This is a genomic window from Campylobacter concisus (assembly GCF_050447505.1).
GTDB lineage: Bacteria > Campylobacterota > Campylobacteria > Campylobacterales > Campylobacteraceae > Campylobacter_A > Campylobacter_A concisus_BP.
Genome location: NZ_JALMFZ010000001.1, coordinates 1,208,972 through 1,265,985, shown reverse-complemented (window position 1 = coordinate 1,265,985; position 57,014 = coordinate 1,208,972). Strand labels below are relative to the sequence as shown.

The 57,014-nt window shown below is 39.9% G+C and carries 57 protein-coding genes, 2 tRNA genes, 3 rRNA genes and 1 pseudogene (2 of these 63 running past the window's edge); 30 read left to right on the top strand and 33 right to left on the bottom strand.

Annotated features, from left to right (window positions below):
• From MTT09_RS06330 to MTT09_RS06320, 3 genes and pseudogenes are all read left to right on the top strand, one after another.
• Positions 1–596, top strand: partial view of a molybdopterin-dependent oxidoreductase gene (locus MTT09_RS06330; protein ID WP_429803218.1) — the 3' portion only. Its footprint begins 1,972 nt before the window's first position; only the last 596 of its 2,568 coding nucleotides appear in the window; its start codon lies beyond the left edge, outside the window; the stop codon is at positions 594–596.
• Positions 597–918: 322 nt separating this feature from the next.
• A pseudogene (locus MTT09_RS06325) lies at positions 919–1,719 on the top strand (nitrate- and nitrite sensing domain-containing protein); the annotation flags it as partial.
• Between the two features lie 9 nt (positions 1,720–1,728).
• Complete coding sequence (locus MTT09_RS06320) at positions 1,729–2,889, top strand: methyl-accepting chemotaxis protein (RefSeq protein ID WP_429803720.1); 1,161 nt, start codon at positions 1,729–1,731, stop codon at positions 2,887–2,889.
• A 576-nt stretch (positions 2,890–3,465) separates the two neighbouring features.
• Here MTT09_RS06320 and modD read toward each other — a convergent pair.
• The 10 genes from modD to MTT09_RS06270 all read right to left on the bottom strand — a co-directional run bounded on the left by modD (position 3,466) and on the right by MTT09_RS06270 (position 10,608).
• Complete coding sequence (gene modD, locus MTT09_RS06315; RefSeq protein WP_429803216.1) at positions 3,466–4,299, bottom strand: ModD protein; 834 nt, start codon at positions 4,297–4,299, stop codon at positions 3,466–3,468.
• 1 nt (position 4,300) lies between these two features.
• Positions 4,301–4,558, bottom strand: a complete 258-nt coding sequence (locus MTT09_RS06310; protein ID WP_009293953.1) for a hypothetical protein — start codon at positions 4,556–4,558, stop codon at positions 4,301–4,303.
• Between the two features lie 10 nt (positions 4,559–4,568).
• The gene (locus MTT09_RS06305) at positions 4,569–6,032 is read right to left on the bottom strand and encodes an alanine/glycine:cation symporter family protein (protein WP_035145198.1); all 1,464 of its coding nucleotides are present in this window, start codon (positions 6,030–6,032) and stop codon (positions 4,569–4,571) included.
• 14 nt (positions 6,033–6,046) lie between these two features.
• Positions 6,047–8,137: a heavy metal translocating P-type ATPase gene (locus MTT09_RS06300; protein WP_411160911.1), complete on the bottom strand. Its 2,091-nt coding sequence runs from the start codon at positions 8,135–8,137 to the stop codon at positions 6,047–6,049.
• Positions 8,106–8,426 (bottom strand): hypothetical protein, encoded by a 321-nt coding sequence (locus MTT09_RS06295; RefSeq protein WP_012001864.1) that lies wholly within the window; start codon positions 8,424–8,426, stop codon positions 8,106–8,108. The genes MTT09_RS06300 and MTT09_RS06295 overlap by 32 nt, the downstream gene beginning before the upstream one ends.
• The gene (locus MTT09_RS06290) at positions 8,426–8,740 is read right to left on the bottom strand and encodes a hypothetical protein (RefSeq protein WP_012001863.1); all 315 of its coding nucleotides are present in this window, start codon (positions 8,738–8,740) and stop codon (positions 8,426–8,428) included. Before MTT09_RS06290 ends, MTT09_RS06295 begins: the two co-directional genes overlap by 1 nt.
• Before the next feature lie 9 nt (positions 8,741–8,749).
• Complete coding sequence (locus MTT09_RS06285) at positions 8,750–9,061, bottom strand: hypothetical protein (protein ID WP_035142665.1); 312 nt, start codon at positions 9,059–9,061, stop codon at positions 8,750–8,752.
• Between the two features lie 31 nt (positions 9,062–9,092).
• Complete coding sequence (locus MTT09_RS06280; RefSeq protein WP_429803213.1) at positions 9,093–9,743, bottom strand: ferritin-like domain-containing protein; 651 nt, start codon at positions 9,741–9,743, stop codon at positions 9,093–9,095.
• Positions 9,736–10,059 (bottom strand): HMA2 domain-containing protein, encoded by a 324-nt coding sequence (locus MTT09_RS06275; RefSeq protein WP_002942231.1) that lies wholly within the window; start codon positions 10,057–10,059, stop codon positions 9,736–9,738. The genes MTT09_RS06280 and MTT09_RS06275 overlap by 8 nt, the downstream gene beginning before the upstream one ends.
• 102 nt (positions 10,060–10,161) lie before the next feature.
• Positions 10,162–10,608, bottom strand: coding sequence for a Fur family transcriptional regulator (locus MTT09_RS06270; RefSeq protein WP_107791734.1), 447 nt, complete (start codon positions 10,606–10,608; stop codon positions 10,162–10,164).
• 150 nt (positions 10,609–10,758) lie between these two features.
• On the opposite strand from MTT09_RS06270, the gene MTT09_RS06265 reads away from it, so the two are divergent.
• Positions 10,759–10,968 (top strand): hypothetical protein, encoded by a 210-nt coding sequence (locus tag MTT09_RS06265; RefSeq protein WP_002942234.1) that lies wholly within the window; start codon positions 10,759–10,761, stop codon positions 10,966–10,968.
• A gap of 107 nt (positions 10,969–11,075) precedes the next feature.
• Here the strand turns inward: MTT09_RS06265 and MTT09_RS06260 are convergent, their stop codons facing one another.
• Complete coding sequence (locus MTT09_RS06260; RefSeq protein WP_429803210.1) at positions 11,076–11,741, bottom strand: lipid-binding SYLF domain-containing protein; 666 nt, start codon at positions 11,739–11,741, stop codon at positions 11,076–11,078.
• 117 nt (positions 11,742–11,858) lie between these two features.
• Between MTT09_RS06260 and MTT09_RS06255 the strand changes: the two genes are divergently transcribed.
• A complete protein-coding gene (locus tag MTT09_RS06255) occupies positions 11,859–12,467 on the top strand; it encodes a trimeric intracellular cation channel family protein (protein ID WP_107715132.1) in 609 nt (202 codons plus the stop codon).
• A complete protein-coding gene (locus tag MTT09_RS06250; RefSeq protein ID WP_429803207.1) occupies positions 12,464–13,450 on the top strand; it encodes an SAM-dependent methyltransferase in 987 nt (328 codons plus the stop codon). Before MTT09_RS06255 ends, MTT09_RS06250 begins: the two co-directional genes overlap by 4 nt.
• Here MTT09_RS06250 and ybaK read toward each other — a convergent pair.
• Positions 13,439–13,921 carry a Cys-tRNA(Pro) deacylase gene (gene ybaK / locus MTT09_RS06245; RefSeq protein ID WP_021090136.1) on the bottom strand — a complete coding sequence of 161 codons (483 nt, stop codon included), beginning with the start codon at positions 13,919–13,921 and terminating at the stop codon, positions 13,439–13,441. The genes MTT09_RS06250 and ybaK overlap by 12 nt on opposite strands.
• Before the next feature lie 58 nt (positions 13,922–13,979).
• Between ybaK and fliL the strand changes: the two genes are divergently transcribed.
• From fliL to MTT09_RS06225, 4 genes are all read left to right on the top strand, one after another.
• Positions 13,980–14,516 carry a flagellar basal body-associated protein FliL gene (gene fliL, locus MTT09_RS06240; protein WP_429803205.1) on the top strand — a complete coding sequence of 179 codons (537 nt, stop codon included), beginning with the start codon at positions 13,980–13,982 and terminating at the stop codon, positions 14,514–14,516.
• A complete protein-coding gene (acpS, locus tag MTT09_RS06235; RefSeq protein ID WP_429803203.1) occupies positions 14,513–14,857 on the top strand; it encodes a holo-ACP synthase in 345 nt (114 codons plus the stop codon). The genes fliL and acpS overlap by 4 nt, the downstream gene beginning before the upstream one ends.
• A gap of 114 nt (positions 14,858–14,971) precedes the next feature.
• Positions 14,972–15,589, top strand: coding sequence for a hypothetical protein (locus tag MTT09_RS06230; protein WP_429803201.1), 618 nt, complete (start codon positions 14,972–14,974; stop codon positions 15,587–15,589).
• 14 nt (positions 15,590–15,603) lie between these two features.
• Positions 15,604–16,239 (top strand): hypothetical protein, encoded by a 636-nt coding sequence (locus MTT09_RS06225; protein WP_429803199.1) that lies wholly within the window; start codon positions 15,604–15,606, stop codon positions 16,237–16,239.
• Positions 16,240–16,354: 115 nt separating this feature from the next.
• Here MTT09_RS06225 and radA read toward each other — a convergent pair whose 3' ends face one another.
• Genes radA through MTT09_RS06205 form a run of 4 tightly spaced genes read right to left on the bottom strand, consistent with a single transcriptional unit; the run spans position 16,355 to position 19,526 of the window.
• Positions 16,355–17,695: a DNA repair protein RadA gene (radA, locus tag MTT09_RS06220; RefSeq protein WP_429803197.1), complete on the bottom strand. Its 1,341-nt coding sequence runs from the start codon at positions 17,693–17,695 to the stop codon at positions 16,355–16,357.
• A complete protein-coding gene (locus MTT09_RS06215; RefSeq protein WP_012001849.1) occupies positions 17,670–18,032 on the bottom strand; it encodes a VanZ family protein in 363 nt (120 codons plus the stop codon). The genes radA and MTT09_RS06215 overlap by 26 nt, the downstream gene beginning before the upstream one ends.
• On the bottom strand, positions 18,025–18,891 hold the full coding sequence (ftsY, locus tag MTT09_RS06210; protein ID WP_429803195.1) for a signal recognition particle-docking protein FtsY: 867 nt from the start codon (positions 18,889–18,891) through the stop codon (positions 18,025–18,027). Before ftsY ends, MTT09_RS06215 begins: the two co-directional genes overlap by 8 nt.
• Positions 18,891–19,526 (bottom strand): TlpA family protein disulfide reductase, encoded by a 636-nt coding sequence (locus MTT09_RS06205; RefSeq protein WP_429803193.1) that lies wholly within the window; start codon positions 19,524–19,526, stop codon positions 18,891–18,893. Before MTT09_RS06205 ends, ftsY begins: the two co-directional genes overlap by 1 nt.
• Before the next feature lie 49 nt (positions 19,527–19,575).
• Here MTT09_RS06205 and MTT09_RS06200 point away from each other — a divergent pair, with 49 nt between their 5' ends.
• The 13 genes from MTT09_RS06200 to MTT09_RS06140 all read left to right on the top strand — a co-directional run bounded on the left by MTT09_RS06200 (position 19,576) and on the right by MTT09_RS06140 (position 33,250).
• Positions 19,576–20,220, top strand: a complete 645-nt coding sequence (locus MTT09_RS06200) for a 5-formyltetrahydrofolate cyclo-ligase (RefSeq protein ID WP_429803191.1) — start codon at positions 19,576–19,578, stop codon at positions 20,218–20,220.
• A complete protein-coding gene (gene rny / locus MTT09_RS06195; protein WP_034901872.1) occupies positions 20,141–21,694 on the top strand; it encodes a ribonuclease Y in 1,554 nt (517 codons plus the stop codon). Before MTT09_RS06200 ends, rny begins: the two co-directional genes overlap by 80 nt.
• Before the next feature lie 9 nt (positions 21,695–21,703).
• Positions 21,704–22,300: a lipid-binding SYLF domain-containing protein gene (locus tag MTT09_RS06190; protein WP_021085236.1), complete on the top strand. Its 597-nt coding sequence runs from the start codon at positions 21,704–21,706 to the stop codon at positions 22,298–22,300.
• Complete coding sequence (locus MTT09_RS06185) at positions 22,300–22,866, top strand: DedA family protein (RefSeq protein ID WP_180996272.1); 567 nt, start codon at positions 22,300–22,302, stop codon at positions 22,864–22,866. Before MTT09_RS06190 ends, MTT09_RS06185 begins: the two co-directional genes overlap by 1 nt.
• The gene (locus tag MTT09_RS06180; RefSeq protein WP_107944901.1) at positions 22,863–24,203 is read left to right on the top strand and encodes a DUF945 family protein; all 1,341 of its coding nucleotides are present in this window, start codon (positions 22,863–22,865) and stop codon (positions 24,201–24,203) included. The genes MTT09_RS06185 and MTT09_RS06180 overlap by 4 nt, the downstream gene beginning before the upstream one ends.
• Before the next feature lie 333 nt (positions 24,204–24,536).
• Positions 24,537–26,047: ribosomal RNA gene (locus MTT09_RS06175) — 16S ribosomal RNA — on the top strand.
• A 94-nt stretch (positions 26,048–26,141) separates the two neighbouring features.
• Positions 26,142–26,218 (top strand) — tRNA-Ile (locus MTT09_RS06170).
• Between the two features lie 12 nt (positions 26,219–26,230).
• Positions 26,231–26,306 (top strand) — tRNA-Ala (locus MTT09_RS06165).
• Between the two features lie 434 nt (positions 26,307–26,740).
• A 23S ribosomal RNA gene (locus tag MTT09_RS06160) occupies positions 26,741–29,644 on the top strand.
• A gap of 133 nt (positions 29,645–29,777) precedes the next feature.
• A 5S ribosomal RNA gene (rrf, locus tag MTT09_RS06155) occupies positions 29,778–29,896 on the top strand.
• Together the 16S, 23S and 5S rRNA genes with 2 tRNA genes alongside form the textbook arrangement of a ribosomal RNA operon.
• A gap of 721 nt (positions 29,897–30,617) precedes the next feature.
• Positions 30,618–31,166, top strand: coding sequence for an SU10 major capsid protein (locus MTT09_RS06150; RefSeq protein ID WP_429803188.1), 549 nt, complete (start codon positions 30,618–30,620; stop codon positions 31,164–31,166).
• A 96-nt stretch (positions 31,167–31,262) separates the two neighbouring features.
• Positions 31,263–32,444, top strand: coding sequence for a Cj0814 family flagellar-dependent secreted protein (locus MTT09_RS06145; RefSeq protein ID WP_429803186.1), 1,182 nt, complete (start codon positions 31,263–31,265; stop codon positions 32,442–32,444).
• Positions 32,445–32,458: 14 nt separating this feature from the next.
• On the top strand, positions 32,459–33,250 hold the full coding sequence (locus MTT09_RS06140) for a cell surface protein (protein ID WP_429803184.1): 792 nt from the start codon (positions 32,459–32,461) through the stop codon (positions 33,248–33,250).
• Between the two features lie 35 nt (positions 33,251–33,285).
• Here the strand turns inward: MTT09_RS06140 and MTT09_RS06135 are convergent, their stop codons facing one another.
• From MTT09_RS06135 to murJ, 13 genes are all read right to left on the bottom strand, one after another.
• Positions 33,286–34,329: a Cj0814 family flagellar-dependent secreted protein gene (locus tag MTT09_RS06135; protein ID WP_429803182.1), complete on the bottom strand. Its 1,044-nt coding sequence runs from the start codon at positions 34,327–34,329 to the stop codon at positions 33,286–33,288.
• Positions 34,330–34,448: 119 nt separating this feature from the next.
• Positions 34,449–34,991, bottom strand: a complete 543-nt coding sequence (locus MTT09_RS06130; protein ID WP_103580761.1) for a tetratricopeptide repeat protein — start codon at positions 34,989–34,991, stop codon at positions 34,449–34,451.
• A gap of 110 nt (positions 34,992–35,101) precedes the next feature.
• Positions 35,102–35,737, bottom strand: coding sequence for a YggS family pyridoxal phosphate-dependent enzyme (locus MTT09_RS06125; RefSeq protein WP_429803180.1), 636 nt, complete (start codon positions 35,735–35,737; stop codon positions 35,102–35,104).
• Positions 35,737–36,846 carry an RIP metalloprotease RseP gene (gene rseP, locus MTT09_RS06120; protein ID WP_429803178.1) on the bottom strand — a complete coding sequence of 370 codons (1,110 nt, stop codon included), beginning with the start codon at positions 36,844–36,846 and terminating at the stop codon, positions 35,737–35,739. The genes MTT09_RS06125 and rseP overlap by 1 nt, the downstream gene beginning before the upstream one ends.
• 75 nt (positions 36,847–36,921) lie before the next feature.
• Entirely contained in the window at positions 36,922–37,818 is an 897-nt protein-coding gene (locus tag MTT09_RS06115; RefSeq protein WP_429803176.1) for a hypothetical protein, read from the bottom strand.
• Positions 37,819–37,820: 2 nt separating this feature from the next.
• On the bottom strand, positions 37,821–38,366 hold the full coding sequence (gene pgsA, locus MTT09_RS06110) for a CDP-diacylglycerol--glycerol-3-phosphate 3-phosphatidyltransferase (RefSeq protein ID WP_429803719.1): 546 nt from the start codon (positions 38,364–38,366) through the stop codon (positions 37,821–37,823).
• 31 nt (positions 38,367–38,397) lie between these two features.
• Positions 38,398–39,186, bottom strand: coding sequence for an enoyl-ACP reductase (locus MTT09_RS06105; protein ID WP_429803174.1), 789 nt, complete (start codon positions 39,184–39,186; stop codon positions 38,398–38,400).
• A complete protein-coding gene (gene dapA, locus MTT09_RS06100) occupies positions 39,186–40,055 on the bottom strand; it encodes a 4-hydroxy-tetrahydrodipicolinate synthase (RefSeq protein WP_429803718.1) in 870 nt (289 codons plus the stop codon). The genes MTT09_RS06105 and dapA overlap by 1 nt, the downstream gene beginning before the upstream one ends.
• 26 nt (positions 40,056–40,081) lie before the next feature.
• Positions 40,082–41,323, bottom strand: a complete 1,242-nt coding sequence (locus MTT09_RS06095; protein ID WP_429803172.1) for a M16 family metallopeptidase — start codon at positions 41,321–41,323, stop codon at positions 40,082–40,084.
• A gap of 11 nt (positions 41,324–41,334) precedes the next feature.
• Positions 41,335–42,408, bottom strand: a complete 1,074-nt coding sequence (locus MTT09_RS06090; protein ID WP_429803170.1) for a quinone-dependent dihydroorotate dehydrogenase — start codon at positions 42,406–42,408, stop codon at positions 41,335–41,337.
• Positions 42,409–42,461: 53 nt separating this feature from the next.
• Complete coding sequence (locus tag MTT09_RS06085) at positions 42,462–44,186, bottom strand: ABC transporter ATP-binding protein (RefSeq protein WP_103607893.1); 1,725 nt, start codon at positions 44,184–44,186, stop codon at positions 42,462–42,464.
• Positions 44,179–45,573 carry a cysteine--tRNA ligase gene (cysS, locus tag MTT09_RS06080; RefSeq protein ID WP_002942196.1) on the bottom strand — a complete coding sequence of 465 codons (1,395 nt, stop codon included), beginning with the start codon at positions 45,571–45,573 and terminating at the stop codon, positions 44,179–44,181. The genes MTT09_RS06085 and cysS overlap by 8 nt, the downstream gene beginning before the upstream one ends.
• On the bottom strand, positions 45,560–46,960 hold the full coding sequence (murJ, locus tag MTT09_RS06075; protein WP_429803167.1) for a murein biosynthesis integral membrane protein MurJ: 1,401 nt from the start codon (positions 46,958–46,960) through the stop codon (positions 45,560–45,562). Before murJ ends, cysS begins: the two co-directional genes overlap by 14 nt.
• A 122-nt stretch (positions 46,961–47,082) precedes the next feature.
• Between murJ and MTT09_RS06070 the strand changes: the two genes are divergently transcribed.
• The 7 genes from MTT09_RS06070 (at position 47,083) to MTT09_RS06040 (ending at position 53,563) form a co-directional block, all read left to right on the top strand.
• Positions 47,083–49,014: a flagellar assembly protein A gene (locus tag MTT09_RS06070; protein ID WP_429803165.1), complete on the top strand. Its 1,932-nt coding sequence runs from the start codon at positions 47,083–47,085 to the stop codon at positions 49,012–49,014.
• A complete protein-coding gene (gene ruvA / locus MTT09_RS06065; protein ID WP_021085097.1) occupies positions 49,014–49,568 on the top strand; it encodes a Holliday junction branch migration protein RuvA in 555 nt (184 codons plus the stop codon). The genes MTT09_RS06070 and ruvA overlap by 1 nt, the downstream gene beginning before the upstream one ends.
• A gap of 11 nt (positions 49,569–49,579) precedes the next feature.
• Positions 49,580–50,620 (top strand): D-alanine--D-alanine ligase, encoded by a 1,041-nt coding sequence (locus MTT09_RS06060; RefSeq protein ID WP_429803163.1) that lies wholly within the window; start codon positions 49,580–49,582, stop codon positions 50,618–50,620.
• Positions 50,621–50,684: 64 nt separating this feature from the next.
• Positions 50,685–50,915: a type II toxin-antitoxin system Phd/YefM family antitoxin gene (locus MTT09_RS06055; protein WP_002942153.1), complete on the top strand. Its 231-nt coding sequence runs from the start codon at positions 50,685–50,687 to the stop codon at positions 50,913–50,915.
• A complete protein-coding gene (locus tag MTT09_RS06050; RefSeq protein ID WP_429803161.1) occupies positions 50,905–51,690 on the top strand; it encodes an alpha/beta fold hydrolase in 786 nt (261 codons plus the stop codon). Before MTT09_RS06055 ends, MTT09_RS06050 begins: the two co-directional genes overlap by 11 nt.
• Complete coding sequence (locus MTT09_RS06045) at positions 51,687–53,111, top strand: Mur ligase family protein (RefSeq protein ID WP_429803159.1); 1,425 nt, start codon at positions 51,687–51,689, stop codon at positions 53,109–53,111. Before MTT09_RS06050 ends, MTT09_RS06045 begins: the two co-directional genes overlap by 4 nt.
• Positions 53,108–53,563, top strand: coding sequence for a hypothetical protein (locus MTT09_RS06040; protein ID WP_429803157.1), 456 nt, complete (start codon positions 53,108–53,110; stop codon positions 53,561–53,563). Before MTT09_RS06045 ends, MTT09_RS06040 begins: the two co-directional genes overlap by 4 nt.
• A gap of 205 nt (positions 53,564–53,768) precedes the next feature.
• Here MTT09_RS06040 and MTT09_RS06035 read toward each other — a convergent pair whose 3' ends face one another.
• The 4 genes from MTT09_RS06035 to pta form a co-directional block, all read right to left on the bottom strand.
• Positions 53,769–54,086: a hypothetical protein gene (locus MTT09_RS06035; RefSeq protein WP_429803155.1), complete on the bottom strand. Its 318-nt coding sequence runs from the start codon at positions 54,084–54,086 to the stop codon at positions 53,769–53,771.
• Positions 54,087–54,276: 190 nt separating this feature from the next.
• Complete coding sequence (locus MTT09_RS06030; RefSeq protein ID WP_429803153.1) at positions 54,277–55,341, bottom strand: tyrosine-type recombinase/integrase; 1,065 nt, start codon at positions 55,339–55,341, stop codon at positions 54,277–54,279.
• A gap of 2 nt (positions 55,342–55,343) precedes the next feature.
• On the bottom strand, positions 55,344–56,537 hold the full coding sequence (locus tag MTT09_RS06025) for an acetate kinase (RefSeq protein ID WP_429803151.1): 1,194 nt from the start codon (positions 56,535–56,537) through the stop codon (positions 55,344–55,346).
• Between the two features lies 1 nt (position 56,538).
• Positions 56,539–57,014: the final stretch of a phosphate acetyltransferase gene (pta, locus tag MTT09_RS06020; RefSeq protein WP_429803149.1), read on the bottom strand. Its footprint extends 892 nt past the window's final position; only the last 476 of its 1,368 coding nucleotides appear in the window; its start codon lies off the right edge, out of view — the gene reads right to left on this strand; the stop codon is at positions 56,539–56,541.

The window sequence follows — 57,014 nt, the reverse complement described above, 5'->3', positions numbered from 1 at the left end:
TTGGTGAATTTAGAGAAGATCCTGTGCTAAACGCTCTTGGAACGCCTAGCGGTCTTATCGAAATTTACTCAGATACTATCGAGAAAATGGGCTATGATGACTGCAAAGCGCACCCAACTTGGTTTGAGCCGATCGAGTGGCTAGGCATGAAAGACAAACCTGCAAAATACCACATGATAAGCGCCCACCCAACTGACCGCTTGCACTCACAGCTAAGCCAAACTTCACTTCGTGAGAAGTATGCTATCGCTAACCGCGAGCCAGTGTGGATAAACGAAAATGACGCAAAAGAGCTTGGCGTAAAAACAGGCGATTTGGTGTGTGTATTTAACGCTCGTGGCGAGGTTTTGGCAGGTGCTTATGTGACTAAAAACATCAAAGAGGGCGTTGTAAAACTAGCTGAGGGCGCTTGGTATGACGGCTTTGATAGCGGCATATGCAAAAACGGCTCCGCAAACGTGCTAACCATAGATATCCCAACAAGTAAGCTAGCAAACGGCAACATCAGCCACACAGCTCTTGTAAATATCAGAAAATATCAAGGCGATGAAGCACCAAAACTTACAGCGTTTTCTGACCCAAAATTTTCTAAATAATTTCAAAGCAGGGGAGTGATCTCCTGCTTAAATTTATCTTTGCTTACAAAATATCTTTAACTACTTTTTCAAATTTATCTATCCATTTTTATAAATTTTAGAGCAAAATTAAATATTTGTTATTAATTAATATTATTTATTTGTAATTAAAATTTTCTTAAATCGCCTAAAGTAGGGCATTTGTTTAGTAAAGTAAAATTATTGTTGCTTAAATGTAATTTATATTTTCAAGTTATATTTAATTATTAAAGTAATAAAATCCGCTTCGTTTTTTAGAAGAAATAGCCTATATATCGTATCTTGTAATGCAAAGGAATGAAAAATGAATAATCTAAGTATAAAAATAAAGATCCTACTAATTGTAATTTTAAGTCTTATTTGTTTAAGTGCAACAAGTATTTATATTTTAAATGGTGTTTTTAAGACTAGAAGCCAAGCTGTATCAAGCCTTAATACAGCTGAAGATATCATAAAACAAAGTGAATTTATCCATGAACTTCAAAAAGAGCGCGGTTATAGCGCAGGCTTTATAGCTAATGGCAAAGATGCTGATAAAAATTTAAAAGAGCAAAGAGCTAAAGTTGATGGCGTTTTGTCTAAACTTTCTAATAAAGATGAACTCTCAAGCGAGCTTAATAGCATAAGAGCCAAAGTAGATAACAAAGAAAGTTTTGCTCTCATAGCTCCTAAATTTCACGATATGATCGAAAATACACTTATATTTGAAAATTCTCTCGCAAGCAGCTCTGAGCCTGATATGAAAGATAACTTGGCTAGAATTTTTAGTATCTCAAAGATCAAAGAGTATTTTGGTATCACAAGGGCGGTGCTAAATGCTGCCTTTATAAAACATAACATCGATAAAAATACATACGTAAATTTGGTTTCATTTAACGCAAACATCAAAAATCTCATAAATGACTATGTGAAATTTAACGCAGGCACATACGCAGATAGCTTGCAAAAAGAGATCTTGCAAAGTGATGAGTTTCAAAAGATAGATGATATCATCAAAAGTGCTATCGCTACTCCAGATGAGACAGCTGGTAAGATCGAAGCGGCTAGTTGGTTTCAAAGCATTACAAATTTGATCGATAGCTTTAGAAACTATGAGCTTTACTTGTTAAATGATATGAAAGATAAAGCTTTACAAGATATGAGCGAAGCTGGCAACTTAGCTGTTTCTATGGTCATTTTGCTTGCCTGTTTTATACTATTGCTTGTTTTGGTTTCATTTTTTGTCGGTAAAAATATCATCTCAGGCATCGATAGCGTAAAGGGCGGGCTAAGTGAGTTTTTCTTATATCTAAACAACAAGACAAATTCTGCCAAACTTCTAAGCTTAAAAGGTAAAGATGAAATTTGCATCATGTCGTCGCTTATAAATGAAAATATAGAGGTTATCCAGACGGCAAAAGAGCATGAGAACACCTTCATCCAAAAAGCCAACACCTTTGTAAATGAGATAAAAGATGGCAACTATGAAGCAAGCCTAGAAGCTGATACAAACAATCCAGCTCTAAATCAACTAAAAAGCACATTTAAAGATCTACAACTTGCTCTTAAAAATGCAATCTCAAGTAATGGTAAAGATGTACTTGATCTACTAAACACTTATAAAAACCAAGACTTTACAAAAAGACTTAATGATGATGGTAAGATAGCAAGTGGTATAAACTCTCTAGGCATTGAAATCTCTAAAATGCTAAATGACAATCTAAACCAAGCACAAGTACTAGAAGAAAAAGCTAAACTTTTAGCTAGCTCAGTATCTAAAGTAGCAAGCTCAGCAAACACTCAAGCAAATAGCTTACAAGAATCAGCTGCTGCAGTTGAGCAAATGTCAAGCTCAATGAATGCCATCTCTCAAAAGACAGCTGATGTTATAAGACAAAGTGATGAAATTAAAAACATCATAACTATCATTAGAGATATAGCAGATCAAACAAATTTACTTGCTCTTAATGCTGCAATAGAAGCAGCACGTGCAGGAGAACACGGCAGAGGATTTGCAGTTGTGGCTGATGAAGTTAGAAAACTAGCTGAGAGAACTCAAAAATCACTTGGTGAGATAGAAGCAAATACAAATGTCCTAGCTCAATCAATAAATGAGATGAGTGAATCTATAAAAGAGCAAAGTGAAGGCATAAACATGATAAATCAATCAGTTGCTCAAATAGATAATCTAACAAAAGAGAATGTGGTAATTGCAAACCAAGCAAATGAAGTAACATCAGAAGTAGATGAGATGGCTAAAGCTATAGTTGAAGAGGTTAGGAAGAAGAGGTTTTAACTTCTTAATAAACAAACTTAAATTTATTTAATGCAAACTACTTAATTTAATAAACTCCAACCTGGTTTAGGCTGGGTTGGGGTTTAATCTTTTTAAATTCTAAATTTTAAATTTAAGACTCAAGAATTATCTATCAAATTTTAAAAATTTATAAGCGAGCATATCACGGCTCTAAATTTAGTGCCAAACGAAGTGCAGCCTAGATTTAGTAGTCTGCTAAGGCGAGTGAGTAAGATTTTAAAATTTACAAAGCAACTCAATTAAATTTTGTCAAATTTTATCCAAAAGGGAGACAAGGGGACTCGAGTTACGAGGCCGTCCCCTTATCCCCCTTTAAATCCCCCAAACCCCTCGCACGTTAGAGGTGGCATGCTTTAGTGCTAGCGCACTGCACGCGGTTTATTCTAAAAAGCTTACCTTTAATTTTAAATTTCATTCACTCGCAAGAATTACATACTAAAATTTGGCTTCGCTTATTGATAGCACATGCGGATTAAAACTCTAATAAATTTTAAAAATTTGGTAGAGGCTTATTATTTGCTATAAAGGTTAATATGTATTTTTATATGTAAAATTTTACAAAATTTCAAGTCTTGCGCTGATGTCGGCAATGCCTTTTGAATACATTGCAGAAGTGACTATCGCATCGGCATTTGCATAATCTTTTGCATTTGATAAATTTACGCCACCAGCTGCTAGTATCATAGTATTTGGTGAAATTTCATCTCTTAAAGCTAGCACATTTTTGATAAGCTCTGGGCTAAATTTATCACACTGCACGACGTCACATTTTGCCTTTAAAAGCTTGTTTGCTTCGTCCAAATTTTCAGCTTCGACGCATATTTTTCGCTCGACCATTTTTGCTTTAAACTCTGGCAAATGTGAGATAAATTCATCAAAACTAGCATAGGCTTTTATGTGGTTTTTAAAGAAAAGAACGCTATCGCTAAGTCCAAGTCTGTGCATACCGCCACCGCCTTCAAGCACGGCTTTTACGCAAAATTTCTTTGCAAATGGGAAGCTCTTTCTTGTCGCTAAAACCTCGCATTTTTCATTGACGCTTTTTGCGGCTTTTACCATTTTGTTTGTGTAGGTTGCAATGGCACTGGCGTACTCTAGTGCAACTTGGGCCAGTTTCCAAGCCTTATGCACATCTTCGTAGCTGCCATAAATTTTTATGATCACATCGCCAGCCTTGCAAATTTGAGAGTTTTTGACAAAAATTTCGCTCTCGCAGCCAAGTAGCCTTGCTATGCTTGCTGCCACATCTACGCAGCTAATGCAAATTTCATCACGCGAGTAAATTTCAAGCGAGGCTTTTTTATCGATATTTTGAAGCGACGTTGTGAGGTCAAAGTAGGGTAGATCCTCATTTATGTAGTCTAAAATTTCAGCGTCGCTTAGTCTCATGTTACGCCTTTTTTGAAGCGGTTTTTGCTTTTACGATCATCTTTTTAAAGATGCCGTTGTCGTAAAGTCCAGCGTGGTAAAGCGCAAAGCATGTAAATGCGATGCCAGAAGCTACGTGAAATTTTTTAACAGATCTATTTTTCATAAAAAGTGCGCTTAGGCAAACAGATGCCAAAGTGACGCTCATGCCGACCTTTGCTACTTGTCTGTGGGTGTTTAGATCTAGTAGTTTGCCGCTTATCTTTATATCTTTTCCCAAATTTTCTCCTTTAGTTTTTGCTCCAGCAGCTTGTATTTTTGATGCCTAGACTCTCTGGGTCAAATTCTGGATTTTTACCAGCTTTTCTTTGAGCTTCGTAGTCTTTTATCGCTATTATCACCACTTTTGATAGCAAGAAAATGGCGATGATATTTATCGTAGCCATAGCTGCCATCGTGATATCAGCGATGTTCCAAGCTAGTTTTAAGTTCATCTGAGCGCCTATAAATATCATAATCACTGCTGTGATCTTAAATGCTAGCGTTAAATTTTTGCTTTTTGTTAGAAATTTCATATTTGCCTGTGCGTAGTAGTAGTTGCCGATGAGCGATGTGATGGCAAATAGCACTACTGCAAGGGTTGTAAAGTGTAGCCCAAAGTCGCCAAAATACTCTTTCATCGCTGCTTGAACAAGAGGTAGGGCAGTTAGCACTTCGCCACTTACGCCAGTTTGTTTTGTGAGATATGCCTGAGAAAAAAGCACGATCATACCAGAGGCGACGCATATCGTCATATCGATAAAAACAGCCATTGCTTGCACTAGCCCTTGTTTGACTGGGTGGCTTGTGTGAGCAGCAGCCGCTGCATTTGGCGCTGAGCCCATGCCAGCCTCGTTTGAAAAAAGTCCTCTTTTTATACCTATTACGATCACGCTTCCAGCAAATCCACCAAAGATCGCTTTAAAATCAAAGGCGCTTTCTATGATCATCTTGATGACGGCTGGAATTTCTTTGAAATTTAAAACGATCGCGATGATAGCTAGCAAGATGTAAGTAAGCGCCATGAAAGGCACGATATATGAGCTAACTTTGCCGATGATGTGACTTTTGCTAAAAAACATCACAGCTGTAAATGCTGTAAGGATAAGTCCGATGCCAATAGGCAAGCCACTTTGTGCAAAGGTGATGTTGCTGCCTGCTTTGTCGTAGTAAATTTCAAAAGCGGAGGTCATGGTGTAGCTTTGAAGTCCATTAAAGCCATAAGCATAGGTGATGATGAGGATGATAGCAAACAAAGAGCCAAGCCACTTTATGCCAAGCCCGTTTTTGATGTAGTAGGCTGGACCGCCTTTAAAGCCAAAGACATCTTTGGTCTTATAAATTTGAGCTAGAGTACTCTCAATAAAGGCTGAAGCTGAGCCTAAAAATGCCATCAAACACATCCAAAAAAGTGCTCCAGGGCCACCTGCGACGATGGCAGCTGAAATTCCAGCAATGTTGCCGATGCCAACGCGCGAAGCAGTCGAGATCATCAGCGCTTGAAACGGCGTTAGATGGTGCTTGTTATACTTATCCTTTTTCTCTACCAGAACTCTGCAAGCCTCAAAGAACATCCTAAACTGCACAAAACGGGTAAGGTAGCTAAAGTAAATTCCTGAAGCTACAAGGATGATAACCAAAAAATATCCATATAAAAAGTCGTTGGCTACATCCATTTTGCCGTTTAAAAAGTTTAAGAAATTCTCAAACACCATCTATCCTTTCAAATTTATTTTGACTTGATCTTAACGCCCTTCATTGAGTTGAGCAGAAGCCAGATCGTCGTGCCATTGTGAAGCATGGCAGTTGCTATTGGATTTAGCATGCCAAGCGTTGCGGCACTTAGTATGGCTGTATTTACACCAACGGTCGAGCGGAAATTTGAGCTAATTAACTTCATAGTTTTATTAGCAAGCTCTTTTGCAAGCGCTACACTCATGATGTCATCTTTTAAAAGGCTTATATCAGCCGTTGCTTTAGCGATATCAGCACCTTTGTGCATGCTGATGCCAACATTTGCTTTTGTTAGGCTTGGCGCGTCATTTATGCCATCGCCTACAAAAGCGACCTTTTTGCCCTCACTCTTTAGCTCTTCGATGATCGCTGCTTTGTCTGTTGGTAAGCACTCAGCATATACTCTATCAAGCCCTAGCTCGCGCGCTACCTCTTCAGCTTTGCTCTTTATGTCGCCACTTAGCATAACTATCTCTTTCACGCCAAGATTTCGTAGTTTTGCCACCATATCTTTAGCGTTTGCTCTCATATCATCTTTCATAGCGATCACACCAACAAGCTCTTTGTCGTATCCTACATAAAGCAGGGTTAAACCGCTTTGTAAAGCCTTATTTATAAGTGCTTCGTGAGCTTTAAAGCTTATCATCTCATCATCTTCTAAAAAGTGCCTACTGCCGATAACGACCTCTTTGCCGTGCATCGCAGTTTTTACACCGTGAGCTACGATAAATTCAACTTCGTCGTGATGGATATGGCTAAATCCACGCTTGTTTGCAGCCTCAACTATCGCTTCAGCTACTGGGTGGAAGTAGTGCTCCTCGGCACTTGCGGTTAAATTTAAGATATCAGCCTCTGAAAATCCATCTTTAAAAGAGTAAATTTCAACCACGCTTAGGCGTCCGTGAGTTAGAGTGCCGGTTTTGTCAAAGACAAAGGTATCTACCGAGCTTAGAGCCTCGATCGCCTTTGCGCCTTTTATGAGGATGCCGTTTCTGCCGGCTTTTGAGATGCTTGACTTAAACGCAACTGGCGTAGCAAGCTTAAGCGCACAAGAGTAATCAGCTTGAAGCACGCTTGCAACGCTGTTCATATTTTTGTTTATAACATACGAAAGCCCAGCAAGAGAGAGTGTCACTGGCACTAGCTTATCAGCTAGTTTTAGAGCTTTTACGCCGATGGCTGATTTTTCATTAAGTGAAGTTTGGATGTACTCTTTGATCCTTGCGGTTGCGGTGTCGCTACCTACGTTTTCAGCCCAAATTTTGATCCTGCCCTCATCGACAACAGTGCCGCTTATAACGCGGTCGCCTCTAGCTTTTGCCACAGGCTCGGCTTCTCCAGTCATTGAGACTTGATTGACGTCAGCATTGCCCTCGACGATGTAGCCATCAACGCCTATCGTCTCGCCAGCTCCGACTACTACGATGTCGCCTTTTTTTAAATTTTCGGTTTTTACCTTTTCAAGCGTCTTTTCACCGTTTAAATTTCGCTCAACCCAGACCTCTTCGATGTTTGGTTTGGCTAGCTCTTTGATGAGATCATCACTTCTGTGGCTAGCACTTTCTTCCATGTATTCGCCGATATTTATCATTAAATTTGTGCTATTTGCAGCCAAATGATCGCCCATTGCAAGGCTTGTGCCAATAGCTGTTGCTTCAAGCACTTTTGATGTGATGCCCTCATGCCTTAGCTCTTTTGCGCCTTCTATTAAATTTGGAGCTGTGGCGTAAAGAGTCACGGCTGATTTTAGAGTTTTGTTGCTCATAAATGGCGTTACACCAAGTGCAGCAGCAGCTTTGTAGATATTTGCTTTGCTAGGCAGGCTCTCATCTTTTGGCTTGGTTGGAAAATCATAGCTTTTTATAAAATCTAAAATTTTCTCATAGCTCTTATCAAACTCGACGACGATGCTCTTTGCGTATTTATTTACACGCACACTTTTTGCATCGGTTCGCTCTGAGATCGCAGCCTCGATGGCGCTGACATCGCTTCTAGCGTTTAGGCTCTCGCAAATAAACCTTGCTCTATTTTTGCTCTTATGAGCTAGAGTGACCTTATTTTTGTGAGTCAAGTTCAGCTTTGACATCTTCAAAACGCTCTTTTAGTTCTTCTATGCCAGCGTTTATTAGCTCGCCACCTTTGATGATCGCTTTAAATACGCACTCTTGTGCCTTTGGATTAGTTAGCACATAAGCTGCTATGCCGCCTAAAAGTAGGCCTTTCACAAAGCCAGCTGCGTTAAAATTTTCAGGTACAAATGGTAAATTTTGAGCTGCATTGTTTATTGCATTATCAACTGCACTTGGCTGAGTTGCTGCTGCGTCATTTGCTGCTACTTCGTTTGCGTTTTCTTCATTGATATAAGGGTTATTCATTATTTACTCTCCAATTTTATTAGTTCTTCAGCTATCAAAAGACCGCCGATGCCAGCTGCTGTGAAAGCTGCTGCGTTTAGATATTTTTTTTGTGCTATCAAATTTGAAGCGTGAATGCCAACAGCACCTACAAAACCGCCTGTTACAGCGTATTTTACTATCTTCTTAGCGACATCTTTTTTAGTTGCTCTGTTGTTTAGATAGTCGTTAAAGCCAAGTGCAGCTGCACCCATGCCAGCGATTAAGGCTCCGCTGATGAAGTGATCAAACGGAAGCCTTGTATTTGAAAGCGTAAAAAGATTATTTTCTTGCATTCTCTATCCTTAAGCTATATCGTTTGGTGTGATAGCTTTTGGAGCTGCTGGCTTTTTAGCGCGTGGTTTTCTTGTTTTTTTAACCACTTTTTCAGCCTCTTTTTCTACTTTTTTAGCGCCGCGTTTTGCTTTTTTCTCTTCTTTTACCATGAAGTCTTTTGCGTCTTTTGCGACATTTTTGCCTTTTTTGTAAAGATCTTTTGCAGCCTCTTTGCCTTTGTCTAGGCCGTCTTTTGCACACTCTTTGATCTTATCTCTTTTACTCCAAGCAACTACTGCTAAACCGCCTACTGCTAAACCTGCTAAAAATGGTAATGCCATTTTAAATCCTTTCTTTGTTTGATTTTGTAAATTATTCATCTTCTTCATCCTTATTTAAATTTTTGCTAACTACTGAAATGCCTAATGCCCCAAGTGCAAGCCCGCTAAAAAACGAGAAATTTGGATTATTGGTTATCTTTGCCAACTCGCTTTTATCAGCCTTGCCACTTGCGATATTTTGCAAGCTTTTAGTTATCTCATTAAAGTCATTTTGATAGCTTTCTAAAATATTTGCTATGCCATTTTGCTCAAAATTTTGTGAAATTTCATTTAAATTTAGCTCATTTTTTGCCACAGCTCCACTATAAATTTCTTTTAAGCAGTGCTTTAAAGAGGTGATATATTCGTTATTTGAAGTAGCCCAAAGTCTAAAAAATAGATCTTTTAGCTCCTCATCATCTAAGCTTTCACAAAATTTCTCATACATTTTGTTTAGCTCATTTTCATAGTTTAGTGCCTCTATCAGCGCATCTTCTTTATTTTTTGCTGGCAAAAAGATAGCTTCATTTTCGCAAACAAGCTCATACTCGTGCGCACTTGCAAATTTCTCTATCAATATGATCGCATTTTTTCTCACGCTTGCGATTTGATCAAACACTTCGCCAAACGAAGCTAGGCCTTCATATAACCTAAGTGCGTTTTTTTCGCTCGTATAAGAGGCGTTTAAAAGCTCGTTAAGCATATTTTACTTCTCTTGCTACTTCATTTACTTTAGCTGAAATTTCTTCTAAATTTTGCCCTTTTAAGAGATCCTCCCAGAGATTTTTAGGGAAAATTTCGTGGTCATATTCGATCGTTACAGAGCCGATTATCTTGTTAAATTTAACATTTTTTATGCCATTTATCTGAGCGATCATATCATCTAAACTAGCTAAATTTACGCTACTGCTTAGCTCTTTGATCTTTGGGCTAACCCTTACTCTTAGTCTGCCATTTGTGTGAGCTATCATCGAAAAATAGCTTGCAACTTGTGCTAAAGTTTGTGTTTTTATATCCATTTTCATCCTTTTATTTTGTCTGCGTATTATCTAATCTGTAACTTAAACAAATCTGAAATTTTTTTGTCTTTCATTATCAAAAAGCAAAATGAAATGATAAATTTAAATCCCATTTTTTGCTTGGCAATCACTGCAAATTCCATAAAGTATCATCTTATGAGACTCTGCACTAAATGATCTTTGGCTACAAATTTGCTCTTGCCTTTGCTCTATCATCTCATCTTCAAAATCAACCACTTTGCCACAAATTTCACAGATCAGGTGATCGTGAGAGGATTTTAAATTTAGCTCGTAATTTTTAACACCATTTTGTTCAAAACTATTTGCCAAATGGTGCTCTTCAAGAAAATTTAAAAAGGTATATATAGAAGTCATTGAAATTTCATTTTTGTAAGTTTCATAAATTTTTTGGCAAATTTCTTGAGCATTTAGATGCGACTTGCTAGCAAAAAGCACACGCAAAATTTGCTCTTTTATCTCAGAGCCTTTTTGACCAAAAGCTTTTAAAAACTCGTTAAAATGCTTGTAAAATAGTTCAAAGTCTTCCACAAAATCCCTATCAAATTGATAATGAATGTAAAGATTTTACAACTTTTCTACTAAAAAATGCATAAAATTTATTACAAATTCTAAGTAAAGTATTTTATAAGCTTCTTTTGGTATAGTTTCGCATTTTTTAAATCAGAATTAAGGAACGAAATGACTTACGACGAGCTAGAATTAGACGCCGTTTTGTTAGAGGTTTTGGAAAATAGAGGCAGCTTTGACTCGATGGATGACGAAGAGCTTTATGAGCTTATCGAGCAAGTCGCGCAATACACTGACGGCGACTACGAAGAGGCGTTTGAATATATGACTCAATTTTCTCCAATCCCTAAAAAACGCTTTGTATCACTATTTATGGTTTAGCAAAAGGCTAAGCCATAATCTTGCTAAATTTATAAACTAAAATTTCAAAAATCTTTAAAATGTAAAAAAGAGCTTGACTCTTCTAAAAGAGCCAAGATATGAGGTTATTATAAGAAGTATTTTGATATTATCTCTTTAAATTTGATTGTGTATTTACTAGCTTTTGGGCTGTTGTTGTAGATATCTTCAAATTCATACATTCTATCGTAGTAGTCGTTTGTATCTTGTGCGTTTATCTTAAGTCTTGCCACATCTAAGCTAACGCCAACAAAAGCTCCGCTAGTCTTGCCACGCTCCTCGACAAATGCTGAAATTTCAGGCAAATCACTAGCTATCGCCACTTCGTTACCAACGCCGCCAGTTGCTTCTGCTTTTAGACTGATTGTATCTTTTGCGTTAAACAAGCTTGCGTAGGCTTCTGAGTTTTTAAACAAAATGATCATATCAGCTGAGCTATATCCTAGCTGAAGTCCGATGCTGCCAGATGTGTAATTTACAAAAAATGGGCTTGACCACTCGCCATCGTCGTTTTTAGCGATAAATACTCCTCTGCCTTTTGAGCCAGTGATGATCGCGCCTGCTTTTGTCACGTCTGGGATTATAGCTATGGCTTTGATGCCTGTAAATTTAGTATTTGGTTTTAAATTTCTAGTGCCAAAAGCATTTAAAATGTTTATCGCATTTTTTAATTTTTGATTTTGAATCACATCAGCGTTTAAATTTAACGCAAAAAATGAGCCGATCAAAAAGAGCAAAGCTAAAAGTTTTTTCATCAAATTTCCTTATTTAAAATTTTTGTTATTATAGCCTAAAATAAACTATTATTTAAAAATTTATTAATGAAATTTTATGAGATTTCATTATAAAATGCCCATTTTTAAGGAAAAAATATGAGCTTAATACTTTTTGTAGAATACGTCGGTATCGCATCAGCTGCGCTTAGTGGCTTTTTGTTTGCAGTAAAGAGGGAGTGTGACTGGCTTGGCGTCTTTTTGTCCGCATTTTTGACCGCGCTTGGAGGCGGTATCATGCGTGATATGCTCGTTGGCAGGGCGGTTTATTCATTCACTCACTATATGCCAGTAAGTGTTGTCATCTTTATGCTTGTCGCATCCAGGATCACAAATTTACATATAAAAAGAGAGGGCTTGGAGAAGAAATTTGTCTTTATCTTTGCCGACGCGATCGACGTCATCTGCTTTTCTATCGTTGGGGCAATGGTTGCCATCGAGTATAGCTACAACATCTTTGGCGTCATGATGATCGCCTTTTTTAACGGCGTTGGCGGCGGTATCTTAAGAGATATCTTGCTAAATGAAGTCCCATGGTTTTTGCGCACCGGACTTTACGGCACGATAAGCCTTGGCGTGGGGCTTGCCTACTTTATCCTCTATCATCTGGGCCTTACCAACATATTTTTTACCATGCTTTTGCTTGCTGCTGGCATAACGGTCAGGATGTTTGCATTTTATAGAGGCTGGAAGCTGCCTGATCTATGAAATTTAGCGAGTTTTTTGATATCTGGGTCAATGAAAACTACTATAAATTTGGCGTGGATATCGGTAAAAAAGGTGATTTTTACACAAATGTAAGCGTTGGCTATCTCTTTGGCGCCTGCCTTGCAAACTACTTTTTAAAGCTACTCAAAAACGGCGAAATCTCTAGCTCTTGCAAGGTCGTGGAGATCGGCGCAAACTCGGGTGATATGCTAGCTGACTTCGCACAAGGCATCTTTACGCTTGAGCCAAAAATTTTGCCAAATTTAGAGTTTATCATCATCGAACCTCATGAAATTTTACGTAAAAAACAGCTTGAGACATTTAAAAATCGCTTTAGTGACGAGGTTAGAGTAGGGCACTATGAAAATTTAGGTGAGTGCTCGTTTGATGAAATTTTTGTCATATCAAATGAGCTACTTGACGCATTTAGCTGCGAGGTGATAGATGAGCAAAATATGCTTTTTGTGGATGATGAACTAAAATTTCACTGGCAAAAGGCGGATCAAAATTTACTAGCTCTTGCAAAGAAATTTGGCATAAAAAAGGGCGAGATATCAACCGGCTACGCTAAATTTGCGCTTCAGCTTGCAAATGCGGCAAAAAAGGTGAGATTTTTAAGCTTTGACTACGGCGAATTTGAGCCAAAAAATGAATTTAGTCTAAGAGTTTTTAAGGATCATCAAGTTTTTTCATTGTTTAAAATTTCAAACCTTGCGCCATATTTTAAAAGTTCAGATCTAACTTATAGTCTTTGTTTTAAGCAGGTAAAAGAGGCTTTTTGCGAGGCTGGCTTTTTGATGCTAAAATTTAAAAAACAAAATGATGCTTTGGTTTGCGACTTTGGTGTGGATGAAATTTTATCTTTGGTACTTGAAAAAGGCAGCAAGCAAGCCTATGAAAATGCTGCAAAACAGGCAAAATTTCTACTCTCACCTGAGTTTTTAGGCGAGAAGTTTAAATTTATAGAGTTTTTAAAGAGCTAGTCTGGCGATATCAGCGTAATCCGCCTCACAAGCCTTCAAAAGGTCATTTGGAGCTATCTTTATCTGCTTGCCTCTTACTCCAGCGCTTACTAGCACGTACTCTTGCTCTTTTGCTCGCTCATCGATGAAGGTCGCAAAGTGCTTTTTCATAGCAAGTGGCGAGCAGCCGCCTCTGATGTAGCCGGTGATCTTTTCTAGGTCTTTTAAATTTATAAGCTCGCAGCGCTTAGCTCCGCATGCATGAGCAAGTGCTTTTAGATCAAGCTCCAGATCGCCTTGCAAGCAAGCAACGACAAAATTTTTAGGCTCGCACTGACAGACGATCGTCTTATAAATTTGCTTTATATCTTGCTTGGTGCTAGCTGCTACGTGAACGGCTGAAAGATCGTTTAGATCGACTTCGTACTCAAGTATCTCATACTCTATTTTTAGCTTGTCTAAAAGCCTAGCAGCATTGGTTTTATGTATCATCTTTTCTCATTTTTGTGAATTTTTTGTATAATTATAGCCAAAACTTAAAGGAGGAAAGATGGCTGAAGAAGTTGAAGAGAAAAAAGCAAAAAAAGGTGGCAATGGCGCTTTGATGATAATCATCATCGTGATATTTGTTTTATTGCTAGTTATCGGAGGGCTAGTGGCGTTTTTGATGCTTAGTTCTGACGAGCCAAAAGAGGCAAATATGGCGCAAACACCAGCTCAGACTCAAACTCAGTCTGCACCCGCTCAAAACAAAGCAAAACGCGGTGGCAACGACTATTCGAATATGGGACCGATATATCCGCTCGATCAGTTTGTCGTAAATTTACTTAGTGAAAATGGCTCGAGATTTCTTAAAACTAAGATCGATTTGGAGCAAAGCGACGAGCTACTAACAGCCGAGCTTGATAAGAAAAAGGCACTTTTAAGAGATATCATCATAAGAACGCTCTCTTCTAAAACTTACGAAGAAGTAAGCACTGCAAAGGGCAAGGATAGACTAAAAGACGAGATCGTAGGCAAGCTAAATGAAGTGCTAAATGATGGCTACATCAAAAACATATTTTTTACTGATTTTGTGGTGCAATGATAGGCATCGATATCGTTAAGATAGATAGGATTTCAAGACTTAAGGCTCGTCACGGCGAGCTTTTTTTAAAGAGATTTTTAAGTGACAGCGAGATCGCGCTAGCAAAAAATGATACGACTTTGGCTGGATTTTGGGCGGCCAAAGAAGCAGCTAGCAAAGCCCTTGGTGTGGGCATCAGCAAAGAGTGTGGCTTTTTAGACATTATGCTCAGTAAAGACGCAAAAAACGCACCGAAGATAAAATTTAGCCCAAGAATTTATACAAGCTTTAATATCAAAGAAGCAAGCCTTAGTATAACCCACGACGGTGGATTTGCCATAGCCGCAGTGATGATCGTGTGAAATTTATCTGCTTTAAGAATAGTCTATTTTTGTATACTTGAGCCGCTAAATACTTGCAAAAATTTAAAGAAGTTTTTACTAAAAAGAAATTTGAAAGTTAATTGAGGAGCTTAAGTGATAGTAAGATGCATAAAAGTCGATGATGAACAGTGGGGTTTTAGACTTTATAAAAAATATACAGTTTATGCTTTACGCTTTGAAGAGACAAAGGTTAGCTTTCTTATTTATGATAACAATAGATGGTATCCATTCTTTTACGATTCTAAATATTTTGAAATTTTAGATAACTTTGCGCCAAGTTCTTGGAGACTATCAAAAGGCAGTCGTACCACTATCGTTGCATACGAAGAAATGGCATCTAGCTTTGATAGTTACTATTTTGACTTAGTAGATATAAAGCCCTCTGTTATAGAAAATTTTATGCAAAGAAAAAGAGAGATTGATAAAGAAGTTGTGCAAAATAGACTTAACAATGACATAGAGTTAAAGTTAAAGGCTATAAATGACTTTCAAACACTAGGCAAGATATCTGACTTTAAACTAAATTTTGAACATCAGCTAGTTAAAATAAACATAAATATTGACAATAAAACAAGATATGAATATTTAAAAAATAGCGGTCAAAGCTGGTGTTATATGAAGCTAGATGACGGCAAATTTGAAGCGATGACAAGCGTTGATAGGCTAAATTTTATACTTAAAAGAGCTATTGAATTTATAGAGATGACATAATCTAAAGGATAAATTTGAAAGTAAAACTAAAAGCAGGCGTTGATATTTCATCGCTTGAGCTTCGCGAGTTAAGTGTATTTGATAGGCTTAAAAAAGATACTATTTATGATGTCTTGCTGATGGAGATGTATGAAGGCAAGGTAAAATTTATCATCGTGTATAACAAGGATGATTTTGATGGTATTTGCGGATTTAATGCCGAGCTTTTTGATATTATTGATGGCAGTATCCCAAATAGTTGGAATGTTGTTAGGATAGACGATGTCTTAAGCATTGCTCCAAAAAATATTAATTATGAAAATTTTTGGTCGGATTTGCAAGAAATTTTTGAAGATGATCTAAATTTTAGAGAAAAAGAGAATAGATACCATTTTGCGTTCAGAAATTATGTAGTTGAGTTTGCTGGTTTTATTGATTTTAAAATTTATAAAAGCGAATTTAGAAAAATCTTTAACGACTATCAAGACCCAAGCATTAAAGCTACCGGAGTAGATACACAAGCAGATGGCTACGTCGTTTGTCCGCATTGCTACAACGCAGAGCAGGTAAGTGCAGAACTAGGCGTCATAAAGTGCGAAAAATGCCACCAAGAGTATAACAATCCACTTGCTAAAATTTGTCCAAGTGGGATAGAAGTGGTTGTTGAGTAAATTTAAGTGTTTTTATAAAAGCTTATACGCCCCAAAATTATATCAGCTCGTTTGTGAGTGATAAGGTTTTTAAAATATTTTTAAAAACCTGCTTATTCATAAATTTAAACTATCTCTACATCCACTCAAGCACTTGCGTGATATCTTTGGCGTAAAAGCACTTTAGACCTTGCGTGTCAAGCGGTTTGTTTGGGATGATGGCATTTTTAAATTTCTGCGTTTTTGCCTCTTTTAGTCGCTGATCGAGATTGAAAATTTCTCTTATCTCGCCGTTTAGACTTAGCTCGCCGATGAAGACGCTGTCCTTGCTGATAGGGCGGTTTTTGAAGCTGCTGATTATCGCTGCGATGACGGCTAGATCGGCCGCAGTCTCGCTTATCTTAACGCCACCTGAAACATTTATAAAGACGTCGTAGTGCCCAAGTGGAATTTCAAGCTTTCGCTCAAGTAGGGCTAGCAGCATATCTAGGCGGTTTCTCTCAAAGCCAGTCGAGCTTCGCTTTGGATAGGCGCTTTCGCAAACAAGTGCTTGAATTTCGATGCTAAGCGCCCTTGAGCCCTCCATTATGATGGTGATCGCGCTCCCACTCATCGCCCCGCCACGTGTGAAAAATTTGCTTGAGACCTCATTTGCGCTCACCAGTCCGTGCTGGCTCATCTCAAATATACCAACCTCGCTCGTCGAGCCAAAACGGTTTTTAAATCCACGTAAAATTCTCAGCTCTCTGCTTGCATCACCCTCGAAATAAAGCACCACATCGACCATATGCTCAAGCACTCTAGGTCCCGCGATCGAGCCCTCTTTGGTTATGTGTCCGATGATGAAAACGCAGATATTTTGGCTCTTTGCAAGTCTCATCAGCTCAAATGTGATCTCACGAACCTGCGTGATCGAGCCTGGCGCGGAGGTTATATTTTGGCTATAAAGCGTTTGAATGGAGTCAATGACTAGCACCTTATAGTCGCTCTTTTGCACTTCTAGCAGGATATCTTCTAGGCAAATTTCAGTTAGTAGGTATAAATTTTTATCCACAGCATTTAGCCTGTTGGCTCTCATTTTTATCTGGCTTTGGCTCTCTTCGCCGCTTACGTAGAGCGTTTTTTTGCCATCTTTTGCTAAATTTGAGCCGATTTTTAGAAGCAGGGTTGATTTGCCAATTCCCGGGCTGCCGCCTATTAAAACAAGCGAGCCCTCGACCACGCCACCACCAAGAACAAGGTCTAGCTCGCTATCTTTGGTGCTAAATCTCGTAAAATTTTGAATTTCAACTTCGTCGATGCTTATGGCTTTACTGGGTGTGCCACTGCTTTTTGCTATTTCTTTACTTATCTTTATCTCTTGTTGGCTAAGCTCGACAAAGCTATCCCAAGCCCCACATTGTGGGCATTTGCCCAGCCACTTTGCTTGTTGATTACCGCAGGCTTGACACTCAAAAACTGGCTTTGCTTTTGCCATAATATATCCTTTTTAAAATTTCAACTACTATCACTCCAAAAGCCGCTCCGATCATGTCTGCTACGATGTCAAGCAGGCTAAAGCTCCTATTTGGTAAAAATGCCTGAACGAGCTCTATTTGCACTCCAAAGGCTAAAAGTAGGGCTAAATTTTTTAAAATTTTAAACTCATAGCCAAGGTAGAGCAGTATATAAAGGACGAAAAAAGCTAAAAAATGGTTTGCTTTGTCCCACGAATTTTCGATGATCGCGGGACTTTTTGGAGTAAATGCAAGAATATCAATCGCCAAAAGAGCAGCGAAAAAGCAAATTTTACTAAGAAATTTTACCCTACTCAAAAATGGCGTCCATCAGCTCATCTAAAAACTCGTCTGGGTTAAATTTGATGATATCATCCATGCTCTCGCCAACGCCTATATAAAATATAGGTAGTTCAAGCTCTCTTGCCACGCCAAATAGCGCTCCGCCCTTTGCAGTACCGTCAAGCTTTGTGATGATGACGCCATCAAGCGCGACGATATCGTTAAATGCCTTTGCCTGCGCGACGCCAGCGTTGCCCTGCGTGCCATCAAGGATGAGGATCTTGCGGTGAGGCGCCTTTTCGTAGGCTTTTTTGCTGATACGAACGATCTTATCAAGCTCGTTTGCTAAATTTGTCTGGTTTTGAAGCCTGCCAGCCGTGTCTAAGATGACGCGGTCGATGCCTTTTGCAAGAGCCGAGCTGATCGTGTCGTAAGCCACAGCTGAAGGATCATGCCCTTGCTGGGTGGCGACTATTGGCACATTTAGTCTGATTGACCATTGGCGAAGCTGCTCGATCGCCCCAGCTCTAAATGTATCACAAGCGCCCAAAATGACGCTTTTGCCGTTATTTTTATATAAATTTGCTAGCTTTGCGATGGTTGTCGTCTTTCCAGCGCCATTTACGCCAAGGATGAGATCGACAAATGGCTTATCAGGCTCGATCACACGCTCCTTTTCGTAGATAAAATAGCTACTCATAACGCGTCTAAGATCAGCTCTGCTCACTTCATCTTGCGGCGGCAAGTAGTATAAAATCTCCTCCACGATCTCGTAAGCCACGTCAGCTTCTAGTAAAATCTCTTCTAAGCTCTCTTTGTCGATCTTTTTTGACTTTTTAGCCGAGCTTATCGCTCCAAAGGTCTTTTCAAAGCCTCTTTTCAAAAACTCAAGCATTATTTTATGGCCCTATTTATGTCAGTTTCAAGCATCTCTTCAGGCACAAGACCGATGTAGCCTTGAGCGTAGTCGCCATTTGCTTTAAAAAGTGCAGATGCAGGGAGTCCTTTGATGCCGCCCATCGCCTTTTCAAATAAGAAATTTCCCTCGCCAACTGCGATGTCGTATTTGATCTTATATTTTTGAGCAAATTCTTTAACTTCGTCTTCGCTCTTGTCTTCAAGCAAGACAGCAACAATGTTTAGCTCGTTTTTAAATTTCTCACTTAGGTTGTTTAAAGATGGGATCTCAGCCTTGCAAGGTGGGCACCAAGTGGCGAAAAATACATAAAGTGTCGCTTTTTTCCCATCTTTTACGTCAAAGCCGTTGCTTCTTTTTGTGATCTGCATAGTTGTGCCGTTAAGCAGTTTTAGGCTTATATCTTTTACTTCGTCGCTTTGTGCGCTCTCGCTTATCTTTGGTGTGAGCGTATCTTTGCTTAAATTTTCATCTTTGCTGGCATTTTCTTCTAAATTTTTACTTTGCACAGCTGGCTCGCTAGTGTTTTGCTCGCTCTTTTGGCTTTTGTCGTCGCCGCATCCGAAAAATGCAAAAAGACAAAGTGATGTTATAATTGCGCGTTTTAGTGTCATAAATTTCCTTTTGAAAAATGTTTCAGGATTATACAAGAAAGAGCATAAAATGAGCGTTAATTTAGAAAAAAACGAATTTAGAAAAAATGCAAGAGCAAATTTGATAAAGCTCACTAAATTTAGAGCAAAATGCAAGCATTATAAGGCGGTAAAAACACTTTTAAATTTGATAAATTACACAAATTCTAAAAAGGTGCTATTTTATTTGCCACTTAACTACGAAGTCGATGTGCTTAAAATAAGACGAAATTTATCACATAAATGTGAAATTTTTGCCCCTTTTATGGTAGGTCTTAGCTTAGAGATGGTAAGATTGCGACTGCCATTTCTAACTTATAAATTTAATGTCAGACAGCCATCTGGCAAAAAAATGAATAATGTTAAACTCGATATGGCGGTAGTTCCAGCCATTGGGGTTGATGGAGCTATGGCAAGGATAGGGCACGGAAAAGGATTTTACGATAGATTTTTTGACACTTTGCCCGTTAAGCCAAAACTGATAGTTTTCTTAGAGGTAAAAGACTTCTACACCAAAGATGTGCTCTCGCAGGCGCACGATGCGGTAGGAGACTTTTATATAACCCCAAGCAAAAATTATATAAAAAGAGGAATAAATGATAGAGGTTTTAATAGGCTTAGGAGCCGGTGTGGTGGGCGTTGGAGCAGGGTATCTCTACGCCAAAAAGATAAATGATGCAAACTACAATATATTTTTAGAGCAGGCAAAAGCAAAGGCAAAAGCTATCGAGTATGAAGCTGAGCTAACGCTTAAAAACTCTAAAATTTCAGTGCAAGAGGCTGAATTTGAGGCCAAAAAAAGATACGATGACAAGACGACAAAGCTTCAAAAAGAGTATGCAAGTAAATTTGATGAGCTGACCAAAAAAGAGAAAATTTTGCTAAATGAGCAAGAGCTTTTAAACGAGAGCAAAGAGCTTTTTGAAAAAGACAAGCAAGATGCAAAGGTCACTTACGAAGAGGGTTTAAATTTAAAAGCGACTTATCAAAACAAAGTAGAAGAGGCGATAAGAGTGCTTGAGCACGCTGCTGGTTTAACGGAGGAAGAGGCAAAAGAGGTCGTGCTTAAAAAGGTCGAAGAGAAGTCACGCGCCGACATCGCTCACATCGTTAGAAAGTACGAAGAAGAGGCAAAAAGAGAGGCTAAAAAGAGGGTTAATTATATCTTGGCGCAGGCTACGTCAAGATTTGCTGGAGAATTTGCGGCTGAACGTCTGATAAATGTCGTAAATATCAAAAACGATGAACTAAAAGGTAGGATCATCGGCAAAGAGGGACGTAACATCAAAACCCTTGAAATGGTGCTTGGCGTTGATATCATCATCGACGATACCCCGCACGCGATCATACTAAGTAGCTTTAACCTTTACAGACGTGCGATCGCTACAAGAGTGATCGAACTTTTAGTGGAGGATGGCAGAATTCAGCCTGCGAGGATAGAAGATCTTCACAAAAAAGTAACTGAAGAATTTGAGCAAAGCATACAAGAAGAGGGTGAGAATATCGTCATGGACCTTGGTCTAAATAAAATTCATCCAGAGATAGTAAAATTAATAGGCAAGCTTAAATTTAGAGCAAGCTACGGTCAAAATGCCCTTGCCCACAGCCTCGAAGTAGCTCACCTTGCTGGCATCATCGCAGCTGAGTGTGGTGGAGATGAGAAGCTAGCAAAACGAGCTGGCATACTTCACGACATCGGCAAGGCGCTAACTCACGAGTACGAGGGCAGCCACGTCGATCTTGGAGCTGAAATTTGCAAACGCTACAAAGAGCATCCAGTCGTCATCAACGCGATCTATGCTCACCATGGCCACGAAGAGGCTACAAGTATAGAAAGTGCTGCTGTTTGCGCAGCTGACGCACTAAGTGCAGCTCGTCCAGGAGCAAGACGCGAGGTGCTTGAGAGCTTCCTAAAACGTGTTGAAGAGATCGAAAACATCGCAAAAAGCAAAGAGGGTATCAAACAAGCTTATGCGATCAATGCTGGCCGTGAGATCCGCGTCATCGCAAATGCTAAACTTATAAACGACGATGAGGCAGTGCTTGTGGCAAAAGAGATCGCTCAAGAGATCGAGAGTAAGGTGCAGTATCCTGGTGAGATAAAAGTAAGTGTCATCAGAGAGACTCGCGCTGTTGATTTTGCGAAATAACGGCAAGATATGAAATTTCTTTTATCATTAATAATGTTTTTCTCGCTTGGCTTTGCTAGCGAGGAGCTCGTGCTAGACTCGGCAAATTCGTTTATAACGACGATGAGAGGCGCTAGAAACGCTCCTATAAAAGAGCTCATCGAGCAGTCAAAAGCGACGATCATCTTTCCAAGTGTAAAAAAAGTCGGTTTTGTGGTCGGTGGCATGGGCGGAGATGGCATCATGGTCGTTGGCAACATCAACTCGCCAAGTGAAATTTTGCCAGTTAGTATAAGTGGCGGCAGTATCGGCATCCAGCTTGGTTATGAAGATAGCTCGCTTGTGCTATTTATATTTAAAGATAGCATTATCTACGACATAAAAGACGCCAAGATCACGCTTGATACGAAGCTTTCAGTGGCATTTGGCGATATCGGGCGCAATTATAATAAAGTAAGTGATTTTAAATTTTCAAGCGACATCTACGCATACGCTGCAAATGATGGATTTTTCGCAGGAGCAAGCTTTGGCGGAGCAGTGATAAGCGCAAAGGATGAAATTTTAAAACAAAGTGGCTACGCATACGAGCAGCTAATATCTTCAGCTTCTAAGCTTTTGGGGCAATGATGCAAGATATTATAAACTCAATCTCAACTTACGGCTACATCGTGCTATTTTTATATAGCCTTGGTGGCGGCATGGTAGCACTTATTGCCGCTGGGATATTAAGCTTTGCTGGTAAGATGGACATCACTCTTAGCATAATCGTCGCTGCCGTGGCAAACACGATCGGCGATACTTTGATCTTTTACGTCGCAAGGTTTAATAAAAGCTCGCTTATGCCTTATGTTAAAAATCACAAAAGAAAGCTTGCCTACGCTGGAATTTTGGCTAAAAAGCATGGCGATAAGATAATATTTATCAAAAAATTTATCTACGGCGTCAAAACTTTGGTGCCTATCGCACTTGGACTTACAAAATACTCTTTTTATAAATTTAGTGTTATAAATTTGATCTCTTCAGTGCTTTGGGCAGTGATCGTCGGTCTTGCAAGCTATAAAGCAGGGGATTATTTTATGAGTGTGAGTAACTATCTTGGCGAGCATGGCTATATCATGCCACTTGCCATGGTTGGCTTGTTATTAGGTATCTGGTTATTTTTACAACACATTACAAAAAGGAGAAAAGCATGAAAAAGGTGATATCTGCTCTAATCGTAGTTATCGTGATCGTCGCAGGCGCTGTTTATTTCGCCTCAAACAAGGTCGAGGAGAACTATCAAAGGATAGTTGATAGACTAAATGATGTAAATGGCTTTAAAGTTTCAGAAAACAGCTATCAAAAAGGCTTTTTTGGCTCAAAAGGATCGTTTGATCTTATCGTTTCAAAGGATCTTTTGAAAAATTTAGCCGGCAAAGATGTAGATGAGGATCTAAATTTTAAGGTAGAAAATGAGATTTCTCACTCAGTGCTTGCATTTGTAAATGGCTTTGACATCGACTCAAAAATTTCTATACAAAATGAAGCGATAAAAAATATCGTAGCTTCATTTCTTGGATCAAACGTCGTCGCAACGGCTAAAACAAAGGCTAGCGTGAGTGGCGATAAAGATGTAAAAGTTAAATTTAGTGACATTGACTTTAGTGACAAGCAAACTATGAACGTTCATACAAAGGATGTGAAATTTGGCTTGAAACTGGACGCAAAAGATAATGTAAATAGCGCAAACTTGGGTCTTGAGAAAGTTTCATTAAAAGACCTTAACGAAGAAAATAAAGCAGAAGTTAATCTTGAAGGCGTCGATATAGATACAAGCTACACTGTGCCAGTTGAAATTTCAAAGATATTTGAGAGCAAACTAGCCCCTTACGTAGCAAAAGCTAAGATCAAAAAACTAGCATTATTAGATGAAAAAGATGGTAATGTTGCTTTAGATGATCTTGAGTATAGCTCGAAATTTGAAGTCTCAAATGATCTTGGTAGCTCAAATGATGTAGTGAAGATAGGTGCAGTTGCTGTTAATAAAGTGAAATTTACAGATTTTATCTTAGATAGCAAAATAGCAAATATCAATGTGCCAACTATAAATAATATACTTGATAGACTAAGTAATGTAAATGTTGATACAAATGATAGTATCTTTGCTGGGTTAAATTTGGACGAAGTAATGGGTCAAATTTTAGAGAAAAATCCAAGTGTGAAAGTGGATACATTAAGCTTTAAAAATGGCAATAATGCGATAAATTTAAAACTAGATGCTGCTATCAATGGCTTTAAAAGCGGAGAAAGTCAGCTTGCGATCTTTGATAAGCTATCACTTAATGGTGAGCTAAGCGCGGATGAGAGTTTGGCTAAATTTTTTGATACGCTCTTCCCTGAGATGACTCTTATCGAGCCAACACTTATATCTGCTGGATATTTAAAAGAAGATGGCAAAAAAGTAGTAAGTAAATTTAAGTACGATCCAAATAAAAAAGATATTATTTTTAATGAAAAGGTTGGACTTCAAAATTTATTTATGGGCTTTTAAAAAATAGCCTGATTTTTATCTGCTTTTAAGCATCACTTCTATATACTTCACTTTCTGTTTTGCAGAACGCAGAGCAGAAAGTTCTTTTAACTTACAATTGTTAAACTATTAGTCAATCTTTGAAATCTAAACAAGTGATCGATTGAGCCAGTCTATTATGATTAAATAATAGATTAGACAAACTAATATAAAAACTAAAAGTTTTTTTGATTAAAAACTTCATAATAAATACTAAAAGCAATTTTAGTAAAAACATTATTACTAGATTGCATTAGCAATCTTAGTCTTTAGTGTTGCTTCTTAGTAAAGCTTTGCTTTACGTTAAAGAAGGTTAATATGGAGAGTTTGATCCTGGCTCAGAGTGAACGCTGGCGGCGTGCCTAATACATGCAAGTCGAACGGACAAGTAAGAGCTTGCTCTTATGAGTTAGTGGCGCACGGGTGAGTAATGTATAGCTAATCTGCCCTACACTAGAGGACAACAGTTGGAAACGACTGCTAATACTCTATACTCCTCTCTAGCATAAGTTAGATAGGGAAAGTTTTTCGGTGTAGGATGAGGCTATATTGTATCAGCTAGTTGGTGAGGTAATGGCTCACCAAGGCTATGACGCATAACTGGTCTGAGAGGATGATCAGTCACACTGGAACTGAGACACGGTCCAGACTCCTACGGGAGGCAGCAGTAGGGAATATTGCTCAATGGGGGAAACCCTGAAGCAGCAACGCCGCGTGGAGGATGACACTTTTCGGAGCGTAAACTCCTTTTGTTAGGGAAGAATAATGACGGTACCTAACGAATAAGCACCGGCTAACTCCGTGCCAGCAGCCGCGGTAATACGGAGGGTGCAAGCGTTACTCGGAATCACTGGGCGTAAAGGACGCGTAGGCGGATTATCAAGTCTCTTGTGAAATCCTATGGCTTAACCATAGAACTGCTTGGGAAACTGATAATCTAGAGTGAGGGAGAGGCAGATGGAATTGGTGGTGTAGGGGTAAAATCCGTAGAGATCACCAGGAATACCCATTGCGAAGGCGATCTGCTGGAACTCAACTGACGCTAATGCGTGAAAGCGTGGGGAGCAAACAGGATTAGATACCCTGGTAGTCCACGCCCTAAACGATGTATACTAGTTGTTGCTAAGCTAGTCTTGGCAGTAATGCACCTAACGGATTAAGTATACCGCCTGGGGAGTACGGTCGCAAGATTAAAACTCAAAGGAATAGACGGGGACCCGCACAAGCGGTGGAGCATGTGGTTTAATTCGAAGATACGCGAAGAACCTTACCCGGACTTGATATCTAACAAATCATCTAGAGATAGAAGAGTGTCTGCTTGCAGAAATGTTAAGACAGGTGCTGCACGGCTGTCGTCAGCTCGTGTCGTGAGATGTTGGGTTAAGTCCCGCAACGAGCGCAACCCACGTCATTAGTTGCTAACAGTTCGGCTGAGCACTCTAATGAGACTGCCTTCGTAAGGAGGAGGAAGGTGTGGACGACGTCAAGTCATCATGGCCCTTATGTCCGGGGCGACACACGTGCTACAATGGCATATACAATGAGAAGCAATATCGCGAGATGGAGCAAATCTATAAAATATGTCCCAGTTCGGATTGGAGTCTGCAACTCGACTCCATGAAGCCGGAATCGCTAGTAATCGTAGATCAGCCATGCTACGGTGAATACGTTCCCGGGTCTTGTACTCACCGCCCGTCACACCATGGGAGTTGATTTCACTCGAAGCCGGAATACTAAATTAGTTACCGTCCACAGTGGAATCAGCGACTGGGGTGAAGTCGTAACAAGGTAACCGTAGGAGAACCTGCGGTTGGATCACCTCCTTTCTAGAGTACATATAGATATTCTCTCACAAGATATCTATAAGAAAGATATTCTCAATCATCCTTGTTTAGTTTTGAAAGATTGATAGACCTATAGGGGCCTATAGCTCAGCTGGTTAGAGTGCACCCCTGATAAGGGTGAGGTCACAAGTTCAAGTCTTGTTAGGCCCACCAGAGAATTTAATTGGGGAATTAGCTCAGCTGGGAGAGCGCCTGCTTTGCACGCAGGAGGTCAGCGGTTCGATCCCGCTATTCTCCACCATAAAATAGTTTAACAGCAAAAGTCTATATTAAGTGTTTTAAGAAACATTTACTTTAGACTTTTAAGCGTACTTGATCTTTATTGATTATAAAGTTGCCGAAAGCAACTTTGTGCTTTAGGGGTTTCCAAAGGGTGCAACTCTTTGGTCGTAAAGGCTAGCTTGCTAGTCTGCGAAGTCTAAATGTTCTTTTAATTAATATTGTTAATAGTCACAAGCAAGTTTTAAAAACAATTTTACAGGACTTGTTAAAGATTTAAATTTCTATTCTCTTTGCATTTAATGCAAAAGTTTGACATCACAATCTATTTAGGATTTAAAACTTATCTAAATAGTAGTCAATGCTTTCCGTCTTGAGAGCTAGAATTTAAATGTAGTAACATAAAGTTATCTTTAACAAGGAAGTGATGCGAATTAGAATAATCTAATATAGAAAAGGTAAGCTACAAAGAGCAAGTGGTGGATGCCTTGGCTAGTAGAGGCGATGAAAGACGTGCCAGGCTGCGATAAGTCTCGGGGAGCCGTCAAGGGGCTTTGATCCGGGAATTTCTGAATGGGGCAACCCAACTAATAGAGATATTAGTTACCGTATAACGGAGCGAACGAGGGGAATTGAAACATCTTAGTACCCTCAGGAAAAGAAATCAAAAGAGATTACGCTAGTAGCGGCGAGCGAACGCGTAAGAGGGCAAACCACTAGTTTACTAGTGGGGTTGTAGGACTGCAATATAGACTAAACTTAGCTAATAGAACAACCTGGAAAGGTTAGGCACAGAGGGTGATACCCCCGTATATGAAAGCTTTGTTTTACTTAGCAGTATCCTGAGTAGGGCGGAACACGTGATATTCTGTCTGAAGCTGGGTAGACCACTATCCAACCCTAAATACTACTACTAGACCGATAGTGCACAAGTACCGTGAGGGAAAGGTGAAAAGAACTGAGGTGATCAGAGTGAAATAGAACCTGAAACCATTTGCTTACAATCATTCAGAGCCCTATGATTTATCAGGGTGATGGACTGCCTTTTGCATAATGAGCCTGCGAGTTGTGATGTCTGGCGAGGTTAAGGAAACCCGGAGCCGTAGCGAAAGCGAGTCTTAATAGGGCGTTTAGTCAGACGTTGCAGACCCGAAACGATGTGATCTATCCATGAGCAGGTTGAAACCGGTGTAAGAGCCGGTGGAGGACCGAACCCGCTAGCGTTGAAAAGCTATGGGATGACTTGTGGATAGGGGTGAAAGGCCAATCAAACATCGTGATAGCTGGTTCTCTCCGAAATATATTTAGGTATAGCGTCATGTAGTAACACTAGGGGGTAGAGCACTGAATGGGCTAGGGCATACACCAATGTACCAAACCCTATCAAACTCCGAATACCTAGTGTGTAATCATGGCAGTCAGGCGGCGAGTGATAAAATCCGTCGTCGAGAGGGGAACAACCCAGACTAACAGCTAAGGTCCCTAAATCTCATTTAAGTGGAAAACGATGTGGAGTTACTTAAACAACCAGGAGGTTGGCTTAGAAGCAGCCATCCTTTAAAGAAAGCGTAATAGCTCACTGGTCTAGTGATTCTGCGCGGAAAATATAACGGGGCTAAAATGAGTACCGAAGCTTTAGACTTAGTTTACTAAGTGGTAGGAGAGCGTTGTATTTGCGTTGAAGGTATACCGGTAAGGAGTGCTGGAGCGAATACAAGTGAGCATGCAGGCATGAGTAGCGATAATTGGGGTGAGAATCCCCAACGCCGTAAACCCAAGGTTTCCTACGCGATGCTCGTCATCGTAGGGTTAGCCGGGTCCTAAGCAAAGTCCGAAAGGGGTATGCGATGGAAAATTGGTTAATATTCCAATGCCAACTATAATGTGCGATGGAAGGACGCTTAGAGTTAGAGGAGCCAGCGGATGGTAGTGCTGGTCGAAAGGTGCAGGTTGGAGTTCAGGCAAATCCGAACTCCTTTAAGCCGAGGCCTTACAGGTGCGTGAAGTTCTTCGGAATGAATCGTAAATCCTTGATACTGTCGAGCCAAGAAAAGTTTCTAAGTTTAGTTATAGTTGCCCGTACCGTAAACCGACACAGGTGGGTGGGATGAGTATTCTAAGGCGCGTGGAAGAACTCTCTTCAAGGAACTCTGCAAAATAGCACCGTATCTTCGGTATAAGGTGTGCCTAACTTTGTGAAGGATTTACTCCGTAAGCATTGAAGGTTACAACAAAGAGTCCCTCCCGACTGTTTACCAAAAACACAGCACTCTGCTAACTCGTAAGAGGATGTATAGGGTGTGACGCCTGCCCGGTGCTCGAAGGTTAATTGATGACGTTAGCTCTGCGAAGCGTTTGATCGAAGCCCGAGTAAACGGCGGCCGTAACTATAACGGTCCTAAGGTAGCGAAATTCCTTGTCGATTAAATATCGACCTGCATGAATGGCGTAACGAGATGGGAGCTGTCTCGAAGAGGGATCCAGTGAAATTGTAGTGGAGGTGAAAATTCCTCCTACCCGCGGCAAGACGGAAAGACCCCGTGGACCTTTACTACAGCTTGACACTGCTATTGGGATAAAAATGTGCAGGATAGGCGGGAGGCTTTGATCCATAGACGTCAGTTTATGGTGAGCCATTGTTGAGATACCGCTCTTTTTTATTCTGATAGCTAACTAGCTTGAGTTATCCTCAAGTAGGACAATGTCTGGTGGGTAGTTTGACTGGGGCGGTCGCCTCCCAAAATGTAACGGAGGCTTACAAAGGTTGGCTCAGAACGGTTGGAAATCGTTCGTAGAGTATAAAGGCATAAGCCAGCTTAACTGCGAGACATACACGTCAAGCAGAGACGAAAGTCGGTCTTAGTGATCCGGTGGTTCTGTGTGGAAGGGCCATCGCTCAAAGGATAAAAGGTACCCCGGGGATAACAGGCTGATCTCCCCCAAGAGCTCACATCGACGGGGAGGTTTGGCACCTCGATGTCGGCTCATCGCATCCTGGGGCTGGAGCAGGTCCCAAGGGTATGGCTGTTCGCCATTTAAAGCGGTACGCGAGCTGGGTTCAGAACGTCGTGAGACAGTTCGGTCCCTATCTGCCGTGGGCGCAAGAAGATTGAGGAGAGTTGACCCTAGTACGAGAGGACCGGGTCGAACCAACCACTGGTGTACGAGTTGTCCTGCCAAGGGCACCGCTCGGTAGCTATGTTGGGATGTGATAACTGCTGAAAGCATCTAAGCAGGAAGCCAACTCCAAGATGAATCTTCTTTTAAGAGCTCATATAGACTATGTGTTTGATAGGCTGGGTGTGTAATGGATGAAAGTCCTTTAGCTGACCAGTACTAATAGCTCGTCTGCTTATCTTTTAATAAGCATCACTTCCTTGTTAAGGATAAAAACTTAATAAGATATGTTTTTATAAAACTTTGTTTATGACTTTTAACTTTATTTAGTAGTGTTAAATAAGAGATTTATCTAGTATATCTTTTATTTAACACTGCCCGTGACTATACAGACGAGGAAACGCCTTGCTCCATCTCGAACCAAGAAGCTAAGCTCGTCCTGGCTGATGATACTCTCCCTTACTGGGATGTTGGAAAAGTAGGTCGTTGCGGGCTTTGTTGTTTATCTGCTTTAATTCTTATATTATTAATTCTGGTTTTTATTAGTGTTTATTTCTATTTAAGTATAAAATAGTAGTTTTTTACTTTCTTATTCCTTTTTAATTGGTTTTTATTGGTTAGGTGTAGTATTTTTTTATGTTTGTTTTTATGTTGTTGGGTTATTCATCTTTTTAAATTTATTATCTTATTATTTTAGACCTTTTGGACTAAATTTGACTTAAGGGTTTTTCTAAAAAATAAAGACATGGCTAAAGTTAAATCATAAAAAAGAGTTATGATTGATTAATTTTTTAGATTAAAGCTCCAATGTATATGTCTTTATAAAATTTGATATAAAATTTTTTAGAATTTTAACAAAGTTTTTATTTTTTTAAATGAGTTGTAAAGTTTGAGAACCCAAAACTTAAGCTACTTGATGCGATAGATACAAGTAGCGATAAGGTAGGCTTAGTTAAGAAAGTGCTATTAAACCAAGACATAAGCGACGGAGTAAAAGCTAAAGCAGTTAATAGGCTAACTAAAAATAAAATTAGTCAAGGTGCAAAAACTAGCTATATATCTACTAAAAACTCCAAGAATAATTAAAAGCCCTATCTTTAGGGCTTGCTCTCTTTTTCAAAAAAACAAAAAATATTCTAACTTTGCCAAAATTGGGTAGATTTGGCACAGCCACAAATGATAAATTGCCATTAAATTGCATAAAAGGAGCAAAGAAATGGCAATAACTACAACTGGGTTTCAAGCCCCAGCTACAAAACGCGAAGGCTTAAAGCCCTCAGTCTATGAAAACATAATCTTAATAGGTGCTGACGAGACGCCTATACTTAAACTTATTGGCACTTCAAGTGTTAAAGGTATAGAGCACTCTTGGCTAACCGACAGCTTAGCTGCCCCAAAGAAAAATGCACAGCTAGAGATTTTTGACTTTGACGATCAGATCAAATCAAGCGTGCAAAAGACTTCAAACGCGGTGCAAATTTTTACTTCAAACGTTAGCGTTTCAAGAAGTATGCAAGCAGTGGCTACTTACGGCGGTAAAGAGCTAGAGCGTGAGACTGCTAAAAGAGCTTGGAGCAAAGTTGGAGCAAAGCTCGTTAAAAACCTCTCTGATAAATTTACAAGTAAATTTCTGATCGGACTTGAAAACGGCAAAAGCATCACCACCAAAGAAATTCACAACATCACCTACCTTGAAAATGACCTAAAATTTAAAGAACTATCTAGCAAAGATAGGCTTTATAAAAAGGTAGATACAAGAGTTTAGGAGTAAATTTATGCAGACTAAAAAGCCTTGGCAAAATAAATCTTTTCATAAAAAAGACGATATCTTTGGTGTGAGTTAAAGCTAAAAGGATCTAAGATGATAAACGCACTTGGTAGCTACCCCTTGAATTTAGAGCAGAACATAAAGGTATCAACCAAAGCTTCTATCAACCAAACCAGCTCAGAAGTTTTAGGCTACAAGATAGATAAAGATGGCTACTTTACAGATGAGTTTAATAAACAAGCTGGCATACCAAGTGATTATAAAATTCACTCAAGCACGCTGGAGTCGTTAGTCAGGATAGAGACGCAGCCTGACTATATGCAAAGGGCTTTTGACAGCATCGATATACTAAAAACCGTAAATAATGCCTACAAAATCCTCTCACAAGTAGTTGGCGAAGACACGCTAAATTCAAAAGATAGCTTTAGCTTAGATGAGATAAGAAATTTCCCACAAGGCTTTGAGTATAACCGCCAAAGTATGCAAGTAACCAAGATCCATAACTCCATTCATGAATTTGGCTCGGCTGCGGCTGATTTTAACGGCAAAGATTCCAGCAAATCTATGATAAGCACGCTCTTTTTCAATCCAAGCTTTGATGGCGGAGATGGCAGGCAGCCACTAAAGCCAACAACAGATATCTTTAACAACAACAATGGTGGCAAAGAAAACACGGTCATTGGTGTATTTATGGATCCGCACGGAGAGAAATACACAAATAAAGATGGCTCTATAACCAAAGGCGGACTTTTAGCAGCTGTTATAAACAATAACCTTGATGTGAGAGAGGGCGAGACAACAGCACAAGGCAAAAGAGAAGGCTATGATAAGAGCGTAGATAGTAAAGAATTTAATAGAGCATTTGAGCTGTTTGATCTAATGGGTGAGATGAAATTTGGATCTGGCTTTATAAATGCTACTGATAATGACATAGCAGGTATGCCTAAATATATGCAAGACTACATCAGATCTAAAAGAGACTTTGTCTATATCGACTTACAAAGTGGCTTTGTGAGCACTCCTGAAGATAGGCGTAGGGGATATGAAGAAGATGAACTCTCATTTAAAAAGATGATGGAGCGCAATCTAAAAATGCTAAAGCTACTCTTTGGTGAGATAGACAAAGATGGTAAAAAGAGCAAAGACTTTATGGATAGCTTTTTGAAATTTAGCATGCCACCTTTAAATTTAGTAAAAGAGCTAAATGAAAACCCAGCTGGAAAATACCTAGTAGATATGCTTGGTGTAAAAAGAGATGTTGATATAAAGGCTTAAGGGGGGGAGTTAAAATGTTTATTACTACCTATAATGGATCGATGCAATATAAAGAAATTTTAGATGACTACATAGCTCACGGCAATAAAAATTTATCTGCAGAAGATGAGAAAGCTAAAGTTGATGCTTATATGCAAGGACCATTTGGTGTTGGACTAGATAAGATAATCGGTATAGAAGAAGGAACGGAAGACTGGATAACAAAAACCATAGATAAAATAGATAGTATGCTATCAAACAAATACTCTCCAGAAGAGCGAAGAGCTCTATACGGAAAATATCCAGAAACCATAGAAAAAGCGATAGATTGGGAACTTCAAGGCTATATGGATTTTCTGAGGGATAACTCTATAGACGGCAAACCAACAATAGAAGGTAAGATGATAGGTCTTGGCACAAAAGAAGAGGAGGCTGACCTAAGAGCATTTATGGATAGCATGTCTTCTCTATATCCAAACTATAACGATGAATCTCTTAATCTTTTAAAAAGGACTGATATAGGCATAGATGAATTTAAAACATTATTTGCCAAAGCAAGAGAGAAAGCAACAAAGGATGTTGAAGAACAAAGAAGGCAGATAATCAAAGAAGAACAAGAATACAATGCAAATTTTGCTAAAGAGCAAAGTGAGAAGAAATTTAAACCTATGCAGGTTAAGAAGAAGTATGAGACCTATGATATAAATAAGGATCAAAAATTTCTCTATGCAAGAGAGCTTTTAAATTTCAAAGAAAAAAGAGGCATAGACGTCTTAGAGCTTATGCAAAAGATAGATAAGAAGCAAATTTTAAATAAGATGGCTTAACTGGTTAAAGACAACCACCTTTTAAATTTATCTATTTAGATTTTTGTCTCGTTTTGAAGCTTTGTGGCATGAGCTAGCACACTATCTACTATCTCACCAGCACTTTTGCCATCTTTTGAAGTTAGCAAATTTCTCTTTAGTAGCTCTTCTAAGATAAATTTGATCATCTTCTCATTTTTCAAAAGCCTTGAGAGAGGCACTATATCATCAGCCAAGCTTTGATCACTCATTAGCTTTGAGTAAGAGCTTGCTTCCACACTAAGCTTTGTCTCGCCACTATCACTAGCGATAGGACTAAAGCTCTTTAAAAATCTCACAAACACACCAGCACTGCTATAAGTATCGTCTGCTTGATATACCGACATATCAGGGTTAAATGTATATTCGTCGCTGGCTTTTGCATCAAGATGCTCTTTGCTAAAATTTAGCTCATAGACCTCGTGGCTTACTCCAAAGCCTCTAAGCTCATCTCTAACGCTCTTTGCTTCACTAACTTGATCAAATGTTTTATATACATTTGTAACGGATATTAGGCTGACATCTTTTAAGAAATTTGCATTTTTACCAAAGGTTTTTTGGTTGGTATCCAAGCTAAATCCTTTTGGTAAATTTGCTAGATCAGCTTCGCCATATCTATCTTTCTCGTCCCCCATAATGCTTTTAAAAAGCTTATAGTAGTGCTTTGTAGTATCAGCTACGTCTATCTTTTCAAAGGCAGCCTTGCTTCTATCTTGCGTAAAAAGATATGTCTTGTTGTTGTATCTAACTATCTCATCAAGTGTGCTTTTATGGATTTTAAAGTCCTGTGGCAAGCTTGCAGCTTTGTTAAAGTCAGCTCCCATAAAGCCTGTCTTATCCACTGTGTAGCCATAAGCTTGAAGATCACTGAAATTTAAAGAGATGAGGCTGTTTTGTGAAGAAGTGGTATAAGTAAATTTAGCTGGTTCTTGGCTTGGCTCACTACTCTTTTCTGTGGTTTTTTGGTTAAAAACATCACTAAAATTTGAATATCTATCTTGTTTGTGCTGTTGCTTAGTATATGAATTTACATTTATGCCTAAGATGCTAATATCATTCATGGTTTGCCTCCTAGCTTATTTTATAGTTTAAAGCAAAAGGTATTCCAGTAAATTTGATATTAAAAGAGTGTGTGTGGGGTGTGTGTTCCCCCCCCCTCACCAGCACAAAAAAATGTTATTTATTTTTTATCTTCGGCTACTTCTTCGCAAGCTACTTTATAGCGGTATTTGCACGCTAGCTCCAGGTAGCTTTTTTGAGTGGCTGCATCGTTTTTCTCGCCGTAAAAGTCAGCTAACTTATAGCAAGCAAGACCAAATCTTTGCTCGCATGATTTTGCAAATAGCTCATTTGCTTTGCCTTGCATTTTTGGATCATCTTCATAGTATTCGCCAAGCTCAAAGCAAGCTTTTGGCGTGCCAAGATCGCATGATTTAGTTAGTGATTTTACGATCGTTTCATTGTCTTTTTTTGAGTTGATTGATTTTGAGTTTAGTAAAACTGCAAGTCTATAGCAACCCCTTTTATCGCCTAGATCACAAGCTTTTTGATAGTACATGACGCCTTTGTTGATGTCTCTTCTAGCATATGTTTTACCAAGCTTTAAACACCAAACAGCTTCATTATTTGCGCATTTTTGCTCTATCCTAGCTATCTTTTCAGCTCTACCGCAACCCGAGATAAACAAGATCGCAACAGCAGTTAGAATAAAATTTTTAAACACATTTACTCCTTTATCGTTAAAAATTTATTTAACTGCATTATAAAATCATATAACTTAGATTAAAATTTAAAAAGGAGTAGAAGGGTAAATTTGCCCCAAAAGGGACAAATTTATAGATATAGCATCGTCCCAAGACGGATCATGTTTGAGCCACATTTTATCGCTAGTTCAAAGTCGCTACTCATGCCCATCGAGCAGATGCTTGCGCCTTTTGGTTTTAGGCTCTCATAAATTTTATATGTTAGCTCAAAGCTTTTTTGTACCTCTTTTGGCTCATCCACATGCGCTCCGATGCTCATCACGCCTTTTAAATTTATATTTTTGCACTCGCTTTGGATGCGCTCATAAATTTCAGCCGCATTTGTGACGCTCACACCTTGCTTTGTATCTTCGTCGGCCGAGTTTATCTGAAGTAGGGTGTCTAGCTTATAGCTAAGCCTTTTATCGACCTCTAGGGCTCTTTCAAAGCTATCACAGCTTTGCCAAAGCACTGGTTTTAGGCTTATCATTTGATTGATTTTATTGTTTTGCAAGCGGCCGATCATGTGCCATTTGATGTCAGTGAAATTTTGCAACTCTAGCTCTTTTTTGGCTAGCTCTTGGACTCTATTTTCGCCAAAATTTCTCTGCCCTTGTGCGTAAAGCTCCCTTACTTCAGTGCATGTCACATTTTTGCTAACGGCTATTAGCGTCACGTCTTTGCTTAAATTTTCTATCTTTTCAAGTAGATCTTTTAAAACTATCATCATAAACCTCCACTTAATCTCATAATGTCATTAAAGGTCGCGAGCACCATGATGCCAAGCAGTAGCGCCCAGCCGCAATAGGTGAGCGTAACAAGCACTCGCTCATTTATCTCGCGTCTAAAAATTAGTTCGTAAATGTTAAATAAAATGTGCCCGCCATCAAGCGCAGGGATGGGGAATAAATTTAATATGCCTAAATTTACAGAGATGAGCGCTACGATAGTTAGAAGCACGCTAAGGCTGATCTTAGCGGCCTTTGAAGTGACATCGGCGATCTGCACGATACCGCCGACCTCTTTTAGTGGTACAGCTCCAACGACTAGCTTTTCAAAGCTTTTAAAGATGAGCTTTGAAGCCTCGACTGTCTCGCCAAAGGCAAATTTTAAGCTCTCAAAACCTGTGTGATAAATTTTCACCACTTCGCCATTAGGCTGGATGCCGATCAGTGGGCGTTGCACCTTTTCATTAAATAAATTTATCGTCTCGCCTATCTTTGGTGTTAAATTTATAGTCATTTGCGAGCCGTTGCGGTCTATCAAAATGGCGCTTGGCTCAAGCTTTACGTTCTTGCTGATCTCATCCCACTCGTTTATTTTTACGCCATTTATCGCTAAAATTTTATCGTTTACTGCTATGCCAGCACTCTCAGCTGCCGAGCCTTCAGCTATGTGGCCGACACTTGGCGCAAGCCTCTCAACACCGATAAATCCAAGCAAAATGTATATGAAAAACGCTAAGATAAAGTTAAAAAATGGCCCTGCAAAGAGGATGTAGATGCGCTTTACCGGACTTAGCACGTTGTAGCTGTCAGCGTCGTAGTTTTTAGCCTTTGGGTCGGTGTCGTCTTGCCCTTTTAGCTGCACGTATCCGCCAAGTGGGATCGCGCTTAGGCAGTAGTCGGTGCCGCCAACGTTTTTGGTGTAAATTTTCTCGCCAAAGCCGATGCTAAAGGTATTTACTTTGACGCCAAGCGATCTTGCTGCTAAAAAGTGGCCAAGCTCGTGAAAAAATATGAGAAAACTAATGGCTAAAACGGTCACTAAAAAATAAAACGAATACGCATAAAGCCCAAGGCAAAGCAGGGCCAGCGTGAAGAGAATGCCTTTCAAAACTTACCTTTTTTTGAAAAATTGATGAGATTTTAGCCAAAGTTTATAAATTTACTCTCAAATTTGGCTTGCCATTTAGGCGAAAATTTCCTTTAGCCAAGAGAGTATTTTGGCTCTATTTAGTCCTTTGCTGACGCTAAAATAACTTTTGTCTTTATCATCTAGGTCAAATTTCAGATCAAAACGTGACTTTATTTGAGCTATAAATGGCTTTAAATTTAAAATATCAGGGCAGGGCAAAATATCTTTTGGCAGCTCTTGCAAAAAGCTCATGCCATCATCGTTAAAATTTATTCTAGCCCTTGGCACAGCGTCGTTTCTAAGCTCTATCTCAAATGTATGGTCATACACAAATGGCGCAAAAAGGCGAATTTCTAAGTGAAATTTACTGGCTAGCTCCTCATCGCTTAAGCCTTGATTGCTAAACCAGTAGCCAAAATTTACAGCATTTAGCGAGATATTAAAATCATAAGGATCAGCAGGACACACGCCGATACGTCGCAAAAGCTCATATATAGGCAGTTTTGCTTGCAAGTCACCATAATAGTCATAAAGCTTTGCAAGTAGCGGATGTGTGCGGCCGGCCTTCTCTTGCAAGCGTAAAATTTCAAAGATATATCTGTGCGCAAACGAGCGGTGCGATACCGAGCGAGTTGCTTGCATGCTTAGATAGTCTAAAATTTCAGGGCTTTTTGAAAAGCTCATCGCGCTCCAAATACCACGCAAAGTCTCAACGTCGTTATCAAACGTATCAAATTTATCTGCATGGGTTTTATCGTATTCTAAAGCGCAGCTTAGTAAAAATTCATTTAGCTCGGGGCTTATCACAGCGCCGATCTTTTCTAAATTTTTAGCATTATGATAAAAGCAAGTATTGATGATCTTTTGATTTAGTTTTTTGGCTTGCTTTTGCAGTGCTGGCTCTAAATTTGCAGTGCGCTCTAAAATAATTTCTTGCAGGTCGCAGCTCAAATTTAACTCTTTTTCATTGCTTTTACGTAGGCAAAGATGTATTCAAACCCAGAATAAAGCGTGAGCGCAACAGCTATCCAGAGCAAAAGCTCGCCACCAGGCCAGCTCATCAGTAAAAATCCAACCGCAAACATCTGCGAAACGGTTTTGACCTTGCCAGCCATCGATGCAGCAACCTCTACGCCGTCACTTGCCATCACGACACGAAAGCCAGTTATAAAAAACTCTCTTATCAAGATAAGATAAACAGCCCAAGCACTCGCTCTGCCAAGCATCATAAGCCCCAAAAATGCAGCCAAAATCAGCATCTTATCAGCTAGTGGGTCAAGGATAGCGCCAAGTTTGGTCTTTTGATCCCAGCTTCTAGCGATGTAGCCGTCAAAAAAGTCAGTCACCGAGGCGATCACAAAGATGAGGGCTGCGAAGTAGTTTATCCAGCTTATATGAATTTGTGCAAAAATTCCTGGCGCATTTACGAGCATAAAAAACATAAGCGGAGCTAGCAATATCCTAAAAAATGCCAGTGAATTTGGTAAATTTAAGCTCACAAATATGCCTTTATGCCTAGAAATTTCACTCTCATTTAAAAGTCGTGCCACCATCTATTATAAATGTATGTCCAGTCACCCAGCTAGCCTTAGACGAGCATAAAAATAGACATGCTCCAGCTAGGTCGGTTGGCTGTCCCATGCGGTTTAGCGGGCTAAGCTTTGCCGTCATATCGCGCACCTCTTCGTAGTTTGTAAAGGCTCTTAGCGCATCTGTCTCGATAGGGCCGCCGCTTACGACATTTACGCGGATGTTTTTCTCGCCAAGTTCAGTCGCAGCGTATCTTGCCATCGCCTCAACAGCTGCTTTTGCTGTGCCGTGGCCTGCGTAGTTTTCTATATAGACTAAATTTCCAGTTGAGCTTAGGCTAATGATACTGCCGCCACCCACTTTTTCCATGCGTTTTGCAGCCTCTTGTGCGCCCACGACAAAGGCATTTAAGGTTGCTGTGAAGATATTGTTTATACCTCTTGGTTTTAGCTTCATAAATTTAGTGTATCCGCCAGCCACCGCACGGCCTGAGATAATAGCGTTTGAGATGAAAAAATCAACCCTGTCAAAGTCCTCATCTATCTTTAAAAATAGCTCCTTATAAGTCTCTGGCTCAAGGATGTTTAGTGCGTAAGCTCTAGCTTTTATCTTGTAGGTAGCCTCAAGCTCTTTTGCCTGCTCTTTGGCAAGCTCCTCGTTTGAGTTGTAGGTAAAAGCGATATTTACGCCAGCTTTTGCAAATTCTTCGACTATGGCTCTGCCGATGCCTCTAGTGCCGCCACTGATGACTAGCGTTTTACCTTTAAATTCGTTTAGTGTGTCCTTCATTAAAATCCCTTTATTTCGTAATTTTTAATAACTTCTTCGATCTTTTTGAAATTTTCTTTGCTCGGTTTGCAAAGTGGCAAGCGGTACTCCAAAGTGTCGATCAGCCCAGCTAGATACATCGCCGCTTTGATCGGTATCGGGTTGCTTTCGCAAAAGAGCGTTTTGTTTATCGTATAGAGGTTGTCATTTATCAGTTTTGCTTTTTTATACTCTTCGCTCATCGCAAGGTGCGTAAGCTGCGAAATTTGATCTGGCAAGAGGTTTGAAGTGACCGAGATAACGCCCTTACCGCCGTATGATAGGATAGGGTAGTTTATCGCATCTTCACCGCTGATGACTACTAAATCAGGCTCGTGAGCTAGCAGATCGACACATCTATCGATGCTGCCTGTTGCCTCTTTGATGCCAAAAATATTTTTACAATCTTTAAAAAGTCTAAAAACGGTCGCTGGCAAGATATCTACGCCAACTCTGCCTGGGACGTTGTAAAGAAGCACTGGAATTTCTATGCTATTTGCGATAGCCTTGTAGTGCTCGTAAAGCCCTTCTTGCGTTGGTTTGTTGTAGTAAGGAGCGACTGATAGGATGCCGTGAGCGCCGTGAGCTTGGGCAAATTTAGCGATATCTATGGCCTCGTGAGTGGCGTTGCTGCCAGCTCCAGCGAGCACCTTGACATTTGTGCCTTTACATGCATCTACTGCGATCTCGATGCAAATTCTATGCTCATCATGCGTTAGTGTCGCGCTCTCACCAGTTGTTCCAACTGGCACAACGACGTCTATGCCGTTTTTTATCTGTCTTTTTATTAGTTTTTCAAAACTGGCTTCGTCTATTTTTTGGTTTTTAAATGGCGTAACTAGTGCTGTCATCGCACCTTGAAGCGAATTTTTCACGTCTATTCCTTTTTTAAGATTATTGTCGTGCTAGTTTTTTCGTTGAAATATCTATTTGCTATCTCTTTTAAAAGCTTGGCATCTATATTATCTATATTTTTTTCAAGCTCGTAAAGTGGCTTTATATCGCCTCTAGCAAGGTATGAGCCATATAAATTTGCCACCTTGCTCGCGCTCTCAAATGAGTAGATAAAATCAGTTTTTATCAAATTTTTAACTCTTAAAACATCCTCTTTGTCTATTGGCTTTCTTTTTAGATCATCTATGATCTTTAAAATTTCAGTCTCAACCGAGCTAGCCTCGACATCTGGGTTGCAAACTGCTAAAAATATAAATAAATTTTCATCAACGCAGCTCATATTGTAAGCGTAAATTTGATTTACAAGCATTAGCTCATCGACTAGGCGCTGCTGTAAAATGGAGCTTTTACCAGTGGCTAGATATTCGCTTATCGCATTTAGCCCCACTTGATCAGCATGCCTAAAGTCTGGGATCTTATAAGCGATAGCTAGCATTTGCGTTTGGCTATCTTTATAGATGATGGCCCTTCTAGCGCCATCTTGCTCAGGCTCTTTGCAGTGCAGTTTTGGTATGGCTCTTTTGTTTTTTATGCCACCAAAGTTTTTCTTAGCTAGCTTAAATGCCTCGTCTTTGCCGATGTCGCCACTTATCATCAAAATGGCGTTTTTTGGCTGATAGTATGTAGCGTGAAATTCTTTTATATCAGTGATCTTCCAGTTTTCGATATCTTTTATGAAGCCTATTGGCGTCCAGTGGTATGGGTGGTAGATAAATGCGTGGTTGTAGAGCCTAAAGTAGAGGTATCCCATAGGGTTGTTGTCTGTTCGCCACCTGCGCTCCTCGTGCACCACCTCGCGCTCTGGCTGAAATTCTTTATCTTTTAGGCTTAAATTTTTCATAAGCTCGGCAAAAAGTCCAAGCGTTTTGTCTAAATTTTCATTTGAGGCTTTTATGAAGTAGTGAGTGTAGTCAAAGCCAGTGCTTGCGTTATTTACGCCGCCAAAGCCCTTTACGATCTCGTCAAACTCCCCAGCTCGTAAATTTTTGGTTGATTTGAAATTTAGATGCTCTAGCATGTGAGCGATGCCGCTTTTGCCCATCACTTCGTTTCTGGAGCCAACTTTATAAAAAACATCGACGCTTATCACCTTTGAGCCAGGATTTACTGGCACATGATAAATTTCAAGTCCGTTTTCTAGTTTAAATCTATTAAATTTTATCAATCTCTTGCCCTCTATTTTTTAACATTTGCGCCGACTGCTTCGCTGATAGAGGCAAAGCCATCTCTTTTTAAAAGCTCTAAAATTTCTAAATTTATATCTCTTGCGATCATCGGCCCTTTAAAGATAAAGCTTGTAAAAATTTGGACCAAATTTGCTCCCATTTTTATGCGCTCATACGCCTCAGCACCGCTATCTATGCCGCCGCATGCGATAAGTGTCGTCTTGCCATAAAGCTCGTCAGCCACGGCTTTAAAGATCTCTTTTGACTTTTTGGTGATCACCTTGCCACTTAGTCCGCCAAAATCCTTTAAATTTGATGAGTGAGAGAGCGAATAATCAACGCTTGTATTTGAAACAAGCACGCCACTAGCGCCGTTTTCTACTGCACAGCTACAAAGCTTGATCGCATCTTCGTGGCTCATATCGGGAGCTATTTTAAAGATGATCGGCTTTTTAGTTAGTGGCAAAATGACGCTAAAAAGCTCTTTTATAAAGCTTTCATCCTGCAGCGCCCTTAAATTTGGTGTGTTTGGCGATGAGACGTTTATGACAAATGTATCGCAAATTTCACTAAATTCTCTTACTAAAATTTCATAGTCTTTTATCGCATCTTCGTTTGGGGTAACCTTGTTTTTACCGATGTTTGCCCAGATCGGTATGGTAAAAGGATATATCTTTTTTACTCTATTTTTGATAGCTTCGCAGCCTTCGTTGTTAAAGCCCATTGCATTTTGGATGCTCTCTTCGTCTATGAGCCTAAAAAGCCTTGGTTTTGCGTTGCCAGGTTGTGGTTTTGGTGTAAATGTACCAAATTCTAAATGCCCAAATCCAAGAGCCGTTAGCGCCTCAAACATCGTGGCGTTTTTATCAAAGCCACCAGCTATGCCAACTGGGTTGTGGTAGGTGCTTGAGAATAAATTTTGTTTTAGCGCGTTATCATCGACCACGCATTTGTGCGCTAAAAAGCTTAGCGAGCCAGGGAAGATTTTATTTGCCCCAACCATCGCTACTTCAGCGATCTTGTGGGCGGTTTCAGGATCAAATTTGAAAAATATAGATTTTAAAGTATTGTAGTTTAAGCTCATTTTAACCTCTTTAAAATGCCTAAAAATTTACGCAAATCTTAGCAAAAATCGCCTTAAACTAAGGCTTTGCCCTTAAGTCTTGCATAAATTTTATTTCTCTTGCTAAGCTCCTCGTCGCTTCCACTATCAATGATCTTGCCATCACTTAAAACTGCGATCTTATCGGCATTTTCAACCGTGCTTAAGCGGTGAGCGATGACAAAGATGATCTTTTTGCTTCTTAGATTATTTATCGCTTTTGTGATCTCTTTTTCGCTCTCGTTATCAAGCGCTGAAGTAGCCTCGTCAAAGATGAGGATTTGTGGATTTTGATAAAGCGCTCTAGCTATGGCGATGCGCTGTCTTTGACCACCTGAGAGGTTGGTGCCAAATTCATTTAAGATAGTGTTTATGCCGTTATCTAGCTTGCTTACAAACTCATAGGCATTTGCTAGTTTTAGTGCGTTTATCACGGCATCTTCGTTAAATTCTCTGCCGTAAGCTACGTTTTTAGCAACTGTGTCGTTAAAGATATAGACGCGCTGGGTTACAAGCCCGATATTTTGGCGAAGTGAGTGAATTTTGATATCTTTTAAATTTATGCCATTTATCAAAATTTCTCCGCCATTTACGTCGTAAAATCTCATAAGTAAATTCATAAGCGAGCTTTTTCCGCCGCCACTTGAGCCAACAAGGGCTATAAATTCTGACTTATTTGCCTCTAAATTTATCCCTTTTAAGACCTCTTTGTCGCCGTAGTTTAGGCAGACATTGTTAAATTTGATAAGTTTTATCTCTTCGTTTAGCTCATTTTGGCCATCTTTTATCTGGCTTACCTTATCCATCAAGAAAAAGGTCCTCTCGCTTGCTGCGATGGCGTCTTGCATCTTATTATAGATATTTACGATGCGTTTTAGCGGGGTGTAGAGCATGAAAAGCGCTGTTAAAAACGAGAAAAATGCGCCCATATTTATATGCCCGTCGATGACGTCTTTGCCGCCTATTATTATGACCGCTGCCACGCCTATTGAGCCTATGGTCTCCATTAGCGGGCTTACTAGTTGCTCGATCTTGACGCTTTTTAAATTTAGCCTAAAAAATTTATTGTTTTCATCAACAAAGCGTGAATGCTCGTATTCTTGTGCGTTATTTGCTTTGATTATCTCGATATTTGTAAAAATTTCACTAAGCGCAGAGGTGATGTCTGATGTTTTTTCTTGCGACTGCTTTGAAATTTTCTTCATCCTTTTAGCAAGGCGCGAGATCGGATAGATCGCCACTGGCATGACGACAAGAGCGAAAAACGCCAGCTTTGGACTTTGATAGATGACGACACAAAGAAGCCCTATAATGGTGACCGACTCTCTTGTTAGCTCAGGTATGATGCTTGAGACTATCGATCTTATGCGGTCGATGTCGTTTGTTGTTCTGCTGATTAGCTCGCCGGTTCTAAACTCATTAAAAAAATCCATATCTAAATTTAAAAGGTTTGCAACCATCTTTTCGCGAAATCTTCTAATCGTATCTTGCCCGATATATGCCGTAAAATAGGCCTGCATGAAGGTTCCGATGTTTTTTATCACATAAATAGCGATGATGGCGCAAGGCAAGATGTAGAGCAGCTTTTCGTTTTTCTCGACGAAAATTTTATTTAGCACAGGCTCCACTAGATAGGCACTTACCGCCGTTCCGCCACTGGCAAGCCCCATGCCGATGATGGCAAAGATGAAGTGTGGGATATAGTCTTTAAAATATGGACCAAAGCGCTTTAGCACATCTTTTAAGCCAAAATTATTCATTATTTCTCTCCCAAACCGCGCCATTTGGCGTGTCCATGATAGAGATATTCATCTTTGCTAGCTCATCTCTTATCTCATCAGCCCTTGCGAAATTTCTCTCTTTTTTAGCTACCGCGCGCTCATCAAGCAGTTTTTGGATATGCTCTTTTTGCTCGTCACTTACGCCAAACTGAAAATACTCCACATAGTTTGTGATAGCAATGCCTAAAATTTCGCCTATGAGCTCTAAATTTGCCACCACTTCGGCTTTATAAGCTTTATCTTTTGGGTTGTTATCAAGTCTTTCATTTGCCGTTTTTACAAACTCATCAACGCTTGCAAGCGCCTTTGAAGCGTTTAGATCATCGCTTAGCGCCTCAAGTAGCTCATTTTTAAAGCTCTCATTTGCCATGCCTGCTTGCACGCCATCAACTCTTTTTTTGAGGCGGTAAATTTTGTCAAGTCTCTTTTTTGAAGCCACTAGATCTTCATCTGAATAGTTAAAATGAGCCCTATAATGGCTCGTAAGCAAGTAATATCTAAGCACTTCGCCATGAACGTTTTTTAGGGCGTCCTTTACGAAAAAGCTGTTGTTTAGGCTCTTGCTCATCTTTTCGTTATTTACTTTTATAAAGCCATTGTGCATCCAGTATTTGCTTAAATTTTTATGATAAGCACATCTGCACTGGCTTGCCTCGTTTTCGTGGTGCGGAAAGAGTAGGTCGATGCCGCCAGCGTGGATGTCGATCTCAAATTCCTCGTTCTCTTTATCGCCTAAAAACTCCCTTATCATCGCCACGCACTCGGTGTGCCAGCCAGGGCGACCCTTGCCAAATGGGCTCTCGTACCATTTCTCGTCAAATTTCCAAAGCACGAAGTCTTTCTCGTCTCTTTTCTCGCCAAAACTAGCCACTCTAGCGATTAGATCGGTGTTATTATCCTTGCCGCTAATGCTAAAATAGCCACTATCCTTGCTTGTATCAAAGTAAATTCCATCGCTCGTCTTATACGCCACACCTCTATCCATAAGCACCTTGATGTAGCTAATGATCGCCTCCAAGCACTGCGTAGCCTTTGGTTTAAAGTCTGGATCAAGCACGTTTAAAGCGCCCATGTCGCTCTCGTAGTGCGCTATATATTTGTTTGTGATCTCCTCTAGGCTTTGACCAGTTTGCGCCATTTTATTTAAAATTTTATCATCGATATCGGTGTAGTTTCTTGCAAATTTGACCTTGTAGCCAAGCGCTTTTAAGACCCTTCTTAAAAGATCAAAGCTAACGGCTGACTTTGCATGTCCCAAATGCGCGTCGTCATAGACCGTTGGACCACACAGATAGATGCTTGCCTCGCCATCTTTAATAGGGCTAAACTCAACCTTTTCTCTTTTAGAAGTATCAAAAATTCGCATTAAATATATCCTTTAAAAATGTTAAACCAAAATAGAGCAAAATCGCTAAAACAGCGATGGCGGCTATAAATTTAGGCTCGATTATAGCTAAAAATCGCTTAGCTCCAAAGGCTCTTATATATAAAATAAGCTGTAAAAATCCCCCAAGTGAGCTTGCAAATGCAAGGCCAGCTGCTCCAAATTTCTGCATCAAAATGACTGCTAGGATCAAATTTATCACAAGGCAGATGATAGAAATTTTGGCCGCCTCTTTTTGCTTCATATTTGCATAGAGCCAAAGTGAGAAAATTTTAGCCAGTCCAAATGGCGTAAGCCCTACCAAATAGGCGCTTAGCACTTTGGCACATTCAATGGTATTTGCCCTTGCGAAATTCCCTCTTTCAAACAAGAGCCAGATGATAAACTCGCTTAGCACAACACCTGTGATCGTCGCTGCTAGCAGGGCACAAAGGAGCAGATAAAAGCTTTTTTTTGTCCAAACTAGGGCGTTGGCTTCGTCTTTTTGCTTTAAAAGTCTGGTGATCTTTGGAAAAAGCGCCTGAGAGAGTGCGATCGCAAAGATGGCAAGTGGGAGCTGAAAAATTCTATTTGCATAAAAAAGGTAGCTTATCGAGCCACTTACCAAAAAGCTAGCCAGCCAAGTATCCATAAAAGCGCTTATCTGCATAGCGCTTGAGCCAAGTAGTCCGTGGTAGAAATTTGTAAAAAAGCCCTTTGTAGAGGCTCTTTTTCCTTTAAAATATCCGCTTATTCCGCCCCAAAAGGCTCTATTTAGGCTGTTAAATTTCATAGCGATTAGATGCACTAAAACCTGCAAAATACCGCCTGCAACGACGCCAAAGCTAAGATAAAGTGCGACCACACTCTCGCTCTTGCCACGAGCCAAAAGTAGTGAAGCGATCATGGCTAAATTTAGCAGCGCAGTAGAAAATGCAGTTGTGGCAAAGTGCCCTTTGTACTGAAGCAGCGCACCCATAAAAGTGACGATATAAACAAGGGCTAGATAGTAGAAATTTATGCGCACAAGTGGCACTGCATCGGTGATATTTTGCTCGCTCAAGCCGCTTGCGATGATCTTTATAAAATAGGGCGTAAATAAATTTACAAGAAGCGTTAATGCGCCTATAAAAAGTAGAAATTTGATGAAAATTTCAGCTTGAAAGGTCGCTTTTTTCTTGCTATTTGCAAAATTTGGCAAAAATGCCTGCGTAAAGGCACCCTCGCCAAAGATGCGGCGAAATAAATTTGGTATCTTAAATGCTATAAAAAAGAGGTCGCTAAATATGCCAGCACCAAGGATAGAGGCCGTCAAAAGGTCTCTTATAAGCCCTAAAATCCTTGAAGTCATGATGCCAACTGAGTTTGAAAAAAAGCCTTTTATAAACATCGCCCACCTAGTAAATTTAAAAACGCAATAGTAACAAAAGATGCTTTAAAGCTTACATAACCCAAATTTAATAAAGTTTTAGAGATAATAAGAGCCAAAATTTTATGTGAAATGGATCAAATTTGAGCGAGAACGTGCAAGAAAACGAGAGATTTTTACCGCCAACGCAAATTCAAACTTCAACACCTTATCTATCGCTTAAAGAGTTAAGCAAACAATATAGCGTGCCGGTAGAATTTATAGATTTTAAACTCTCAAATATCTTAACTTACTACAAAAATAAAGACAACGTCGAGCCAGTTTTTGTCCCTGAAGAAAATTTAAGCTTTTTTGATGACAACACATTTTATCTTGACGAGACGCTAGAGATCGAGCAGGTCTATGACGTGGAGTTTTTTGACGTGAGGCTAAATGCCACGCCAAAGCTGCCAAAGATCGATATCGGCGTAAATTCAACCATCACAAAGGTCATCGCAAAGGTTAGAGCGAGCAAAGAGTGCGAATACGAGCATCACTACGAAGATAAGCTTTATGAATACATCGCAAAGCAGCTTATGAAGGCTCAAATTTTAATAGGCATAAGGATCGGTAAGCTAAAAGAGGAGCTAAAACAAATCGCCTCAATAATCCACGTAAAAGGCGAGCTTGACAAGGACTACACGCTAAATTTAACCCAGGGCATCAACCCTAAAAAAGCGATCGATGCTAAGATCATCTACTACTACAAAGATAAGCTTGATGGGTTAAAAGACGAGGATAAGGTTGATTACGCTGATAGGGGGTTTGTCTTTGGCGTGGCAAAAGATGAAGTGATAATGGAGGAGAAAAAGTCTCACGAAGGGGCAAATGGACGCGACGTAAGAGGCAAGCTTATAGAGGTTGCAAAGCCAAAAGAAGAGAGCGAAAAAGAGATAAGCATAAGCGAAAATATCGAGCGCGTAGAAAATGATGAAAGTATAAAATATATCGCTAAAAAAGCGGGCTACGTGGTAGAGAAAAACGGCTCTTTTGATATAGAAGAGCGTATAGAGATAAATGAAGCAAATTTTAAAACGACTGGCTCGATCCAAGCAGGCACCGACACAAACGTCACATTAGTAGTTCGTGAGACTGACACTATAAAAGACGCTATCGGCACTGGCATCATCGTGGAGGCCGATGAGATCGAGGTAAAAGGAAACGTCGGCGCAAACGCGATGGTCAAGGCAAATGATGTAAATATCGGCGGACAAACTCATCAAAAGGCTAAAATTTACGCCAAACACGCCAAAATTTCTATCCACATCGGCAAGGTTGAGGCTGAAAGCGTAGAGATAGATAGGCTAGAAGGCGGTACCGTTATAGCAAAAAGAGTGAAGATAAATAGCGTAGTTGGTGGCTCTATAACAGCTCAAAACATCCAGATAGACACGCTTGGCTCAAATTGCACCATCACAGCCTCACACCTAATCGACGTTAGATATCTAAGAGGCACTGATAATAAATTTATTATTGACGCTAGCAAGATGCCTGAGAGTGCGGAGGCTACGCAAGATCAGCTAAGCAAGATAGAGAGCACCAAGTCTGAGCTAGCTACGCTTCTAAAAAACATAGAGAGCAAGAAAAACGTCATCAACGAGAACAAAGACTCGATCTATACGATAAAAGCTAAGATCGAGGAGCTCTCAAAAGCCAAAGTGATACCGCCAGTTACGTTTATGAAAAAGCTAAAAGAGTATCAAGGGCTCGTTAATGAGTACAACACCTTGCTTAGGATATTTAAAGAGAAAAAAGAGCTTTTGGCTGATCTAAAAGATGAGCTTGAGATCATGCAAAATGGCATATTCTCAGCCAAAGTGATAAACAGAGGCAACTGGATCGAGCTAAATGAGATAAGATTTGTCATCGTCGATCCTCCGCAAAATGTCACCTACATCTCAAAGCAAAATGAGACCGCCCACGTCATCACGCTAGATAAATTTGATAACGGCGGCGAGGTCGAATACAAGATCAAAAAGTCAAACAAACTTGAAGACTACGCGGATATAAATTTCATGGAACAAAAGGTTAAATGATGATAAAAGCAATCGAAGGCGTCGTTACAAAAAAAGAGCCTGCATTTGCCATACTTAAGACAAATAGCGGCGTAAGTTATGGGATTTTCATCTCGCTTTTTTGCTCAGCAAAACTTAGCAAAGGCGAAAAGGTCGAGCTTGCCATAACTCAGATCATAAGAGAGGACGCAAATTTACTCTACGGCTTTTTAGACGCAAACGAGCAAAAGATGTTTGAAATGCTCATCAAGCTAAATGGCATCGGGGCAAGTACAGCGATGGCGGTTTGCTCTAGCCTTAGCTCACAGGCATTTACAAATGCCATAATAAGCGGTGATGCGGATACATTTAAAAGCGTGCCAGGTATCGGACCAAAGACAGCTAGGCGCATAATAGCCGAGCTAAGTGACGCAAAACTAATAAGCGACGAGAGCGTGCCAAGTTACCAAAATGAGGCGCTTTTAGCACTTGAGGCACTTGGCTTTAAGCGTGAAAAGATAGTGAAAATTTTGCCTGATTGTAAGAGTGAAAACACGAGCGATCTTATAAAAGAGGCACTTAAAAAACTAGGATAAGGATAAAAAAGATGAATTTAGGCGTGATATTTGGGGCAAAAAGTTTTGAGCATGAGATAAGCATAGTAAGTGCGATAGTTTTAAAAAACGTCCTAAAACAGGAGCTAAAATTTATATTTTGTGACGCAGACAGGGGCTTTTATCTGATCGAAGAGAAAAATATGAGGGCAAATTTCTTCAGCTCTGGCAAATACAAAAACTCAAAAAAGCTATTTTTAGCAAAGGGTGGCTTTTACGCGCACTCGCTTTTTGGCGCAAACAAAGTTGAATGTGACGTCATTATAAATTTGATCCATGGCATGGACGGCGAAGATGGCAAGATAGCGGCACTTTTTGACTTTTACGGAGTCAAATACATAGGTCCAAGGCTTGAAGCAAGCGCGCTTAGCTACAACAAAGAGCTTACTAAATTTCTAGCGCAAAAAGCTGGCGTAAAGGCGCTTGACTATGAGATGCTAACTCGCCAAAATGAGCCAAAATTTCACTATCCTATTATATTAAAGCCAGCAAGGCTAGGCAGCAGCATCGGCGTGAGCGTCGTGCATGACGATAGCGAGCTAGCTTACGCAAAAGATGTGGCGTTTGAATTTGATAAAGATGTTTTAGTAGAGCCCTTTATAAAAGGCGTCAAAGAGTATAACCTAGCAGGATGCAGGATCGATGGAAAGATCAAATTTTCTATCATCGAAGAGCCAAAAAAGAAAGAATTTCTTGACTACGAGCAAAAATATCTTAGTTTTTCAAATGAAAACAAGGTAAAAGAGGCGGAAATTTCTGAAGAGCTAAAGCAAAAGCTTAAATTTAACTTTTCTAAAATTTATGATTGTGGATTTGACGGAGCGATCATTAGATGCGACTTTTTCGTGATAGATGACGAAGTCTATCTAAACGAGATCAATCCAAATCCAGGCAGCCTTGCAAACTATCTGTTTGAGGACTTTGAGAGCACGCTAAATGCCCTTGCAAACTCACTTCCAAAAGAGCGTGATATAAAGATTGATTATAAATTTATAAACTCGATCACTTCGGTAAAAGGCAGCGGCAAGCTCTAGGCTATTTAGCGATATATAAAGTAGTTTGTGATATTTTACGTAAAATTTTACATAAAGAGCGACAATGGTAACTTTTACAAAAGATGAAATTTATACGGCAACCGAGGTGGTTAGAAATTTTAGCTCAGTGCTTTCACGTGTGGGAGCTAGCGAGCTAAAGCGCGCTGTCATCGTTAAAAACAATAAATTTGAAGCTGTCCTTTTAAATATGGAAGAGTATGAGCGCCTTTGCGAGGCTGTAAGCGTGCTAGAGAGCATTTATGCTGCTAAAAAGAGAGAAAACGATGGCGAGTAGGGCAGTCAAATACGGCTCAGACGAGTACGAGATCAGCTACGAGGTAGTAAATCCAAAGGCGGCAAAAATTGTGCTTTTCTTGCACGGCTGGGGTGCTAATAAAGAGATAATGAAAAAGGCTTTTGGCTCATATCTAAGCGAGTTTTGCCACATCTATATCGATATGCCTGGCTTTGGCAAAAGCTCCATTTTTAAGCCTTTAAGAACAAGTGACTACGCAAAGATCGTTGCAAATTTCTGTGACGAGCTTGGCATAAAACCAGACATCATCGCAGGACATAGCTTTGGTGGCAAGGTCGCAACGCTTCTAAAACCACCATATCTAGTGCTTTTAAGCTCTGCTGGCATAGTTGTCAAAAAGACATTTATCGTGCGAGCAAAGATAGCGATATTTAAAATTTTAAAGATATTTGGCTTTGGCAAATTTTATAAACTCTTTGCCACAAAAGATGTGAACGGTATGAGCAGAGTGATGTATGAGACCCTAAAAAACGTTGTTGATGAGGATTTTACAAAGCATTTTGCTGACTTTGGGGGCAGGGCCTTTATATTTTGGGGCGAAAATGACAAGGCAACGCCTGTAACAAGCGGCGAGAGCATAGATAGACTTATCAAAAATAGCTCATTTTTACCACTCAGTGGCGATCACTTTTTCTTTTTGCTCCACGCTAAATTTATAAGTGACGAGATAGAAAAAGGGATAAATTTTGAGCCAAATGAAGCAAAAAATGTCGTTTTAGATGACGATGAGAGCGGGATCGAGGAGATAAGATGAGTATATTTTTAAGTCTAAGCGCAGTTTTATTTATCTTTGCGCTTGCTTTTTATGTGATCACTTGCTTTCAGTGGTTTTCATATAGGCCTGAGCGCGTGCTCTTTCACTTTACAAAGCCCGCTTGGCACGTCTTTTTCTTTATAGTGCCTTTGGTGCTTTTTTACACGACTGGCAAGTGGTTTTTTATCTATTTTTACTTTGCGCTTTTGCCAGCTCTTTATCTGTGGCATAAAAAACTTGATAAAAAACTGGTCTTTACTGCTAGGATCAAGCACTTTTTTGTGATCCTTGCTTGCGCTATCATCTTAAACTACGCTTTAAATTTCATCATCCACAAGGCGTTTTTGGCTCCGATGCCACTTTTTGTCTTGGTCGTGAGCCTATTTTTGAGTGAAATTTTAGAAAAGATCAAATTTCAAGGCTTTAAAAACAAGGCGCTTAAAAAACTTGGCGCAAACAAAGAGCTAAAGATCATTTTAATCACAGCAAGCTACGGCAAAACGAGTATTAAAAATTTCTTATTTGAAATTTTAAAAGATAGCTTTGTCTGCTACAAAACGCCACGCAGCGTAAATACAATGGCTGGCATCATCAAAGATATCAATGAAAATTTAAGCGAGCAAACGCAAATTTACATCGCAGAAGCAGGCGCTAGACTAAAGGGCGACATCCTAGAGATCACTAAATTTCTGAATCCACAAATCGTCATCGTAGGCGAGATCGGCGCTCAGCACATTGAATACTTTAAAACGCTTGATAATATCCGCGCAACAAAGCTTGAAGCACTTCAAAGCGCTCGCTTGCAAATGGCATTTTTACATAGCTCGACAAAAAAAGAGGCAAGCCAAAATATAGAAATTTACGATGAGAACCTAAAAGATATTAACGCAAATTTAGATGGAATTTCATTTACGCTTGATGGCAAAAACTACGCTTCGCCACTGCTTGGCAAATTTAACGCTACAAATTTAGCCGTTTGCGTCAAGGTGGCAAGATACCTAAAAATGAGCGATGAAGCGATAAATGGTGCGCTATCTAAGATGAAAAACGTCGAGCACCGCCTAAGCAAGATCGAGGCTGGCGGCAAGCTGATAATAGACGATAGCTTCAATGGAAATTTCTCAGGCATGAGCGCAAGCTACGAGCTAGTGAGCACCTACGCTGGTAGAAAAGTGCTACTAACACCTGGTATCGTCGAGAGCGATGCTGAGCAAAATGCAAATTTGGCCAAGGTTATAAATGAAATTTTTGACCTTGTCATCATCACAAGCTCGCTAAACGCCCAAACTTTGCTAAAACACATCGTAAAGCCAAAGATCATCATCTTAAAGGACAAGAACAAAATGCAAGAAATTTTAGCCCAAAACACGCACGCTGGCGATCTTATACTATTTTCAAACGACGCACCGAGTTTTATATGAAAAAGATAGTTTTTTTAGCTCTAATCTTAAGCTTAGCCTTAGGCTTTGACATCGATGACTACGACAGGGGCAACGAGGCTAGAAACGCCGGAGACTACGCAACTGCGTATGAAATTTTTTACGATGGTTGCGAGCAAAAAGATGTGCTTTCGTGCGAGGCTTTGGGCGATATGTTTGTAAATGAAGAGATAAACGAGCAGATGGATAGTGATCTAAAAAAGCACTCAAATATCGAGCTTGGAGTGAGTTATTTTATGAAAAGCTGCGACCTTGGCTATCAAAACGCCTGCGATGACGTCATAAGCCTAAAGGACGATCTAAACATCACTTTGCCATCTGGCGTATACGAAAATGCTAAGGCTAGGTATGACGAGCTTTTTGAAGAGTTTAAAGAGCAAGAGGCAAATAAGACATTAGAAGATGAAGAGCCAAAAGAGAGGTCTAAAAAGTAAATTTAATCTTGTGAGATTAAATTTAAACTAATTTTTCGTGGCATAGAAATTGATCTATTTGCAATAAATTTAATCTATAAATTTACTTGAATGCTAGAGCAAAGCTGTTTTGCGTTGCGAATATCTACTGCAAATTTAGCTTTGCTCTAATGATTAGTCAAACAAGCATAAACACGAAAATTTTACTGCTTTTTTATGATAAATTTTACTCGTCTATCGCCTTTGATATCTTTTCTAAATTTTGCTTTCTTACGCTCTTGCCAGTGATAAAAAGATCGATGACCCACCAGATGATTATAATAATTTCAAAAATGTTGATAATCTTAGAATATGTTTTAGCCAAATCCGTTAAATGTAGTATTTCTTCAGGGGTTATCCATTCGTCCACAGAAATTATTACCTTAGCAAATAAGAAAATAAAAACTATATATAAAATAAAAAGAGCAAGCTTTGCTAGACCAAGGGCAGTTTGTCCTATCATAAAGCGATTTACGCCAAGCACTCCAAAGACGAAGCTACCCACCCAAAAGACAATCGTAGGTGATTTTAAGTTAAGCTGTGGGATTTTTGAAACCAGATCATTTATTTTTGTTTCATCAAAAGAGTTGAGCTTGTCTTCTAATGTTTTTTAGCTGAGCATGATTTTTTGGCAGCTTATCTTGCAACATTGCTATAACAGAACTTGCGTTCATTTTCTCTCTTTTTTGTAAATTTTACTCGCCAGCTAAGTCTTCAGCCACTTTGGCAGCCAGTTTTAGTTTATCACTATCAAAGTGCGTGTAAATTCGCGAGGTGTTTAAGCTTGCATGCCCAAGGGCTTCTTGCACGAGCACAAGGTCTTTTTGCTTTTTATAAAGCATCGTTGCAAAGGTGTGGCGCAACATGTGAGCGCCGTTTTTCTCTTTTCTGATGCCAGCTTTAAACAAAATTTGCTCCACTATGCGGCTAACATAAGCCTGCGTGAGCCTCGTGCCTTTTTTATTTATAAAAAGGTAGCCCTCTTTGTTTATGTAGTTTATGGCGATTGCGTTTAGATGAGCTTCGATTAGGTGGCGCTTTATCATTACTATGCGGTATTTGTTGCCTTTGCCACGAATTCTAATGATAAAAAGATCGCCATCTTCGGTGATATCTTTTCTCTTTAAATTTAGTGCCTCGCTCACACGAATGCCAGTAAAGATGATAGTTTTTATGATGAGCTTGTTGCGGTTTGAGTTTTGCTTAAAGTCGCTCTGCTCGATCGCATCAAGAAATTTCTTGACCTCCTCTTCGCCCATAAACTCAGGCAGCTTTTGCCCTTTGTTGCCACTAACGCCGCCCCAGTTTTTTAAATTTATATCAAAAACATGAGCCTTGCCGTCCTCTTCGTTTTGTTTATCTAAAAAGGCAAAGAAATTTATCACTGAAATTCTGTAGTTTTTCTTGCTCGCATCGCTTAGTCCGCCAGTGGTGCTGGCTAGAATTTCACTTAGTAGCTCTTCATCGATCTGCTTTAGGCTGCTAAGCTCATAAAATTTCATCGTCTCATATATCTTTTTTAGCGGGTTAAAGTAGGTATTTATGCCAGTTAGTCCTGCATTTCTAGCGCTTTTTACCAGCCCATCAAGCTGCTCTATATTTTTTATCTCACGGCTTAGGGCAAAATTTACACTTGCAAGCGCCTTTGGGTCCCTTAGCTCCTTGTTTGAAAGTGAGCTAAGTTTAAATTTTACATAGCGAGTTAGCCAAAATATAAATGAGTTTTCAAAACTATCTTTGCAGTCAAGTGGGAATTTCATGCTTAAAGCGTTCTCTCTTTTATCACTCTGGCTGTTTCTATGGCGATCTCAAGCTCTTCATTTGTTGGAATAATGAGCGTTTTTATCTTAGCGCCTTCTTCATCTATGCACCTCTCACCTCGCTCGTTTGAGAAATTTAGCTCGTGGTTGATGTGGATGCCAAGATGCTTTAGATCGTCGCAAATTTTTTGCCTTGTATTTGGCGCATTTTCGCCGATGCCGCCGGTAAATATGAGCGCATCAACGCGCCCCAAAATGGCGTAGTATGAGCCGATATACTTTTTCACTCGGTAGCAAAACATATCAAAGGCAAGCTTGGCTCGCTCGTCGTTTTGCATCTTGGCGACAACATCTCTCATGTCGCTTGAGCCACAAATTCCAAAAAGTCCGCTCTTTTTATTTAAGAAGTTATCGATCTCGTTCCACTTTAAAACGCCGATATTTAGCAGATAGATGACCACAGCTGGGTCCATATCGCCGCTTCTTGTGCCCATTATGAGCCCTTCAAGCGGGCTAAGACCCATCGAAGTATCGATGCTTTTGCCATTTTGCACCGCGCAGGCCGAGGCGCCGTTGCCTAAGTGAAGCGAGATAGCGTTAAATTTATCAAATTCAATGCCAAGCATTTTTGCAGCTTGCTTACAGACATATCTGTGCGATGTGCCGTGAAAGCCGTATTTTCTGATGTGATGAGCCTTGCAAACATCGTAGGGTAGGGCGTAGCGGTAGGCGTACTCTGGCATGCTTTGATGAAAAACCGTATCAAAAACGACCACGTGAGGGACATTTTTGCTCTCTTTCATCGCATTTTTGATGCCAGCAAGGTGGCCTGGGTTGTGAAGTGGGGCAAGAGGGCTTATCTCCTCGATCTTTTTGATGACACTCTCATCAACGATCATCGAGCTAAAAAAGCTCTCGCCACCATGAACTATCCTGTGTCCTATGCCGTCAAGCTCGCTTAGATCGTGCAGTATATGTGAGGTGGTAAAGAGCTCGTTCATCGCCTCAAGTCCGTCGTGGTGGTCTTTTATGAAGCGTTTTATCTCATAAACTTCGCCATTTGCCTTTAGCACCGCCCTTGAGCTAGAGCTGCCGATTTGCTCGACTAGACCGCTTGCTAGGCTCGTTTTTGTCTGCATTTCAAAAAGTTGAAATTTTATCGAGCTACTACCTGAGTTTAAAACTAAAATTCTCATATCACTCTCCTGCTTGTATCGCGCTTATTAAGATGGTATTTACGACGTCTTCGACGAGGCAGCCGCGGCTTAGGTCATTTACTGGTTTTTTTAGCCCTTGAAGTATCGGACCCACTGCTAGGGCGTTTGCACTTCGCTGAACTGCCTTGTAGCAGATGTTTCCGCAGTTTAAATTTGGAAATATAAATACATTTGCCTGTCCTGCGACATCAGAATTTGGCATCTTTTTGCTAGCCACACTTAGATCAACTGCCGCGTCAAACTGAATTGGCGCAGCTATTTTTAAATTCGCATCAAGCTCATGCGCCTTTTTGGCAGCCTCTTTTACAAACTCCACATCAGCTCCGCTGCCACTATCAGCTGTTGAGTAGCTTAGCATGGCGATCTTTGGGCTAAGTCCAAAGGCACTTGCTGTTTGAGCGCTACTTAGCGTGATGCTGGCTAGCTCGTCTGCGCTTGGGTTTGGCGTGACGGCGC

Coding starts and splice junctions, on each gene's coding strand:
- MTT09_RS06320 (WP_429803720.1), top strand. CDS start 1,729: ATGAAAGATAAAGCTTTACAAGATATGAGCGAAGCTGGCAACTTAGCT.
- modD (WP_429803216.1), bottom strand. CDS start 4,299: ATGAGACTAAGCGACGCTGAAATTTTAGACTACATAAATGAGGATCTA.
- MTT09_RS06305 (WP_035145198.1), bottom strand. CDS start 6,032: ATGGTGTTTGAGAATTTCTTAAACTTTTTAAACGGCAAAATGGATGTA.
- MTT09_RS06300 (WP_411160911.1), bottom strand. CDS start 8,137: ATGTCAAAGCTGAACTTGACTCACAAAAATAAGGTCACTCTAGCTCAT.
- MTT09_RS06295 (WP_012001864.1), bottom strand. CDS start 8,426: ATGAATAACCCTTATATCAATGAAGAAAACGCAAACGAAGTAGCAGCA.
- MTT09_RS06290 (WP_012001863.1), bottom strand. CDS start 8,740: ATGCAAGAAAATAATCTTTTTACGCTTTCAAATACAAGGCTTCCGTTT.
- MTT09_RS06285 (WP_035142665.1), bottom strand. CDS start 9,061: ATGGCATTACCATTTTTAGCAGGTTTAGCAGTAGGCGGTTTAGCAGTA.
- MTT09_RS06280 (WP_429803213.1), bottom strand. CDS start 9,743: ATGCTTAACGAGCTTTTAAACGCCTCTTATACGAGCGAAAAAAACGCA.
- MTT09_RS06275 (WP_002942231.1), bottom strand. CDS start 10,059: ATGGATATAAAAACACAAACTTTAGCACAAGTTGCAAGCTATTTTTCG.
- MTT09_RS06265 (WP_002942234.1), top strand. CDS start 10,759: ATGACTTACGACGAGCTAGAATTAGACGCCGTTTTGTTAGAGGTTTTG.
- MTT09_RS06260 (WP_429803210.1), bottom strand. CDS start 11,741: ATGAAAAAACTTTTAGCTTTGCTCTTTTTGATCGGCTCATTTTTTGCG.
- MTT09_RS06255 (WP_107715132.1), top strand. CDS start 11,859: ATGAGCTTAATACTTTTTGTAGAATACGTCGGTATCGCATCAGCTGCG.
- MTT09_RS06250 (WP_429803207.1), top strand. CDS start 12,464: ATGAAATTTAGCGAGTTTTTTGATATCTGGGTCAATGAAAACTACTAT.
- ybaK (WP_021090136.1), bottom strand. CDS start 13,921: ATGATACATAAAACCAATGCTGCTAGGCTTTTAGACAAGCTAAAAATA.
- fliL (WP_429803205.1), top strand. CDS start 13,980: ATGGCTGAAGAAGTTGAAGAGAAAAAAGCAAAAAAAGGTGGCAATGGC.
- acpS (WP_429803203.1), top strand. CDS start 14,513: ATGATAGGCATCGATATCGTTAAGATAGATAGGATTTCAAGACTTAAG.
- radA (WP_429803197.1), bottom strand. CDS start 17,695: ATGGCAAAAGCAAAGCCAGTTTTTGAGTGTCAAGCCTGCGGTAATCAA.
- ftsY (WP_429803195.1), bottom strand. CDS start 18,891: ATGCTTGAGTTTTTGAAAAGAGGCTTTGAAAAGACCTTTGGAGCGATA.
- MTT09_RS06205 (WP_429803193.1), bottom strand. CDS start 19,526: ATGACACTAAAACGCGCAATTATAACATCACTTTGTCTTTTTGCATTT.
- MTT09_RS06200 (WP_429803191.1), top strand. CDS start 19,576: ATGAGCGTTAATTTAGAAAAAAACGAATTTAGAAAAAATGCAAGAGCA.
- rny (WP_034901872.1), top strand. CDS start 20,141: ATGATAGAGGTTTTAATAGGCTTAGGAGCCGGTGTGGTGGGCGTTGGA.
- MTT09_RS06190 (WP_021085236.1), top strand. CDS start 21,704: ATGAAATTTCTTTTATCATTAATAATGTTTTTCTCGCTTGGCTTTGCT.
- MTT09_RS06185 (WP_180996272.1), top strand. CDS start 22,300: ATGCAAGATATTATAAACTCAATCTCAACTTACGGCTACATCGTGCTA.
- MTT09_RS06180 (WP_107944901.1), top strand. CDS start 22,863: ATGAAAAAGGTGATATCTGCTCTAATCGTAGTTATCGTGATCGTCGCA.
- MTT09_RS06150 (WP_429803188.1), top strand. CDS start 30,618: ATGGCAATAACTACAACTGGGTTTCAAGCCCCAGCTACAAAACGCGAA.
- MTT09_RS06145 (WP_429803186.1), top strand. CDS start 31,263: ATGATAAACGCACTTGGTAGCTACCCCTTGAATTTAGAGCAGAACATA.
- MTT09_RS06140 (WP_429803184.1), top strand. CDS start 32,459: ATGTTTATTACTACCTATAATGGATCGATGCAATATAAAGAAATTTTA.
- MTT09_RS06135 (WP_429803182.1), bottom strand. CDS start 34,329: ATGAATGATATTAGCATCTTAGGCATAAATGTAAATTCATATACTAAG.
- MTT09_RS06125 (WP_429803180.1), bottom strand. CDS start 35,737: ATGATAGTTTTAAAAGATCTACTTGAAAAGATAGAAAATTTAAGCAAA.
- MTT09_RS06105 (WP_429803174.1), bottom strand. CDS start 39,186: ATGAAGGACACACTAAACGAATTTAAAGGTAAAACGCTAGTCATCAGT.
- dapA (WP_429803718.1), bottom strand. CDS start 40,055: ATGACAGCACTAGTTACGCCATTTAAAAACCAAAAAATAGACGAAGCC.
- MTT09_RS06090 (WP_429803170.1), bottom strand. CDS start 42,408: ATGAGCTTAAACTACAATACTTTAAAATCTATATTTTTCAAATTTGAT.
- MTT09_RS06085 (WP_103607893.1), bottom strand. CDS start 44,186: ATGAATAATTTTGGCTTAAAAGATGTGCTAAAGCGCTTTGGTCCATAT.
- cysS (WP_002942196.1), bottom strand. CDS start 45,573: ATGCGAATTTTTGATACTTCTAAAAGAGAAAAGGTTGAGTTTAGCCCT.
- murJ (WP_429803167.1), bottom strand. CDS start 46,960: ATGTTTATAAAAGGCTTTTTTTCAAACTCAGTTGGCATCATGACTTCA.
- ruvA (WP_021085097.1), top strand. CDS start 49,014: ATGATAAAAGCAATCGAAGGCGTCGTTACAAAAAAAGAGCCTGCATTT.
- MTT09_RS06060 (WP_429803163.1), top strand. CDS start 49,580: ATGAATTTAGGCGTGATATTTGGGGCAAAAAGTTTTGAGCATGAGATA.
- MTT09_RS06055 (WP_002942153.1), top strand. CDS start 50,685: ATGGTAACTTTTACAAAAGATGAAATTTATACGGCAACCGAGGTGGTT.
- MTT09_RS06050 (WP_429803161.1), top strand. CDS start 50,905: ATGGCGAGTAGGGCAGTCAAATACGGCTCAGACGAGTACGAGATCAGC.
- MTT09_RS06045 (WP_429803159.1), top strand. CDS start 51,687: ATGAGTATATTTTTAAGTCTAAGCGCAGTTTTATTTATCTTTGCGCTT.
- MTT09_RS06040 (WP_429803157.1), top strand. CDS start 53,108: ATGAAAAAGATAGTTTTTTTAGCTCTAATCTTAAGCTTAGCCTTAGGC.
- MTT09_RS06030 (WP_429803153.1), bottom strand. CDS start 55,341: ATGAAATTCCCACTTGACTGCAAAGATAGTTTTGAAAACTCATTTATA.
- MTT09_RS06025 (WP_429803151.1), bottom strand. CDS start 56,537: ATGAGAATTTTAGTTTTAAACTCAGGTAGTAGCTCGATAAAATTTCAA.